Source organism: Siminovitchia thermophila, assembly GCF_016909185.1.
Classification (GTDB): Bacteria; Bacillota; Bacilli; order Bacillales; family Bacillaceae_C; genus Siminovitchia; species Siminovitchia thermophila.
This window is the reverse complement of sequence record NZ_JAFBFH010000030.1, coordinates 1-57,671: the sequence shown is the minus strand read 5'-3', so window position 1 is coordinate 57,671 and position 57,671 is coordinate 1. Positions and strand designations below refer to the sequence as shown.

General features: G+C 42.1%; 51 protein-coding genes and 2 pseudogenes (1 of these 53 running past the window's edge). 41 read left to right on the top strand and 12 right to left on the bottom strand.

What is annotated here, in order from left to right; all coding sequences use genetic code 11:
- The 16 genes from pgsA to hfq form a co-directional block, all read left to right on the top strand.
- On the top strand, positions 1–270 hold the 3' portion of the coding sequence (gene pgsA, locus JOC94_RS17510; protein WP_077111670.1) for a CDP-diacylglycerol--glycerol-3-phosphate 3-phosphatidyltransferase. Its footprint begins 309 nt before the window's first position; only the last 270 of its 579 coding nucleotides appear in the window; its start codon lies off the left edge, out of view; it ends in the stop codon at positions 268–270.
- Between the two features lie 17 nt (positions 271–287).
- Complete coding sequence (locus JOC94_RS17505; RefSeq protein ID WP_205179987.1) at positions 288–1,541, top strand: competence/damage-inducible protein A; 1,254 nt, start codon at positions 288–290, stop codon at positions 1,539–1,541.
- Between the two features lie 1,022 nt (positions 1,542–2,563).
- Positions 2,564–3,601 carry a recombinase RecA gene (gene recA / locus JOC94_RS17500; protein WP_077111668.1) on the top strand — a complete coding sequence of 346 codons (1,038 nt, stop codon included), beginning with the start codon at positions 2,564–2,566 and terminating at the stop codon, positions 3,599–3,601.
- Positions 3,602–4,508: 907 nt separating this feature from the next.
- Positions 4,509–6,071 carry a ribonuclease Y gene (gene rny, locus JOC94_RS17495; RefSeq protein ID WP_077111667.1) on the top strand — a complete coding sequence of 521 codons (1,563 nt, stop codon included), beginning with the start codon at positions 4,509–4,511 and terminating at the stop codon, positions 6,069–6,071.
- A gap of 150 nt (positions 6,072–6,221) precedes the next feature.
- Entirely contained in the window at positions 6,222–7,019 is a 798-nt protein-coding gene (locus JOC94_RS17490) for a TIGR00282 family metallophosphoesterase (RefSeq protein ID WP_077111666.1), read from the top strand.
- Positions 7,020–7,161: 142 nt separating this feature from the next.
- Positions 7,162–7,422, top strand: a complete 261-nt coding sequence (gene spoVS / locus JOC94_RS17485) for a stage V sporulation protein SpoVS (RefSeq protein WP_077111665.1) — start codon at positions 7,162–7,164, stop codon at positions 7,420–7,422.
- Between the two features lie 223 nt (positions 7,423–7,645).
- Positions 7,646–7,897: a hypothetical protein gene (locus JOC94_RS17480; protein ID WP_077111664.1), complete on the top strand. Its 252-nt coding sequence runs from the start codon at positions 7,646–7,648 to the stop codon at positions 7,895–7,897.
- Positions 7,898–8,196: 299 nt separating this feature from the next.
- A complete protein-coding gene (gene miaB, locus JOC94_RS17475; protein ID WP_077111663.1) occupies positions 8,197–9,747 on the top strand; it encodes a tRNA (N6-isopentenyl adenosine(37)-C2)-methylthiotransferase MiaB in 1,551 nt (516 codons plus the stop codon).
- Positions 9,740–10,168: a RicAFT regulatory complex protein RicA family protein gene (locus JOC94_RS17470; RefSeq protein WP_077111662.1), complete on the top strand. Its 429-nt coding sequence runs from the start codon at positions 9,740–9,742 to the stop codon at positions 10,166–10,168. Before miaB ends, JOC94_RS17470 begins: the two co-directional genes overlap by 8 nt.
- 335 nt (positions 10,169–10,503) lie before the next feature.
- Positions 10,504–11,055 carry an outer spore coat protein CotE gene (gene cotE / locus JOC94_RS17465; RefSeq protein WP_077111661.1) on the top strand — a complete coding sequence of 184 codons (552 nt, stop codon included), beginning with the start codon at positions 10,504–10,506 and terminating at the stop codon, positions 11,053–11,055.
- 177 nt (positions 11,056–11,232) lie between these two features.
- Positions 11,233–13,809 carry a DNA mismatch repair protein MutS gene (gene mutS, locus JOC94_RS17460; protein WP_077111660.1) on the top strand — a complete coding sequence of 859 codons (2,577 nt, stop codon included), beginning with the start codon at positions 11,233–11,235 and terminating at the stop codon, positions 13,807–13,809.
- Between the two features lie 21 nt (positions 13,810–13,830).
- Positions 13,831–15,699: a DNA mismatch repair endonuclease MutL gene (mutL, locus tag JOC94_RS17455; RefSeq protein WP_077111830.1), complete on the top strand. Its 1,869-nt coding sequence runs from the start codon at positions 13,831–13,833 to the stop codon at positions 15,697–15,699.
- A gap of 70 nt (positions 15,700–15,769) precedes the next feature.
- Positions 15,770–16,036: a hypothetical protein gene (locus JOC94_RS17450; protein ID WP_253191885.1), complete on the top strand. Its 267-nt coding sequence runs from the start codon at positions 15,770–15,772 to the stop codon at positions 16,034–16,036.
- Positions 16,037–16,129: 93 nt separating this feature from the next.
- Entirely contained in the window at positions 16,130–17,623 is a 1,494-nt protein-coding gene (gene glpK / locus JOC94_RS17445) for a glycerol kinase GlpK (protein WP_077111658.1), read from the top strand.
- Positions 17,624–17,701: 78 nt separating this feature from the next.
- Positions 17,702–18,655 (top strand): tRNA (adenosine(37)-N6)-dimethylallyltransferase MiaA, encoded by a 954-nt coding sequence (gene miaA / locus JOC94_RS17440; protein WP_077111657.1) that lies wholly within the window; start codon positions 17,702–17,704, stop codon positions 18,653–18,655.
- A 27-nt stretch (positions 18,656–18,682) separates the two neighbouring features.
- A complete protein-coding gene (gene hfq / locus JOC94_RS17435) occupies positions 18,683–18,913 on the top strand; it encodes an RNA chaperone Hfq (RefSeq protein WP_077111656.1) in 231 nt (76 codons plus the stop codon).
- 1,208 nt (positions 18,914–20,121) lie between these two features.
- Here hfq and JOC94_RS17430 read toward each other — a convergent pair.
- Positions 20,122–20,999, bottom strand: a pseudogene (locus tag JOC94_RS17430) (IS4 family transposase); the annotation flags it as partial.
- Between the two features lie 649 nt (positions 21,000–21,648).
- Here JOC94_RS17430 and spoVK point away from each other — a divergent pair.
- From spoVK to spoIIP, 6 genes are all read left to right on the top strand, one after another.
- Complete coding sequence (gene spoVK, locus JOC94_RS17425) at positions 21,649–22,599, top strand: stage V sporulation protein K (RefSeq protein ID WP_077110299.1); 951 nt, start codon at positions 21,649–21,651, stop codon at positions 22,597–22,599.
- Between the two features lie 96 nt (positions 22,600–22,695).
- Positions 22,696–23,943, top strand: coding sequence for a GTPase HflX (gene hflX, locus JOC94_RS17420; RefSeq protein WP_077110300.1), 1,248 nt, complete (start codon positions 22,696–22,698; stop codon positions 23,941–23,943).
- 15 nt (positions 23,944–23,958) lie between these two features.
- The gene (locus JOC94_RS17415) at positions 23,959–25,230 is read left to right on the top strand and encodes a methionine gamma-lyase family protein (RefSeq protein WP_077110301.1); all 1,272 of its coding nucleotides are present in this window, start codon (positions 23,959–23,961) and stop codon (positions 25,228–25,230) included.
- Between the two features lie 161 nt (positions 25,231–25,391).
- Positions 25,392–26,726 carry a type I glutamate--ammonia ligase gene (gene glnA, locus JOC94_RS17410; protein ID WP_077110302.1) on the top strand — a complete coding sequence of 445 codons (1,335 nt, stop codon included), beginning with the start codon at positions 25,392–25,394 and terminating at the stop codon, positions 26,724–26,726.
- A 1,039-nt stretch (positions 26,727–27,765) separates the two neighbouring features.
- Complete coding sequence (locus tag JOC94_RS17405) at positions 27,766–28,032, top strand: hypothetical protein (RefSeq protein WP_077110303.1); 267 nt, start codon at positions 27,766–27,768, stop codon at positions 28,030–28,032.
- A 363-nt stretch (positions 28,033–28,395) separates the two neighbouring features.
- A complete protein-coding gene (spoIIP, locus tag JOC94_RS17400) occupies positions 28,396–29,490 on the top strand; it encodes a stage II sporulation protein P (protein WP_077110304.1) in 1,095 nt (364 codons plus the stop codon).
- Positions 29,491–29,568: 78 nt separating this feature from the next.
- On the opposite strand, the gene lexA is transcribed toward spoIIP, so the two are convergent.
- Positions 29,569–30,189 carry a transcriptional repressor LexA gene (gene lexA / locus JOC94_RS17395; protein WP_077110305.1) on the bottom strand — a complete coding sequence of 207 codons (621 nt, stop codon included), beginning with the start codon at positions 30,187–30,189 and terminating at the stop codon, positions 29,569–29,571.
- A gap of 153 nt (positions 30,190–30,342) precedes the next feature.
- Between lexA and JOC94_RS17390 the strand changes: the two genes are divergently transcribed.
- The 6 genes from JOC94_RS17390 to JOC94_RS17365 all read left to right on the top strand — a co-directional run bounded on the left by JOC94_RS17390 (position 30,343) and on the right by JOC94_RS17365 (position 34,826).
- Positions 30,343–30,528, top strand: coding sequence for a hypothetical protein (locus JOC94_RS17390; RefSeq protein WP_077110306.1), 186 nt, complete (start codon positions 30,343–30,345; stop codon positions 30,526–30,528).
- Between the two features lie 22 nt (positions 30,529–30,550).
- Positions 30,551–31,207: a YneB family resolvase-like protein gene (locus JOC94_RS17385; RefSeq protein WP_077110307.1), complete on the top strand. Its 657-nt coding sequence runs from the start codon at positions 30,551–30,553 to the stop codon at positions 31,205–31,207.
- A 153-nt stretch (positions 31,208–31,360) separates the two neighbouring features.
- Positions 31,361–31,594 carry a DUF896 domain-containing protein gene (locus JOC94_RS17380; RefSeq protein ID WP_077110308.1) on the top strand — a complete coding sequence of 78 codons (234 nt, stop codon included), beginning with the start codon at positions 31,361–31,363 and terminating at the stop codon, positions 31,592–31,594.
- Positions 31,595–31,711: 117 nt separating this feature from the next.
- Positions 31,712–33,730, top strand: coding sequence for a transketolase (tkt, locus tag JOC94_RS17375; protein WP_077110309.1), 2,019 nt, complete (start codon positions 31,712–31,714; stop codon positions 33,728–33,730).
- Between the two features lie 358 nt (positions 33,731–34,088).
- Positions 34,089–34,526 carry a sporulation inhibitor of replication protein SirA gene (gene sirA / locus JOC94_RS17370; RefSeq protein ID WP_077110311.1) on the top strand — a complete coding sequence of 146 codons (438 nt, stop codon included), beginning with the start codon at positions 34,089–34,091 and terminating at the stop codon, positions 34,524–34,526.
- Between the two features lie 78 nt (positions 34,527–34,604).
- Positions 34,605–34,826 carry a YneF family protein gene (locus JOC94_RS17365; RefSeq protein WP_077110312.1) on the top strand — a complete coding sequence of 74 codons (222 nt, stop codon included), beginning with the start codon at positions 34,605–34,607 and terminating at the stop codon, positions 34,824–34,826.
- Positions 34,827–35,144: 318 nt separating this feature from the next.
- Here the strand turns inward: JOC94_RS17365 and JOC94_RS23585 are convergent, their stop codons facing one another.
- The 6 genes from JOC94_RS23585 to JOC94_RS17335 all read right to left on the bottom strand — a co-directional run bounded on the left by JOC94_RS23585 (position 35,145) and on the right by JOC94_RS17335 (position 37,546).
- The gene (locus tag JOC94_RS23585; RefSeq protein WP_083717361.1) at positions 35,145–35,318 is read right to left on the bottom strand and encodes an aspartyl-phosphate phosphatase Spo0E family protein; all 174 of its coding nucleotides are present in this window, start codon (positions 35,316–35,318) and stop codon (positions 35,145–35,147) included.
- Positions 35,319–35,876: 558 nt separating this feature from the next.
- Positions 35,877–36,035, bottom strand: coding sequence for a hypothetical protein (locus JOC94_RS17355; RefSeq protein WP_171973836.1), 159 nt, complete (start codon positions 36,033–36,035; stop codon positions 35,877–35,879).
- Entirely contained in the window at positions 36,028–36,240 is a 213-nt protein-coding gene (locus JOC94_RS17350) for a YozQ family protein (RefSeq protein ID WP_213089103.1), read from the bottom strand. The genes JOC94_RS17355 and JOC94_RS17350 overlap by 8 nt, the downstream gene beginning before the upstream one ends.
- Before the next feature lie 84 nt (positions 36,241–36,324).
- Complete coding sequence (crcB, locus tag JOC94_RS17345; RefSeq protein ID WP_077110314.1) at positions 36,325–36,684, bottom strand: fluoride efflux transporter CrcB; 360 nt, start codon at positions 36,682–36,684, stop codon at positions 36,325–36,327.
- The gene (crcB, locus tag JOC94_RS17340; protein ID WP_077110315.1) at positions 36,684–37,067 is read right to left on the bottom strand and encodes a fluoride efflux transporter CrcB; all 384 of its coding nucleotides are present in this window, start codon (positions 37,065–37,067) and stop codon (positions 36,684–36,686) included. Before crcB (JOC94_RS17340) ends, crcB (JOC94_RS17345) begins: the two co-directional genes overlap by 1 nt.
- A 53-nt stretch (positions 37,068–37,120) precedes the next feature.
- Entirely contained in the window at positions 37,121–37,546 is a 426-nt protein-coding gene (locus tag JOC94_RS17335; protein WP_077110316.1) for a DUF2621 domain-containing protein, read from the bottom strand.
- Between the two features lie 973 nt (positions 37,547–38,519).
- On the opposite strand from JOC94_RS17335, the gene JOC94_RS17330 reads away from it, so the two are divergent.
- From JOC94_RS17330 to JOC94_RS17285, 10 genes are all read left to right on the top strand, one after another.
- Positions 38,520–39,665: an exonuclease SbcCD subunit D gene (locus JOC94_RS17330; protein WP_077110318.1), complete on the top strand. Its 1,146-nt coding sequence runs from the start codon at positions 38,520–38,522 to the stop codon at positions 39,663–39,665.
- Positions 39,662–42,793: an AAA family ATPase gene (locus JOC94_RS17325; RefSeq protein WP_077110319.1), complete on the top strand. Its 3,132-nt coding sequence runs from the start codon at positions 39,662–39,664 to the stop codon at positions 42,791–42,793. Before JOC94_RS17330 ends, JOC94_RS17325 begins: the two co-directional genes overlap by 4 nt.
- A 16-nt stretch (positions 42,794–42,809) precedes the next feature.
- Entirely contained in the window at positions 42,810–43,001 is a 192-nt protein-coding gene (locus JOC94_RS17320) for a hypothetical protein (RefSeq protein WP_077110320.1), read from the top strand.
- Between the two features lie 446 nt (positions 43,002–43,447).
- Positions 43,448–44,158 carry an EcsC family protein gene (locus JOC94_RS17315; RefSeq protein WP_077110321.1) on the top strand — a complete coding sequence of 237 codons (711 nt, stop codon included), beginning with the start codon at positions 43,448–43,450 and terminating at the stop codon, positions 44,156–44,158.
- Between the two features lie 299 nt (positions 44,159–44,457).
- Positions 44,458–45,408: an ABC transporter permease gene (locus JOC94_RS17310; RefSeq protein WP_077110322.1), complete on the top strand. Its 951-nt coding sequence runs from the start codon at positions 44,458–44,460 to the stop codon at positions 45,406–45,408.
- Positions 45,401–46,354 carry an iron chelate uptake ABC transporter family permease subunit gene (locus JOC94_RS17305; protein WP_077110323.1) on the top strand — a complete coding sequence of 318 codons (954 nt, stop codon included), beginning with the start codon at positions 45,401–45,403 and terminating at the stop codon, positions 46,352–46,354. Before JOC94_RS17310 ends, JOC94_RS17305 begins: the two co-directional genes overlap by 8 nt.
- Positions 46,351–47,109, top strand: a complete 759-nt coding sequence (locus JOC94_RS17300; RefSeq protein WP_077110324.1) for an iron ABC transporter ATP-binding protein — start codon at positions 46,351–46,353, stop codon at positions 47,107–47,109. Before JOC94_RS17305 ends, JOC94_RS17300 begins: the two co-directional genes overlap by 4 nt.
- A 19-nt stretch (positions 47,110–47,128) precedes the next feature.
- Positions 47,129–48,088 (top strand): siderophore ABC transporter substrate-binding protein, encoded by a 960-nt coding sequence (locus JOC94_RS17295; protein ID WP_077110325.1) that lies wholly within the window; start codon positions 47,129–47,131, stop codon positions 48,086–48,088.
- Between the two features lie 64 nt (positions 48,089–48,152).
- Complete coding sequence (locus JOC94_RS17290) at positions 48,153–48,338, top strand: H-type small acid-soluble spore protein (RefSeq protein ID WP_077110326.1); 186 nt, start codon at positions 48,153–48,155, stop codon at positions 48,336–48,338.
- Between the two features lie 337 nt (positions 48,339–48,675).
- Positions 48,676–48,903, top strand: coding sequence for a hypothetical protein (locus JOC94_RS17285; protein ID WP_077110327.1), 228 nt, complete (start codon positions 48,676–48,678; stop codon positions 48,901–48,903).
- Between the two features lie 734 nt (positions 48,904–49,637).
- Here the strand turns inward: JOC94_RS17285 and JOC94_RS17280 are convergent.
- Both JOC94_RS17280 and JOC94_RS17275 read right to left on the bottom strand, forming a co-directional pair.
- Positions 49,638–50,915 (bottom strand): MFS transporter, encoded by a 1,278-nt coding sequence (locus JOC94_RS17280; protein ID WP_236017141.1) that lies wholly within the window; start codon positions 50,913–50,915, stop codon positions 49,638–49,640.
- A 41-nt stretch (positions 50,916–50,956) separates the two neighbouring features.
- Entirely contained in the window at positions 50,957–51,430 is a 474-nt protein-coding gene (locus tag JOC94_RS17275; RefSeq protein WP_077112109.1) for a hypothetical protein, read from the bottom strand.
- 334 nt (positions 51,431–51,764) lie between these two features.
- On the opposite strand from JOC94_RS17275, the gene JOC94_RS17270 reads away from it, so the two are divergent.
- Both JOC94_RS17270 and odhB read left to right on the top strand, forming a co-directional pair.
- The gene (locus tag JOC94_RS17270; RefSeq protein ID WP_077112107.1) at positions 51,765–54,605 is read left to right on the top strand and encodes a 2-oxoglutarate dehydrogenase E1 component; all 2,841 of its coding nucleotides are present in this window, start codon (positions 51,765–51,767) and stop codon (positions 54,603–54,605) included.
- A gap of 37 nt (positions 54,606–54,642) precedes the next feature.
- Positions 54,643–55,911 carry a 2-oxoglutarate dehydrogenase complex dihydrolipoyllysine-residue succinyltransferase gene (gene odhB, locus JOC94_RS17265; protein ID WP_077112105.1) on the top strand — a complete coding sequence of 423 codons (1,269 nt, stop codon included), beginning with the start codon at positions 54,643–54,645 and terminating at the stop codon, positions 55,909–55,911.
- Here the strand turns inward: odhB and JOC94_RS17260 are convergent.
- Positions 55,865–56,305, bottom strand: coding sequence for a transposase (locus tag JOC94_RS17260; RefSeq protein WP_077112103.1), 441 nt, complete (start codon positions 56,303–56,305; stop codon positions 55,865–55,867). The two genes, odhB and JOC94_RS17260, sit on opposite strands and share 47 nt — an antisense overlap.
- 213 nt (positions 56,306–56,518) lie before the next feature.
- Between JOC94_RS17260 and JOC94_RS17255 the strand changes: the two are divergent.
- A pseudogene (locus JOC94_RS17255) lies at positions 56,519–57,305 on the top strand (DUF2935 domain-containing protein).
- A gap of 53 nt (positions 57,306–57,358) precedes the next feature.
- Here JOC94_RS17255 and sda read toward each other — a convergent pair.
- Entirely contained in the window at positions 57,359–57,481 is a 123-nt protein-coding gene (gene sda / locus JOC94_RS17250) for a sporulation histidine kinase inhibitor Sda (protein WP_077112101.1), read from the bottom strand.
- Positions 57,482–57,671: the final 190 nt, after the last annotated feature.

The window sequence follows — 57,671 nt, the reverse complement described above, 5'->3', positions numbered from 1 at the left end:
ATAACGATTATAAGCCGCGAGTTTGCCGTTACGGGGCTGCGATTGATTCTGGCGGGATCTGGGGAAGTGGTCGCGGCCAACATGCTTGGGAAAATTAAAACATGGACGCAAATTGTTGCCATCAGTGCCTTGCTTCTTCATAACATACCATTTTCGGCAATCAACTTCCCGTTTGCGGATATTATGCTGTATATTTCCCTTATCTTTACTGTTTGGTCAGGTTATGAGTACTTTCATATAAATCGGAGCATCTTTAAACATTCGAAATGACAGGAAGTGATCAATGAATGAAAGCGGAAATCATTGCAGTGGGAACGGAGCTATTACTTGGACAAATTGCCAATACAAACGCCCAATATTTGTCGCAACAATTGGCGGAAATTGGTGTGAATGTATATTTTCATACAGTCGTTGGCGATAACCCCGACCGGCTTGTTCAGGCAATCAGACAGGCCGAAACAAGAGCCGATCTTCTGATTTTTACGGGTGGGCTGGGTCCGACTCAAGACGATTTGACGAAAGAAATTGTCGCCAAGCACCTTGGCAAACAACTGACAACCGATGAATACGCTTGGAAAAAGATCCAGGAATACTTTGAGCGGACTGGAAGAAAGATGACTCCGAATAATAAAAAACAAGCAGATGTTATTGAGGGGGGAAAAGTTCTTCCGAATGAACACGGAATGGCCCCCGGGATATTCCTGCAAAATGACTCGAAGTACTACATGTTGTTGCCGGGTCCTCCGCATGAAATGAAACCGATGTTCAGGATTTACGGTCGAGAAGCCATCTTGGACCAGCTTGAACAACAGGAGCGCATTGAATCGCGGGTTCTTCGTTTTTTTAATATTGGTGAATCACAAATAGCCCATGAGCTTTCGGATCTGATAGAATCGCAATCCAATCCGACCGTGGCCCCGCTTGCCGGTGCTGGTGAAGTGACGATTAGAATTACGGCCAGGCATGAACAAGAAGTCATGGCGGTTTCGATGCTGGATGATATTGAAAAACGAATATTAGAGAGAGTGGGGGAATATTTTTACGGATATGATGATACTTCCCTCATGGCTGAATTGCTGAAATTGCTTGAAGAGCGCCAGTTGACCATTGCCGCAGCAGAAAGTTTGACCGGCGGCTTGTTCCAGTCGGAAATGACATCAGTTGTTGGTGTAAGCACCATGCTGCTTGGCGGGATTGTCTGTTATTCCAATAAAGCAAAAATCAAGCTTTGCAATGTTAAGCCGGAAACAATTGAAAAGCATGGCGCCGTCAGCGAACAATGTGCGGCAGAGCTTGCTTCAAACGTCCGCGAAGCTCTTGGTGCGGATATCGGAATCAGTTTTACCGGAGTTGCAGGCCCTGATTCACTTGAAGGCCATCCGGCGGGAACAGTCTGGATCGGCATTGCTTTTAAAGACCAGCCAGCGAAGGCATTGCTTGCCAAAATGGCCGGAACCCGCAACGGAAATCGCAAACGTTCAGTAAAAATGGGTTGCTATCACTTATTAAAAGAATTACAAAAAAGTCGGAAAATTGACTAGTAAGAGCGAGTAACAGGCAATAATAGTCAATAATGAAGGCGTTGGGGCTGGGACATAAGCAAATACGAAATAACCGAACAATTCATTTATGATTGTTCGGTTTATTTGTGTTAAAAAAATCCCGATCATCGCTACGTCAACATATTTCGCTTTCCGCAGGTCTCTTCAGCTTCCTCGGAAAGCAAAGGTCGCTTTCCTGCGGGATTTTCAGTCGAGCTATTCCCGCAGGAGTCTACCTATTTTGACGACGCTAAAAGCTTGCGTATGATACACTGGGCCATTTATCCCGCATGTAAGGTGCCGTAAGACTCCCGCTTCAAAATCTTGAGTGAATATAAAGAAAACGGCACCTAAATGCCCGATTGGTTCAACTAGCATTCAGCAGGAGATGGAAGAAAACTCCCTACTGAATGAAGTTTCACTTTATCCCGCATGTAAGGTACTCCCGCTTCAAGACCTGAGTTGATTTTGCAGGATTCCTCTGAAGTAGCTGGTGGAGATGGATTTCAAGAAGTTATCGCCATTGTACAAGCCCCAAAATTCCACGTGTACCTTTTCGAGTTCACGTGGCCGCTTTGCCTTGATTGTGTCCCAAAAACACCCTCGCCCCCTTTTGGCTGCTTTGGAACAATAGTGGCTATGCTCGTGAATCCGATCATCAGCCTTCGTGCCCGTGATGCTATTAAAGATAAAGGAAAACTCGTCGCGAGACCAGATGAATTGTACTCGAAGCAGGCTGTCCCATATATAGGATTTTCATCCCTATGGACGCTCCCTCTTTCATTTTAAAGCCCGCGGAACATTTTTTAATATCATCAAAAATTAAGATTTATACTGTTTTATTCCGTTAAAAATCAATATTCGTATCATCAAATTGTAATTTTGCAAGAAAACAGCCTAGAAAAATACCAGAATGAATGTTCGCTTTTTCCTTGGCAATGGTTTGAAAAAAAGGTATAATAAGATCAGTTCGAACTGATATAACACACCATTGATCATGATAAATACGAGGAGGAAAATTTGTGAGTGATAGACAAGCTGCACTTGATATGGCTTTAAAGCAAATAGAAAAGCAATTTGGAAAAGGTTCTATCATGAAGCTGGGGGAGCAGACTGATCGTAAAATCTCGACGATTCCCAGCGGTTCGTTGGCTTTAGATATTGCACTCGGTGTTGGCGGATACCCGAGAGGAAGGGTCATTGAAATTTACGGGCCTGAAAGTTCGGGTAAAACGACTGTTGCGCTTCACGCGATTGCGGAAGCCCAAGCTCGCGGGGGGCAGGCGGCTTTTATTGATGCCGAGCATGCGCTTGATCCGGTTTATGCCCAAAAGCTGGGCGTTAACATAGATGAGCTGCTTTTATCCCAGCCGGATACAGGTGAGCAGGCGCTTGAGATAGCGGAAGCTCTTGTACGAAGCGGAGCCATTGAAATGATCGTCATTGACTCGGTTGCCGCTCTCGTGCCAAAAGCGGAAATTGAAGGAGAAATGGGGGATTCCCACGTTGGTTTGCAGGCGCGGCTCATGTCCCAGGCCCTCAGAAAGCTTTCCGGAGCAATCAATAAGTCTAAGACGATCGCCATATTTATTAACCAAATTAGGGAGAAAGTGGGCGTCATGTTCGGTAATCCGGAAACGACACCTGGTGGACGGGCTTTGAAGTTTTATTCTTCGGTCCGGCTTGAAGTCCGTCGTGCCGAGCAGCTTAAGCAAGGACAGGATGTAGTTGGAACGAAGACGAAGATTAAAATTGTCAAAAACAAAGTGGCGCCTCCTTTCCGTGTAGCCGAAGTAGATATTATGTATGGAGAAGGCATTTCCCGTGAAGGAGAAATTATCGACATGGGATCCGAGCTGGATATTATTCAAAAAAGCGGGGCGTGGTATTCATATAACGATGAGCGGCTTGGGCAAGGACGTGAAAACGCCAAGCAGTTTCTGCGCGAGAATGAAGATTTGCGGGATGAAATTATGGTGAAAATCCGCAACCATCACGGCTTGGATGAAGTAAAAGCAGATAATGAAGAAGAACAGGAAGAATTAACACTGTTAGATTGATCCTTTCAACAGCAGAGCGCCGGCTTTGCTGTTTTTGTTTTTCGCCTAGTGATCTTGCAGAATAGAGGATACAAGTCCGAAGATGTGAACGTTAAAGTGATAAAGAACTTAACAGTGTGTGCCGAGATGTTGCATGGACCCAACTCCCGATTTGGGGACGACTCCATTCGAGCCAATCGGTTAGAAAGGACGATGCAAGGTGAGTTCGGCAAGATGAGACTCCATCCAAGCTTTATTCAAATGGGAGCTGTTAAAAAGAAAGGCTCCCGTTTTTAGCTGGTGAGATCTCGTTGATCTGCACAATGCTCATAGCGGCCCGCAGGCGTTCTTATGCCCCTCAGGTGCAAACCGCTCAGAACTGTCGTCATTCGGCTGTTCACATACCGAGCAGAGAAAAAATCGACCGGGAACTTGAGGAAGGAAAATCAGAGCTGGCATAAAAGAAAGCCTGTTCACGTCAAAAACCGTGTAACGGCTGATCAAACGAACGTATACTGTCATTGTCTTGTAGCGACTCGTTAGTGAGAGGTACGAAACTCTGCGCATGAGGGTTCCAAAAAGGAAGGCGAACCCTCACAACAATGATTGGCGGACATTACAAAACAAGGGTGAAAGTTTGAAATTCTGTAATATATCTTTACATCAATCTTTATCCGGGTTCATCCCCCTTCTTGTTAAAAGCGAAAGTTTTTCAATGCAAAAAAGAAGGCGGTTTCATCTTTTACTGGTGAACAAGGAGCCATCCCTTGACAATAGTTGTCCACACCTTTAAAATTAACTTGTATATTTTACAAATTTTTTTCACGTGAAATTTGAGCTTGGCTCTGTATATTGAAAGCTTTGTAACAATGTACCAGCCGACAGTTAGATTGCATGATACAAGTTTATAGCAAGAGGGGGTGAAATCATGGATTCAACCATATTCATCATCTCCATTTTGCTTACCCTTATCGTCGGTGTAGTTGTTGCCTATTTCATCTTTAAAACATTTGCTCAAGCAAAGATAACAGGCGCCCAAGGTTCTGCAACACAAATATTGGAAGATGCAAAGCGTGAAGCAGAATCTTTGAAAAAGGAAGCCTTGTTGGAAGCGAAGGATGAAAATCACAAACTTCGTATTGAAACTGAACGAGAACTTCGTGAAAGACGAGCTGAATTGCAAAAACAGGAAAATCGCTTATTGCAAAAGGAGGAGAACCTCGACAGAAAAGATGATACTCTTGCCAAGCGTGAAGACCAGCTTGAAAAGAAAGAGGACTCTCTTAATGAAAGACAACAACATATTGAAGAGATGGAAAGCAAAGTGGATGAAATGATCCGCCAGCAAAAAGCGGAATTAGAACGCATTTCGAGACTAACACGCGAGGAAGCGAAGTCACTTCTTTTAGAAAGTCTTAACAAAGAGTTGGCTCATGACACTGCTTTAATGATAAAAGAAAGTGAAACGCGAGCCAAGGAAGAAGCGGACAAAAAGGCGAAAAACATTCTTTCGCTTGCAATCCAGCGTTGTGCAGCCGACCATGTTGCCGAAACGACTGTGTCAGTGGTCAACTTGCCAAACGATGAAATGAAGGGGCGGATTATCGGCCGGGAAGGCAGGAACATCCGAACTCTTGAAACATTGACGGGCATAGACTTGATTATCGATGACACACCGGAAGCGGTAATACTGTCAGGCTTTGACCCAATCAGGCGGGAAACTGCTAGAATCGCACTCGAAAAGCTTGTACAAGACGGACGCATCCACCCAGCCCGAATCGAAGAAATGGTTGAAAAAGCAAGGCGCGAGGTTGATGAACATATTCGGGAAGTCGGGGAACAAACCACTTTTGAAGTTGGAGTTCATGGCCTGCATCCTGATTTGATCAAAATTCTCGGTCGCTTAAAATACCGGACGAGCTACGGACAAAATGTTCTGAAACATTCAATGGAAGTTGCTCATTTATCCGGGCTGCTCGCTGCAGAACTTGGTGAGGATGAAGCGCTGGCTCGTCGTGCCGGACTGTTGCACGATATCGGGAAAGCCATCGACCATGAAGTGGAAGGCAGCCACGTAGAAATCGGAATTGAACTGGGTACCAAATATAAGGAGCATCCTGTTGTTATTAACAGTATTGCCTCCCACCATGGGGACACCGAGCCAACATCCATCATATCTGTATTGGTTGCTGCTGCAGATGCGTTATCTGCCGCAAGGCCGGGAGCCCGCAGTGAGACATTGGAAAGCTATATTAAACGACTTGAAAAGCTGGAAGAGATTTCGGAATCGTATGATGGTGTAGAAAAATCTTTTGCCATTCAGGCTGGAAGAGAAGTTCGAATCATTGTCAAGCCGGAACAGATCAACGATTTGGAGGCCCATCGACTTGCACGTGATATTCGGAAAAGAATTGAGGAAGACCTTGACTATCCGGGCCACATAAAAGTTACTGTTATTCGAGAAACGAGAGCAGTTGAATATGCAAAATAAAGCGGTGTGACATCACACCGCTTTTTCTGTGGAAAGAGCACACCAGAGTATGGGCTCGTAAGTTCGCGGGAAAACTTAAGTCGGGAAACATGTAACCGATGCGGACATAGACAGGGCAAAACGTTTAATTTAAAGGATAGAGGAGTTTACATGAATATTTTATTTGTTGGAGATGTAGTTGGTGCTCCAGGAAGAAAAATGGTAAAGGAATACTTGCCGAAACTGAAAAGCCATTTCCGACCTCATCTTACGATCGTGAATGGAGAAAACAGTGCCGGGGGAAGAGGAATTACGGAAGAGATATATAAACAGCTGCTTGAAGCGGGGGCCAATGTCGTTACTCTCGGCAATCATGCATGGGATAATAAAAATATATTTGAATTTATTGATCGGGCCAAGTACATGGTCAGACCGGCTAATTTTCCTCAGGCCCCAGGAACAGGAATCGCTTATGTCAGAATAAATGATGTAGAAGCAGCGGTGATTAATTTGCAAGGCCGGACATTTATGACCCCTCTCGAATGTCCGTTCCAAAAAGCCGAGGAGTTAGTGTTTGAGGCAAAAAATCGCACGGATATAATATTTGTCGATTTCCACGCGGAAGCAACGAGCGAGAAACAGGCAATGGGTTGGTTCCTTGATGGCAAGGTGACGGCTGTAATTGGCACACATACACATGTTCAGACCGCCGATAACCGGATTTTACCAGGGGGTACGGCCTATTTGTCGGATGTAGGCATGACGGGTCCCTACGATGGCATTCTGGGTATGGAAAAAGATGCAGTCATTTATCGTTTTATTACTGGGTTGCCGGCCAGGTTTGAAGTGCCAAATAGCGGACGAAAGCAGTTGAGTGCCTGTATCATTCAAATCAATAAAAATTCTGGTAAAGCGACTTCCATTGAAAGAATATTAATCAACGACGACACGCCTTTTTTTGCTGGCTGACAGTCAAGTAATACGCTTCCACATGTTTCGGACAAACCGGAATAGTTCCGCCTGCGACCGAATATAGTAAAAATGGAAAGGTCTACCGCGATTGCATTCACTCATGCGATCGATATGGGGAAATGACAAGGAGGAACAGTAGATGGAGATCTTAAAAGTTTCAGCAAAATCCAACCCAAATTCCGTGGCGGGCGCATTAGCGGGCGTTCTGCGCGAAAGAGGCGGCGCGGAGATTCAGGCAATTGGAGCGGGGGCATTAAATCAGGCAGTAAAAGCAGTTGCGATTGCAAGAGGATTTGTCGCCCCGGCGGGAGTAGATTTAATTTGTATTCCAGCGTTTACAGACATATTGATTGATGGGGAAGAACGGACGGCCATAAAGTTGATTGTGGAACCGAGATAATATAAATAAAACGTCCCATACAAGGCAATTTGAGCTGGCTTCACTTTTAGGGGAGCAGCTTTTTTTATTGACCAAATAACTAAATATTGGAATTCGGGCAGATGCCTGGGAAGAAAATAATCTTTTGTACAGTGCAAAAACCGCTTCATTTACGTATACATATAGTACAAGTATTTCGCAAACCATGACAAGGAACAAGAAGGCAAAAAAGGAAGTGTGTAACATGTTTGAACCGTATAATGTTGCCATTGTTCCATTAATCGTCGGAATCGTGCAGTTGTTAAAAATATATGGGCTTCCAGCAAAATTTTCACCATTGGCAGCCATCCTTATAGGGCTCGTATTCGGTGTTTTTCTTCTGGCAGATAATATAAAAGAAGGCATCATTATTGGCCTGATGTTCGGACTCTCCGCAAGCGGCCTTTACAGTGGTGGCAAAAATTTAATGGAGAATGGGAACAGAGATTCAAAATAAGGGCTCTTCTATGAGCCTTTTTTTATTGGGTTGGAAATAAGAAAAGCTTATTCGGCGTGGTGAACTTGTATCCGGATAACTTGGCAGCCGCTTCGCTCGATTGTTTTTAAACGTCCTTGTTTTTTCGAAAAATGGCCAACAATCATAGCCTTCTGTTGTATTCATCCCCAAAAGAGATTATACTATTAGAATGTATGGATAAATAAGGGTTAACACTTACATTCGTGCTTGATACATTTTGATATAGAATCTGCCATTCACATGGCACCTTGTCTTTAGTGATTAGAAAGGGGATTTTTATGAACGAAAAACAACGTTTGGAAAGCCAGCAAGCAAAGCAGCAAACGTCCTTCCAAAAACAAGAGAAGGATTACAGCCAATATTTCCAAACTGTCTATATGCCACCTTCCCTGAAAGATGCGAGAAAAAGAGGCAGGGAAGAAATTGAGTACCATAAAGACTTTGAAATTCCAGATGAGCTTCGCGAAATCGGACAGGGGAGAAAGTTTTACATCCGTACGTATGGATGCCAAATGAACGAACATGATACGGAAGTAATGGCTGGTATCTTTATGGAGCTAGGCTACCGCCATACGGAAACAATCGAAGATGCCGATGTCATTCTTTTAAACACTTGTGCTATTCGGGAAAATGCCGAAAACAAAGTGTTTGGTGAGCTGGGTCACTTAAAACCGTTGAAATTGGAAAAACCGGATCTTCTCATCGGGGTATGCGGCTGTATGTCCCAGGAGGAATCGGTAGTAAACCGAATTCTGCAAAAACACCATTTTGTGGACATGATCTTTGGAACTCATAATATTCACCGGCTTCCACAAATTTTAAACGAAGCGTATATGTCTAAGGAAATGGTTATTGAAGTCTGGTCCAAAGAAGGGGACATCATCGAAAACCTTCCTAAAGTGCGCATGGGCAATATTAAAGCTTGGGTTAACATTATGTATGGCTGTGATAAATTTTGCACGTATTGCATCGTTCCGTACACTCGCGGAAAAGAAAGAAGCCGGCGCCCCGAAGATATTATTCAGGAAGTCCGCCAGTTGGCGGCCCAAGGATATAAAGAAATTACGTTGCTTGGACAAAATGTCAATGCGTATGGCAAAGATTTCGATGATATGGAATATGGACTTGGAGATTTAATGGATGACCTCAGGAAAGTAGATATTCCAAGAATTCGCTTTACAACAAGTCATCCGCGTGATTTTGATGATCGGTTAATCGAGGTCTTGGCCAAAAAAGGAAACTTGGTTGAACATATTCATCTTCCTGTGCAATCTGGTTCCAGTGACATTTTAAAAATCATGGGCCGCGTTTATACACGTGAACAATTCCTGGAGCTTGTGAGAAAGATTAAAGCGGCTATACCAGATGTGGCGTTATCCACGGATATTATCGTTGGCTTCCCCAATGAAACAGATGAACAGTTCGAGGAAACATTGTCGCTGTATCGGGAAGTGGGCTTTGAGACTGCTTATACGTTCATTTATTCGCCGCGTGAAGGCACGCCGGCTGCCCGGATGAAAGATAATGTTTCGATGGAAGTAAAAAAAGAACGACTCCAGCGCCTAAATCAGCTCGTTAATGAGTTTTCCGCCAAAGCGATGAAAAAGTATGAAGGCCAGATTGTCGAAGTGCTTGTAGAAGGAGAAAGCAAAACAAACCCCGATATATTATCGGGTTATACAAGAAAAAATAAACTGGTAAACTTTAAAGGTCCTAAATCAGCGATCGGCCAACTGGTCCATGTAAAAATCAACGAAGCAAAAACATGGACGCTTGACGGAGTGATGGTTGAAGAAAGAGAAGCGGTTGAGGTGAATTGTAATGGCTAAATACACAAAAGACGATATCGTAAATCAAGCTCATGAATTGGCAAAGATGATTGCCGATACGGAGGAAGTTGATTTTTTCAAGCGGGCAGAGGCACAAATCAATGAAAACCAAAAGGTAAGAGAGATGATTGCCAGCATTAAAAGCTTACAGAAGCAGGCAGTGAACTTCCAACATTACGGAAAAGAACGTGCATTGAAGCTTGTAGAAGAAAAAATTGAGAACTTGGAAAAAGAACTAGATGAGATTCCCATCGTTCAGGAATTTAAACAGTCGCAAACAGATGTCAATGATTTATTACAGCTTGTTGCAACTGCCATCTCCAATAAGGTAACAGACGAAATTCTGGTCTCCACCGGCGGTGATCTGCTGACGGGAGAAACAGGATCAAAAATTAAAAACAGCACTTCCAGTTGCCAATAAGCGACCCGCCATTCTTCGGATGGCGGTTTTTCTTTTACAGTAAAACTTCTTGTCTCGAATGGCCGCATATTCGGGCTTGATTGAGCATTCACCGGGCTAGTAAGTTCCCCACACGAGGTCAGGGCAACTAGCAAGCAGTAAGGATCAAACATTTTATAAAATATGCTGTTGCAAGAAAGTGAGCCTCCAACAACACCCATATGTAAACAAAGACATATGATGTATTCACCAGGAAAACTGCCTATTTTAGGCGGGGATGCACGGTCAAAAATAAGCACATGAGTCTAGGCCGATGCATACGATGAAGTGATCATGAATGAGGAGGTTTCGCTCGAATGGCAGATCATAGAGAAATTATAACGAAAGCGGTCGTAGCGAAAGGACGTAAATATACACAGTCCAACCATACGATCTCACCGCCGTACCATCCTTCGAGCATACTGGGCTGTTGGGCTATCAATCATAAATATGAAGCGCGAAAGGTCGGAAATCAAGCAGAAATTTTCGGATCTTTTGATCTTAATATTTGGTATTCCCATCACGACAATACAAAAACATCAGTTGTCACGGAAAAAGTTGATTATAAAGACGTAATCAAGCTGAAATACCGTGATCCAGATTGTTTGGATGATAAAATCGTTTCAGTCAAAGTACTCCAACAGCCTAACTGTGTCGAAGCAACGATTTCAAAGAAAGGAAACAAAATATTGGTCAATGCGGAGAGAGAATTGCTTGTCGAAGTAATTGGCGAAACAAAAGTGTGTGTCGCAATCTACCCGGATAAATGCGCATGTGATGATGAAGAAGATGATTGGGTTGAGGAATTGGATGATGAAGATTTTGAAGAGATAGACACTGATTTTCTCTTAGCGAAAGAAGAAGATTAAAACATCCGGGACCCGCTCCCGGTTTTTTCTTGGCGTCTTTAAAGGGCTCTGTTAGAATTGAGTTTGGTAAATTTGCTGGATGCTATATTGTTATGTTTATTTTGGAAAAAAAAGACGTACAGATGTTATGATATAATCATGGATAAGCTTTTTGGAATAGAAAGGAAACTGGTATAAATGCGTCAGTATACACCGATGATACAACAATATTTACGGGTGAAGGCTGAATATAAGGATGCCTTTTTATTTTTTCGTCTGGGAGATTTTTATGAGTTGTTTTTTGAAGATGCGCTCAAGGCTTCTCAAGAACTGGAAATCACGTTAACAAGCAGGGACGGCGGATCAGAAGAAAGAATCCCCATGTGCGGGGTTCCGCATCATTCCGCCGCAGGTTATATTGAACAACTGATACAAAAGGGTTATAAAGTCGCCATTTGCGAACAAACTGAAGACCCCAAACATGCGAAAGGCGTTGTCAAAAGGGAAGTCGTCCAGCTCATTACTCCTGGAACGGTAATGGACGGCAGCAAATTGGCCGCCAAAGAAAATAACTTTATAGCGGCCATTAGTTGCATAGATGAACATACATATGGTATTGCCTATACCGATCTGTCGACCGGGGAGAGCAAAGTGAGCTTGCTCGAAGGCGATTGTGAGTTGTTGTTGGACGAGTTGTCCACTATTGGTGCCAAAGAGGTTGTGGCATGCCAAGAGGATGACGAACAGCTTTTGAAGAGAATCGAAGAACGAAGCAAAGCCGTCATATCATACGAACATCAATGCTCTTTTGAGGAAGAGTTTCATCCCATTCTCGTTCATATAACGGATAAAAAGATGCATGCCCCCGCATTGCGGCTGCTGCATTACTTAAAAAGAACCCAAAAACGCAGCTTAGATCACTTGCAGCCTTTTTCAATCTATGAAAATAGTCAATTTTTGAAGATAGATTATTATTCAAAACGCAATTTGGAATTAACCGAATCTATCAGGGGAAAAGGGGTGAAAGGCACTCTGCTTTGGCTGTTGGACGAAACGGCGACCGCGATGGGCGGGAGGCTGTTAAGACAATGGCTGGACAGGCCGCTCATCCAAAGAACAGCTATTGAAAAACGGCTCCATCTCGTCGATATATTCATGAAACATTATTTTGAACGGCTTGATCTGAATGAACTGTTAAAGAGTGTCTATGATCTGGAACGACTTGCCGGAAGGGTCGCCTTTGGAAACGCCAACGCCCGTGATTTGGTACAACTTAAAAAATCGCTGATGCAAATTCCGGCAATTCGAGAACTGTTAAACGGCATTGGGGACAAGGAAACCGTACGGCTTTCGGAACGTCTTGATCCTTGTGAAGAGTTGACTGACTTACTGGAAAGGTCGATTGTTGATCATCCACCCATTTCCGTAAAAGAAGGCGGAATGATCAAAGATGGCTACCATGAAGAACTTGACAAACTTCGGGATGCCAGCCGGAATGGGAAAGATTGGATTGCCGCCTTGGAAAAGGAAGAAAGGGAAAAGACGGGGATCAAATCATTGAAAGTGGGCTATAACCGTGTATTCGGGTATTACATCGAAGTAACGCGAGCCAATGTAAAATTTCTCGAGGAAGGGCGTTATGAACGCAAACAGACGCTTACAAATGCAGAACGGTTCATCACCCCCGAATTGAAGGAAAAGGAAGCGTTGATCCTTCAGGCAGATGAAAGGTCCATCGAACTGGAGTATGACATCTTTCTTGAGATCAGGCAGATTGTCAAAACGTATATTCCAAGGCTCCAGCAATCAGCGAAAATAATTAGTGAAATTGATGTATATCAAAGCTTTGCCACCGTAAGCGAAACCCGCCATTATACAAGGCCAAAGATCAGTGAAACCCGCAAGTTAATGATTGAAAATGGCAGACATCCGGTTGTGGAAAAAGTCATCGGTTCCCAAGGATATGTCCCAAACGGCTGTATAATGGATGAACAGTATGAGATGCTTTTAATCACCGGGCCCAATATGTCCGGTAAAAGCACCTACATGCGGCAAATCGCATTAACGGCCATCATGGCCCAAATCGGTTGCTTTGTTCCCGCAGAACAGGCGGAATTACCGATATTTGATCAAATATTTACAAGGATTGGGGCGGCAGATGATTTGATTTCCGGTCAGAGTACCTTCATGGTGGAAATGCTGGAAGCGAAAAATGCCATTTCAAACGCCACCAAAAACAGTTTGATTTTGTTTGACGAAATCGGCCGGGGGACATCCACATATGACGGCATGGCTCTTGCTCAAGCGATTATTGAGTATATTCATGAAAAAATCGGCGCGAAAACATTATTTTCTACCCACTATCATGAATTGACGGCCTTGGAGGAAAAGTTGCTTCATTTAAAAAACATTCATGTCAGTGCGGCGGAGCAAGAAGGAAAGCTCGTTTTTTTACATAAAGTGAAAGATGGTCCTGCCGACAAAAGTTACGGTATTCATGTTGCCGAACTGGCTGAGTTGCCCAAGGATTTGATTGAAAGGGCACAAGAAATCTTGGCGGAACTGGAAAGCGGGGAGATAGGACAAGCTAAACCTCGTGATCAAGCCCCGAATCAACTCAATGAACAGCTGGCCTTGTTTGAGAAACCTGAAACTGGCGTGAACAGCCGTGAGAAAAAGATTTTAAAAGAAATTGAAAATCTTAATCTATTGGAGATGAACCCCCTGCAAGCATTAAATACTTTATTCTCACTCCAAAAGAAAGTAAAGAAATGACAAAAAGGGGAGTTTATCATGATGCGTGAAATTATTGAATTAAACGAAGCGTTATCCAACAAAATTGCAGCCGGTGAAGTGGTGGAAAGACCTTCTTCCGTTGTCAAAGAATTGGTGGAAAACTCCCTGGATGCGGGCAGTACGGTCATTGAAATATCCATTAAAGAAGCGGGACTCAGTGAAATTCGGGTCATTGACAATGGAAAGGGAATCGGTGAGGAGGATGTCATCGCGGCGTTTAAAAGACATGCAACAAGCAAGATAAAAGATGAGCATGATTTGTTCCGCATTAGAACACTCGGTTTCCGAGGCGAGGCGCTTCCAAGTATCGCCTCGGTTTCCCGGGTGCAGATCATAACGGCCAGGGAAGGTGAAGATGGCTCAAAAGTTGTATTGGACGGCGGAAAAATCATTGCGCATGAGAAAGCCCCATCGAGAAAGGGTACGGATATTACCGTGTCAGACTTATTTTATAATACACCGGCCCGCCTGAAATACGTAAAGAGCCTTCATACCGAAATCGGACACATTACCGATGTCGTAAACCGGTTGGCATTATCCCATCCGGATGTATCCATCCGCCTCCAGCATAATGGCCGAATTCTCCTTCAGACGAACGGAAACGGAGATATTAGACAAGTATTGGCGGCGATTTACGGGAAAAATATCGCGAGAGACATGCTGCCCATTAGTGGCCGGTCGCTTGATTTTTCCATTGAAGGGTATATATCCAGACCCGAAATGACCCGCGCTTCCAGAAATTATATTTCTACGCTCATCAATGGCAGATTCATCAAAAATTATTCTCTTGTCAAAGCGATTCTGGAAGGTTACAAAACACTCCTTCCGATCGGACGTTTCCCCATTGCGCTTATTACGATTACGATGGACCCGCTGCTCGTTGATGTGAACGTTCACCCGGCAAAATTGGAGGTTCGGCTCAGTAAAGAAATGGAACTGAATGAACTGATTACTGAAACAGTCAAGCAAGCTTTCAAAAAGGAACAGCTCATTCCACACGGGACCGCCCCTTCCCGCTCAAGAGAGCAAAGCAGTGTCCAAACAACTCTGAAGTTGGAGCCATCAACTGAACCAAATACGTACCATTCGCAGAGCAGCCGAAAAAACACATTTTTCACTAGGGAAACATTGTTGCCTCCTGAAGAAATGAAAAAGCTGTATGAACCGATTGAACAGCCTGAGGAGGAGCCACTCTCGGTCCCCCATGAAACAGAGCAGCCAGGTGTCGAGGACGAAACCTTGTTGGAGGCGCCGTCACTTGAAAAAGAAGATAGTATGGAGCATGCCAGGATGCCGGCTCTTTACCCGATCGGGCAAATGCACGGAACGTATATTTTGGCCCAAAATGAAAACGGTCTTTATTTGATTGATCAACATGCCGCCCAGGAAAGAATCAAATATGAATACTTCCGCGAAAAGCTTGGCAAAGTGGAAAATGAATGGCAGCAGCTTCTCGTTCCGATCACCATGGAATTTTCGGGAGACGAGTATATAAAAATAATAGAATACAAGGAAGAGTTAATGAAAGTCGGTGTCCTCCTAGAGGAGTTCGGCATGAACAGCTTTATTATCCGCTCTCACCCTGCATGGTTTCCGAAAGGCCGGGAAAAAATGATCGTGGAAGAGATGATCCAACAGCTGTTGACGATGAAAAAAGTAGACGTGAAAAAACTGCGGGAAGAAGCAGCCATCATGATGAGCTGCAAGGCGGCCATTAAGGCGAACAGGCATTTGCGAAATGATGAAATCCAAGCGTTGCTAGACGAGCTCCGAAGGGCGGAAGATCCGTTTACTTGCCCGCATGGCAGACCGGTCATTATTCACTTTACAGTAACAGATTTAGAAAAGATGTTTAAAAGAATTATGTAACAAATCATTCACTTAATATAATGCTTTTTTAAGGAATGAACGTTATAATGAGTATATAGGATCTGTCGAGGTGATTTTAGTGACTCTTTATATGATCATTGCCGGTGTGATCGTCAGCATTGCCGCGCTTGTTGGGACGTTTCTCGTCGGCAGGGATGTTTCTCGGCAAATGAAGCAATATGAAGAACAAGGAGATACGCCTGAGGACGAGCTTGCCCGTTCTCTCGATTATGAAAAAACGTCTTTAAAAGTAAACATTAAGCGGTTGACGTGGATATATATAGTTTTAGGTCTTGTTGTTCTATTTGTATCCATCGGTATAGCTTACTACGGCTAATCAAGCATCTTTACGATGCTTGTTTATTTTTTCACTGTTCTATCGTTTCTATTGTTATAATATATTCAATATTGGAAATATGGGAGGGGTTTGATGGAACAATATATTTTGGCGATCGACCAGGGGACGACCAGTACCAGGGCGATCTTATTTAACCATAACGGAGAAACAGTTAACATATCCCAAAGAGAATTCACTCAATATTTTCCCAGCCCCGGATGGGTGGAGCATGATGCAATTGAAATATGGGGTTCTGTATTGGCCGTCATTGCCGCATGCTTGACCGAAGTTGGTGTAAAGCCGTCTCAAGTAGCCGGAATTGGCATTTCAAATCAGCGGGAAACAGCCGTTGTATGGGATAAAGATACAGGGCAGCCGATCTATCACGCAATCGTATGGCAATCCCGGCAAACCGAAGGGATATGCAATGCCTTGAAGGAACAGAACTTGGAAGAAACATTTCGAAAAAAAACGGGGCTATTGATCGACCCCTATTTTTCAGGGACTAAGGTGAAATGGATTCTTGACAATGTCGAAGGAGCGCGGGAAAAGGCAAAAGCCGGAAAGCTTTTATTCGGCACAATCGATACATGGCTTATTTGGAAGCTGTCCGGTGGAGCGGTTCATGTAACAGACTTTTCCAATGCTTCACGCACATTGATGTATAATATCCATACGCTTGAATGGGACCAAGAGTTGTTGGATATTCTTGGCATTTCGCGATCCATGTTGCCTGAAGTGAGGCCCTCTTCGGAAGTATACGCAAAAACGGTTCCGGAACATTTTTTTGATCAGGAAATACCGATCGCTAGTGCTGCTGGAGATCAGCAGGCCGCATTGTTTGGCCAAGCTTGCTTTGAAAAAGGGATGGCTAAAAATACATATGGAACCGGATGCTTTATGTTAATGAATACAGGTGAAAAACCTGTTACTTCCAAGCACGGACTTCTTACGACCATCGCGTGGAAGGTGGGAGGGAAGCTGGAGTACGCTTTGGAAGGAAGCATATTCGTAGCCGGGTCTGCGATCCAATGGTTAAGGGACGGTTTGCAGATCATCAAAGACACTCCTTCCAGTGAAACTTACGCATCGAAAGTCGAATCGACCGATGGTGTCTATGTTGTTCCCGCTTTTGTGGGTTTGGGGACACCGTATTGGGATAGTGATGTGAGGGGGGCGGTGTTTGGCTTGACGAGAGGCACGACAAAAGAGCATTTTATCCGCGCGACCCTGGAGTCGCTCGCCTATCAAACGAAGGATGTTCTATTGTCGATGGAAGCGGATTCGGGTATTTCGCTTAAAAAGCTGCGAGTAGACGGAGGGGCAGTGAGAAACAACTTCTTAATGCAATTTCAAAGTGATCTGCTGCGTGTGGCTGTTGAAAGGCCAAAGATCAATGAAACGACAGCACTTGGAACAGCTTATCTGGCGGGACTTGCAGTTGGCTTTTGGAAAGATCAAGAAGAAATTGGTAAAAGATGGGCTTTAGATGAAAAATTCCATCCGGAAATGGCGGAAGAGCGGGCCGACAGATTATATGCCGGTTGGCAGACGGCGGTTCGGGCTGCCATGGCTTTTAAACCTTGACGAGCTTTAAACATTTTCTTTTGAATACTTTTTTTGGTAAGATAACACATAAGCAATTAGTGAAAGCAGTGAATTCCATTGAAGGAGAAAAAAAAGCTCATCGTCATTGTCGGTCCGACAGCCGTAGGAAAAACAGATACGAGCATTACAGTGGCAAAATGTTTTAACGGAGAAGTTATTAGCGGTGATTCCATGCAAGTGTATAAAGGGATGGATATTGGTACTGCCAAAATTCAACCCGATGAAATGATGGGAATTCCACATCACTTATTGGACATCAAGGAACCGGATGAGCCGTTTTCAGTCGCCGAGTTTCAAACAGTGGTCAGAAAAAAAATCAATGATATTACCGCCCGCGGCGCCGTTCCCATTATTGTCGGCGGGACAGGGCTTTATATCGCTTCGGTTTTATACGACTACAAATTTACCGATGAAGCGCCTGACACCGAATACCGCAGAGCCTTGGAAAAAAGAGCTTCAGAAGGAAAAACAGATGAACTATATCAGGAGTTGGCCGCGGTGGATCCGGAAACAGCGAGCAGTATTCATCCTCACAATGTAAAAAGGGTTATTCGCGCTTTGGAAATCTACCGCTTAACCGGAACAAAAATGAGCGAAAAACCGAAAGCAACATTGGCTGAGCCGCTTTATGACACAGCTTTAATCGGACTTACAATGGATCGCAGCAAATTGTATGAGCGCATTAACAATCGTGTAGACATCATGATGAAAATGGGCTTTCTTCAAGAAGCCAAATATTTTTATGATCAAGGCCTACGTAATGTCCAGTCTGTTCAGGCCATCGGCTATAAAGAACTTTTTGAGTACTTTGATGGGAAGCTGTCTCTGGAGGAAGCAGTTCGACTGCTGAAAAAAAACACAAGGAGATACGCGAAACGCCAGCTCACCTGGTTTCGTAATAAAATGGATGTTACATGGTTTGATATGACGAATGAAAGGGAACACTTGAATACGATTAATGAGATTGTTCAATTTATTGCAGGAAAGCTGCAATTAAAATCGAATACATAAGTATAGAGAAAAAGAGGAGGTCTTCCGATGAAGCAACCGATCAACATTCAAGATCAATTTTTAAATCAACTGCGTAAAGAAGGAATCCCTGTAACAGTGTTCTTATTAAACGGATTTCAACTGCGTGGGCAAGTAAGAGGCTTTGATAACTTTACCGTACTATTTGAAACTGAAGGCAAACAGCAGCTTGTCTTTAAACATGCCATCTCAACTTTTTCGCCCCAACGCAACGTGCAAATTAATTTTGAAGAAGAATAAAGTGAGAATTTAACGAGTGGGGATTGCCGAGAGCATTATTGGGCAATCCCCATATTATGAGGAAACATTCTATGAAGTGCTAGGCAGTATCGTCTCTAAAAGAGCAAGTGCTCTTTGATCTGGTATGTGATCCAAAGTTGAACTCCTTATTGCCACTATTCTCACAAATGAATTGGGGAACTCCTTTTTCAAGAAACGAGCAACTAAAACAGTAATGGAACATTTTACTATTCATTCAGATGAATGGATGGCGTTCTTACCTTAATCTTTAAAAGATGTCGTAACTTTCACTCTCCTTAAAGAATGGAAGGAATAACAAACAGCAGAAATAACGGCACCTCACTAACACATTGATCTATCAGCGTAGGAAGTGGATATGTCTTTAACAATATCAGCTCATCTATTGCATGACTACTAATTTTCATCTTAATGAATAATCGTATTGCACCGATCCAGAATCAATTTGAACCTCTCTTTCTACAATTCTTCATTCTTTCGTTTATTCCAAAGCAAAGTAACCGAGTAGTTTGAAACCATGCCGGCAAGTGGACTGGGGACAATTCATCGTCGATTGGAATGATAAGCAGATCATACTATTTTGCAATAAAACAAGTGAAACAACTTTAATAAAACGTTCTTCTTCAACTGAATGCGACGATTAAAATTGTTAATGCGGGAAATGTAGAGAAACACCGGTCAACTTACATGAGAGCTGGATTGTGAACAGAATTAAAAAAGGATTGAATTTTTGATTCTGGGACTAATGGAAGAATTGGAAATTTTTTTAATTAAAAAGAGCAGCATCCGTTCGTATAATATAACGTAAACTTTGGTGCGAACCCCAAGCGAACATAAAATCTCTAGGGGACCCGCACCAAAAAAAAACAGTATGATACGAAAATATATGGTAAAATTGAAAAGAAGATAGCAAAACACCTCCCAAAAACAGGTTATCCTACTAGATTTTGGGAGCAATTTTCCTTTTATTAGGAAATTTTCGCTGTCGCACTCCATGTGAGTGCGTGGATTGAAATACGCCGGGTACTACCGAGGAAAAGGAATCGAAGTATGTCGCACTCCATGTGAGTGCGTGGATTGAAATGATGCTCAAGGTAACATGAAACCTTTGCCAAAAGTGTCGCACTCCATGTGAGTGCGTGGATTGAGATCGCTGTGTCGATCCTTTTTTCCTTTTAGCCACTTCCTGTAATCGCCCAAGGGTTCCGGATATTGTTCCAGCTGCTTGATCTTTCGTCGGCGCTCAAATCAAACCGATTTGTAATGAAATGTAGTACATTCCCTTTTGAATCCATCACTTTTAGAAAACGAAAGTAATTTTCAGCACGGTTTTGAGTCGTACCAATCAGCACCATTTGATCCGATAAAACAGTCGTATCCTCGGGCAATTTAAAATTGTAAATTTATCGCATGGCAGCGTTTTTACGTAGTCTAGATAGAAAAAAGTAGCCGTCATCAGTCATGCGGTCAAAGCGCTCGTAGTCCAGATAGCCACGGTCAAACACATACATGCACTCCTTGTCATCCACCATGATTTCAAGCTGACCACGGTCGTGTTCTTTTGCCGTTGTTTGGACGGCTTTTTCGGGATAGGAAGTTCCTTTTTCCATAAATACAAGGCGTAGATGCAGTTTCACACCGGCTTTTGTCTTGCGGAACTTTGCCCACCTATGGTTGGTTAAACTCAGTGGCAATGTGCTTGAATCTATGATTTTTAACGGCATAACAAGTTTTGTATATGGCATGCATTTGTGAGACTAAGTCAAGGAGAAGCTCTTGAAATAGATCTGGATTCATGCCATTTAATCGGCGTGACAGCTGCGAAATACTGATCGAATCAAGGTCAATCTCTTTTTAGAAGATGATCGTCGAAAAGACAATCACTTAGCGTATGAAAACTTTCTATTTCATGTAGCTGCGCAAAAAGCAGTAATTTTAGGAATGGCTCTGTCGTTAATTTTTTCGTATAGAAATCTAATTTCATGGTTTTCACCTGTTCTTCAAATAATGAAAAATTAATTGGTGAAAACCATTGTCCAAATGAAGTTTTTCGTGTAATTTTGTCCATGAGTTTGTGTCCTTTTTAGTGGATTTGGATGGGTTTCTATGCAAAAAATGACAAAATTGAATATTTAGCGTATTTTCAAAAGTGGAATTTAATTAATGCAACACTAGGTGTTATTTTAGAAAAAAATGAAGCGTTTTCATGAAGGGTAAAAAACTGAAACGCATAGATGGAGAGGTGTCAGAAGATTTAGCTTTCTAAAAGTATTTCCCAAAAGGGAGGAAGTTCATTTTACTAAATGTATGTAATGTATGGTACTCGTTAGTCGAGAAGGTATGCTAATATGTTTTCAACATAACATTAATATAATGAATGTGTACTCACCTGTTACTTGGAGTGGCAGGCGGATTAGCTTTAAATAGCTGGTTCCTGGCCCGTCAACTTGCTGCGCAGAGGCACGAACTATCTTTCAGGAAAACGGCAGTTGAAAATAAATTGTTCCGTTTAGTGTTGAAACCGAGCTTGTTAGTAGTTTATGGGCGTAAAGAAAAAGAACCCCAAACTGCAGGAAGCAGCGTTTTTTTATTAATAGCCCAGTCGTCCTCCTTATGTAATGAGGCTGGCTTTTTTCGAATATAATGGGATACAAACAATATGAGGAACAAAATGTCATATTGGGCGTATACTGTTTCTGAATGCGAGGTGATGGGCTGTGGATGAACCAATCAAGATGAAGAATAATGGCCAGATCAGTATAATGCTCAACATGCATAAAAGGGATAAACATAAAGATGGACATGGTCATGCTGTTTCCAAATCATTGCCCGGCCAACATGCCATCTTAAATGAAATTGAAAGTGAGATGGATTCCCTTGTAGGACTCAACCACATAAAGAAAACAATGAAGGAAATTTATGCGTGGATTTACATTAACAAAAAACGGGAAGCTGCAGGATTAAAAGCCGGTCCTCAAGTGTTGCATATGATGTTCAAAGGAAATCCGGGAACAGGAAAAACGACTGTCGCCAGGCTGATTGGCAAATTGCTCCATAAAATGGAGGTTCTTCCTAAAGGACATCTGATTGAAGCGGAAAGGGCTGATCTTGTTGGCGAGTACATTGGCCACACTGCACAAAAAACACGGGATTTAATCAAAAAAGCATCCGGCGGTATTTTATTCATTGATGAAGCCTATTCACTTGGCCGCGGTGGTGAGAAAGACTTTGGCAAAGAAGCGATTGATACCCTTGTTAAACATATGGAAGATAAACAGCATACCTTTATTTTAATCCTGGCTGGATATTCAAAAGAAATGGATTATTTTTTAAGTTTAAATCCCGGCCTTCACTCCAGGTTTCCACTTGTCTTTCATTTTCCGGACTACTCTGTCAATGAATTAATGGAAATTGCCAGACGCATGTTACGAGAGAAGCAATATGAATTTACCCATGAAGCAGAAGCGAAATTGAAAGATCATCTTATATACGCCAAAGGTGTGAACAGATCCACATTTTCCAATGGACGGTATGTCCGCAATATTATCGAAGGCGCGGTGCGGGCGCAGGCCATGCGGCTTCTTTCCGAAAGCAGGTTGAACCGTAATAATTTGATGACGCTTCATAGCCGCGATTTGGTCTTTGCGAAAAATAACACCTATACTTAAATGTCCACTCCGACTTCTGGCGGAGTTTCTTTTTTCTTTCCAAACATATCTGTTATGATGTGTTTAGACATTGTAAAGAAAGCAGGAGTGTCTAAAATGCTCAAACATGAAGAAACAGCTATTCTTGTCGGTTGCCAGCTCGATGCAAACGAGCATCATTTTCAATATTCAATGGATGAACTGGCTTCGTTGACAACTACAGCCAAAGCGAAAGTACTGGCCACAATGGTACAAAAACGGGAACGGCTCCATCCCTCAACTTATTTGGGAAAAGGAAAGTTGGAAGAACTTCAGTCGCTGGTGGAAGAGTTGGAGCCTGATTTAATCATTTTCAATGACGAATTGACCCCAACCCAACTGCGTAATCTTCAAGAAAAGTTTTCTGGAAGGGTGCTGGACAGAACACAGCTCATTCTTGATATTTTTGCGCAGCGCGCCAAATCAAGAGAAGGGAAATTGCAGGTAGAGCTTGCCCAATTGCAATATTTATTGCCTAGGCTCGCCGGCCAAGGAATTGCTTTGTCAAGGCTTGGGGGCGGTATTGGGACAAGGGGACCAGGGGAAACAAAACTTGAATCTGACCGCCGGCATATCAGGCGGAGGATTGACGAAATTAAAAGGCAATTGGAGACGATTGTGCAACATCGTAAAGGTTACAGATCTCGGAGAAAAAGAAATAATACGTATCAAATCGCCATTGTAGGCTATACAAATGCCGGAAAATCAACATTATTCAACCGTTTATCGATGGCGGAGTCGTTTGCGGAAGACAAATTGTTCGCGACGCTTGATCCGCTGACACGAAGAATTGTCCTCCCAAGCGGATACTCGGTTTTGATTACAGATACGGTTGGTTTTATTCAGGATTTGCCCACTACATTGGTTGCGGCTTTCCGCTCTACATTGGAAGAAGCGCGTGAGGCGGATCTGTTGCTGCATGTTGTTGATTGTTCCAACCCGGACTATAGCAATCATGAAGAGACAGTTCGAGAGCTGTTGAAAGAACTGGAAATAGCACACTTGCCCCAATTGACCGTATACAATAAAGCAGATCAAATTCATTCTGATTTTGTTCCAAGTTCAGGAGATGCGGTTCTAATGAGTGCGTTTGATGAGAATGACCGAAATCTGCTAAAACAAAAAATTGAAAGTATGGCCGTAGCATCCATGGAGTACTATCATGTAATCATTCCCTCACATGAAGGGCGGCTTTTGTCTGTATTAAAGAGCGACACGATTTTGAGAGAATTAACTTTTTTGGAGAAAGAACAGGCCTATAAATGCAAAGGTTACGTTCTTCCAGATCATCCTGTAACAGGATCGCTAAAATTATATGAAGTTTGAAGGAGTCAGCAAAAAATGTATACGTACTTGACACATAGAGAGAAATTGGGCCCCGTCATTGAAGCTGTTGAAGAGAAAATTTCGGGTAAGCTCAAAGAAATTGACAAGCTCATTGAAATAAATCAATATCGCGTATTAGCATGCTTCCAAAAGCATCGTGTGAACGATACATATTTTCATCCATCCACCGGGTATGGGTATGATGATATGGGGCGGGAAACACTTGAAAGCATTTATGCCGATGTGTTTGGCGGGGAGGCCGGGCTTGTCCGCCCACAAATTGTCTCAGGCACTCACGCCATCGCTATTTCGTTGTTTGGAGTGCTTCGTCCCGGGGATGAATTGCTATATATTACTGGAAAGCCGTACGATACACTGGAAGAAATTGTTGGGATTCGCGGCAAATCCAGCGGATCACTGAAGGAATTTGGCGTCGCTTATGAAGCCGTCCCTTTAACTCAGGAAGGAAAAGTGGATTTTCAAGCTGTTCAACAGAAAATCAATTCAAAGACGAAAGTAATTGGTATACAAAGATCGAAAGGCTATGACGACCGTCCTTCATTTACTATCGCAGAAATCGCTGAAATGATCGCTTTTGTAAAAGAAATAAACCCGGAGCTGATTGTTTTTGTTGACAATTGCTACGGTGAATTTGTAGAAACACGTGAGCCATGCCATGTTGGAGCCGATTTGATGGCAGGATCACTTATTAAAAACCCCGGGGGAGGAATTGTAAAAACGGGAGGCTATATTGTTGGGAAATCGAAATATGTTGAAGACTGTTCCTATAGGATGACATCCCCGGGCCTTGGCTCAGAAGCCGGAGCTTCCCTTTACAGCCTGCTTGAAATGTATCAAGGGTTTTTCCTGGCACCCCATATTACGGGGCAAGCACTGAAAGGAGCTGTCTTTACATCGGCTTTTCTGCAACAGATCGGGATGAACACGGAGCCGAAATGGGATGCGCCGCGAACAGATTTAATACAATCCGTCCAGTTTGGCGATGCCGATTTAATGGTTGCGTTTTGCCAGGCTATCCAGGCCGCATCACCGGTGGATTCGTATGTTATGCCTTATCCAAGTGAAATGCCGGGCTATAATGATCCTGTCATCATGGCCGCCGGTACTTTTATTCAAGGGGCCAGCATTGAACTGTCAGCCGACGGCCCGATCCGTCCTCCATATGCCGCATATGTACAAGGAGGCCTTACATATGCCCATGTAAAAATTGCCATTTCCACTGCGGTGGATTATTTGCTGGATAAAGGTTTGATTCGTGTAAATTAAGTGAATATATATATATGGAAGACAGTAATAGCTTGCTGTCTTTTTCAAATTTTTTCTTGACAGATGAAACTGTGGCATTTATCATTTCGTACATGATATTTTTCTTTACTTCATGATGATTTGTCATGTTGAATCTGTCATTCCAGGAGGAATATTCGCACATGAGCATGTTTACACGGGAAAGCATCACACAGCTGGCAGAAGAACAAAACGTGAAGTTTATCAGGTTGCAGTTTACTGATATTTTGGGGACAGTAAAAAATGTTGAAATCCCCATCAGCCAATTAGAGAAAGCACTGGATAATAAAATGATGTTTGACGGATCTTCCATTGAAGGATTTGTAAGAATAGAAGAATCCGATATGTATTTGGTGCCGGATCTTGATACATGGGTCATTTTTCCATGGACTGCCGAAAAGGGAAAAGTGGCGAGACTGATTTGTGATGTTTACCATAAATCCGGGGAGCCATTTTTAGGTGACCCGCGAAGCAATTTAAAAAGGGTTTTAAAGGAAATGGAAGAATATGGATTTACTGAGTTCAACCTTGGACCGGAACCAGAATTTTTCCTCTTTAAGTTGGATGAAAAGGGTGAACCGACATTAGAATTAAACGATAACGGCGGATATTTTGATTTGGCTCCCACCGACCTTGGTGAGAATTGCCGCCGTGACATTGTGCTAGAGCTTGAAGAAATGGGCTTTGAGATCGAAGCTTCACACCATGAAGAGGCTCCCGGCCAGCACGAAATCGATTTTAAATACTCGGATGCCGTCAGTGCATGTGATCACATCCAAACATTTAAACTTGTCGTAAAGACAATTGCCCGAAAACACGGCCTGCATGCCACGTTTATGCCAAAGCCCCTATTTGGTGTAGCGGGATCAGGGATGCACTTCAATATGTCTCTATTTCAAAACGGGAAGAATGCTTTTTATGATCCAAATGGTGAGCTGGAAATGAGCGAAACGGCATTTCAATTTATGGCAGGTATTATTAAGCACGCACCTGGCTTTACAGGAATCACAAATCCAACGATCAATTCATACAAACGGCTCGTCCCGGGTTACGAAGCCCCATGTTATATTGCTTGGTCTGCCCAAAACAGGAGCCCGCTTGTCAGAATACCATCATCAAGAGGGCAAAGCACAAGAATTGAACTTCGGAGCGTCGATCCAACAGCAAATCCTTATCTTGCAATGGCCGTCCTATTAAAGGCCGGATTAAGCGGTGTTAAAGAACAACTATCTCCTCCACAACCGGTAGACCGCAACATTTATATCATGAACAAAAATGAGCGGGAGAAAGAAGGGGTTGTCGATTTACCCCACAATCTCCACGAAGCATTGCAGGAACTGAAGGCTGACGAAGTTATGAAAGACGCTTTAGGACCGCACATCCTCGAAAACTTTATTGAAGCAAAAGAGATTGAGTGGGAAATGTTTAGGACCCAGGTACACCCATGGGAAAGGGAGCAGTACATGAAGCTGTATTAATTTATAAAACCGTTGGGGCTGTTAGGCTCCTTCGGTTTTTTTACTGACTGGGACATTTCGGTTTTTGTACATTTATTTTTCCTTAAACCGATAACAGTCCGGTTTTTGCAACATTTTATTGTCTTGATGGTCCATTTTTTCCTGGCGTGCCAATGTTGCAGAACTGGCTAATGATGACTGGATGTATATCATGTCCGTTCAAGCTTCCAATAAGAATGAATATTTGTTGTATTGTCTGAATGACTAAAAGCCATTTTTACAGATGTCTAATAAATGGAAAATAAGTGAATCTTTACGCACTGTCATTTTTTGTTTTGTAAATGAAAACTTTACATATACTACAAACAGTATTAACATGGGTGTGATAAATTGCAGTTAAAGAGGTGAAAAGATGTTGAAATTCAAAAGGAAACCGGCAACCTGAAACGGATTGTCGCCATACTTTTCTTGATGAATTTCCCAAAAAAAGACTACCTTTTAGGAAGGTGACGGAATGGCTGTTAAAGCAGGAGTTATATTCACGCTTCTCATGACCCATTTCTATTTTTTGTAGGTACATCTTAGGAACATAAAAAATATTTCTATCGTAAGTCTTAACATCTCCTACGGGGTGTTTTTATTTTTTCATACAAAGGTACAATATTGAAGATAGTGCGCACTTTATGATCGATGCAGCCAGCGACGATTTATTATTTCACCTCTACCATAACAGATATATTGTCAAGCATACTGCCTTTCCTATACAGGAGGGGTTTTTGTTTTGCATAAAAATTTTTTTCACGAGCGTGCCGGCTTTGGGAGCTTAAAATAGAATCATTGCCACTACGGTCATATAAACCACTAGCTAAACACACAAGCTGTTTGAACAATTAAAAGTTTGTGAAGCTTTACTATGATAGGGTTTTAGTAACCTGCGCATGTCATTTTTTAAACGCAGTTGACATTGTTTTAGATTAGATTAAAAAATACCGAAACGAAAAAAATACTTGCCCAAAAATGATAAGATTCCTATAGACGGAATAAGGATGGAGGTAATAAGATGCTTAAAAAACCTTTTATATTGATGTTGCTTTCCGGATTCATGTTTACTGCTTCTTCAAGTGAGTGCGAAGATGTGCAATCCGTTGACGATAATGGGTCTTTACATATAAAAGCTAATACAAAACAAGCAATTGATCCGGAGTTGGCAAGCTTGCAAGAGCCAACCATTGGAGAAGCAACTGTCGAAGAACCTTTTAGCGAAAAGAAAAATAAAAAGCAATCGCCCGACAATAACGAAACATCCATGATGAACGAGACAGACTAAATGTTGCCCGTCCCCTTCTTGACTATGAACTTTGCAATCGCCCCGCAACCCTTGTATCAAGTCTTTCATCATTACATTATATTTCAAAATTTTCCATAAATGAAAGCCGTTTACAGGTACTTAACATGTAATGGGATGTTCGTAAAAGTGGTAAATCTATTAATTGTTTGGACACGAGCGAACAGTTTGATCTACTAAAAAATTCCTAATGTATAAAGAATAGATTGTTTTTTAAACCCCGTGGGCCCCTATGGGGCTTTTTTTATTTTCCGAAGTTTATAGGTATGAACAACTTTTTAATCATAGACTCTATCAACGCTCATATAAATGGTATTACAAAATCTTTCTTAAAGGATGAACCCGATGTTCAAATTCGCAGCAAAATCTTTTGCAACGGTTGTCGCACTTTTTTGCCTAATTTCGGCAATTGCCTTTTCAAGTGTAAAAATCAGCTTATTGTCCTTCATAGGTGATGATCCGTCAAGAACAGAAACTTTCCTATATGTCATGTCGTTGGAAAACCACGCTTTACAATCCGTTATTCCCGAAGGTTTTGAACAGACTTTGGGCAGAGATATTCTCGAATTATTTACGAACATCAATCTGCGGAACATGAAGACATTTTTAATTAGTGAGATTCCGGGACTGCATGCAGCGACCCCAAAAATTATTGTGGCTGGAAAAGGGACTGATTTTACGAATCTTCCGATTGAATCCCCGCCTCCGGATGATTTGGATGTTTGGGAAGAGAGTGATGATTCTGCGGAGGAATCTCCGCCGACAAAAGAACAGACAACAATAGATAAGCCCGTTGTTTTTATCTATTCTTCACATAATACGGAGTCATTTCTTCCTCTTCTTCCAAATGTAACGGATCCAAACCGCGCGTGGCACAAAGAGAAAAATGTGACACTGCTAGGAAAAAGATTGGGAGAAAAACTGGGAGAAAAGGGAATTAGTACGTTGGTGAATGAGGTCGATATTCAGGCGCTTTTGAAAAAAAGAAATATGAAATTCTTTCAATCATATGAGCTTTCACGTGAGATTGCCGTGGAAACGATGAAACAAAAAGAGGAAGTCCGCTTTTATTTTGATATTCATCGAGATTCGCAGAGAAAAGGGGTTACGACTGCGACAATTAACGGAAAAACGTATGCCAAGCCGTATTTTGTGATCGGACAGGAACATCCGAACTATCAGAAAAACCTGGAATTCGCAACACGATTGCATCATTCTATTCAAGAAAAATATCCCGGGCTGTCAAGAGGGGTTTTTGGAAAAACGAAGGCAGACGGGAATGGAGTATACAACCAAGATTTAACCGAAAATGCGCTCTTGATCGAGATTGGCGGGGTGGATAATACGTTGGAGGAACTCTATCGTACAGTCGATGTATTGGCGGAAGTGTTTAGCGAATATTATTGGGGTGAAGCAAAGGAAGCGGGCACAAATAAGTGAGCAAAAAATAAGCGGCTCAATGCGATACGGGGGATTGGGCCGCTCGTGCGTCGTGTATGGATAGCGAAGGAGGCTTGATCAATGGACAAAGCGCCTGTATAAGGCGATCACTTTTCCCAAAATGACGACATTGGATACGATAATGGGCTCCATACTCGCGTTTTCCGGTTGAAGTCTGAAATAGCCGTTTTCTTTATAAAACCTTTTGACTGTCGCTTCGTCTTCTTCGGTCATTGCGACGACAATATCTCCGTTGTTGGCCGTTTTTTGTTGGCGCACGATGACAAAATCACCATCATGAATCCCGGCTTCTATCATACTTTCACCTACGATTTCCAGCATGAATACTTGCTCGTCTGCCGGAACAAGTGATTCCGGAAGCGGATAGTAATCTTCAATATTCTCAACTGCTGAAATCGGCAGCCCGGCAGTGACTTTACCGACAAGCGGAACATTGACCGTTTTTTGAACGATTGTTTCCTCGTTCTGGTTTAAAACTTCAATGGCTCTCGGTTTTGTCGGATCGCGCCTGATAAGGCCTTTGCTTTCCAGCCTGGCGAGATGCCCGTGTACAGTGGAGCTTGATGCGAGGCCAACCGCTTTCCCAATCTCGCGAACAGACGGAGGATAGCCCTTTTTTTTCACTTCATCTTTTATAAAGTTTAATATGTCTTCTTGCCTTTTTGTAAGTTTTGACACCTTTTCACACCCTTTTTCCCGTGATGAATTGACCTTATTATAGCATGCGGTTTTTCATTAAGCAAACATGGGTTCGTAATTTTATTGACACAAACAGGTGTTCCTATTATAATGTTTTTTGGATGCGAACAAACTTTCGGGGAGGGAATATGAATGATTGCGTCCGTATGGAAACATTATTCATTCGTCATTATCTTTTTTATACTGTCATTAATTATGGGATTAGTCATGATATTCAATTGGGAACAAGAGAATACTTCCTTGAAAACTGTCGAAGCAAATGTATACAATGATCTACAAGATCAAAGTGAAATGACAATGAATCAAAAAAATAGATGACTTTTGTTTTGGGGTTGAAAAAATGCATGCCATTATTTACTGCAGGGTCAGTACAAACAAACACACACAGGAAACCTCATTGGAAAGACAACAGGAAGAACTTGTGCAAGCGGCAAAAATGTGGGGGTTTGATGTAAGTGACATCATTCTCGACAAAGCGAGCGGCTATGATTTAAACCGTCCCGGCGTACTTGATATGCTCGACAAAATAGAAGGCGATAAAATTGGTGCTGTCCTGATCCAGGATGAAACGAGGCTTGGACGGGGCAATGCCAAAATAGCCCTCATGCATGTTCTTCTTAAGCAAGGTGTAACATTGTACAGCCTGTCTCATAACGGAGAACTGCAAATATCGGAAACAGACTCCATTCTATTGGATATTGTGGCGATGATCGAAGAACATCAGAGGAAATTGCATAATATCAAAATTAAACGGGGCATGAAGAGAGCCGTTGCCAAGGGCTATCAACCGGAGAAAAACTTGAAAAACCAGGGGAACCGGCATGGGCGGGAAAGAATAGAGGTCCCGGTGGAAGAAATCATTCGCCTTAGACAAAACAATATGACCTTTGAAGAGATAGCTGCCATGATGAGGGGGTTCGGTTTCAAAGTTTCCAAAGCAACGGTACATAGACGATACAAAGAGTTTATGGAGCAGGAGGATAATCAGGGTTCATGACAGTGTTGTCCACTGTTGTCCATCTCTGACATTGCGAACTCTAGCTTCATGTAGATAGTGCGTTTTCATCTATCAGTCAGGGGCGTATAGATTGTTTTCACCCATCGATTTTAGTAAACTGGAGCTAACTTAACGTAAAAAAGGAGTTTGAGTATGCTTTCAAAAGAAAAGCTCGCCAGGATTAATGCGCTAGCCCGAAAAGCGAAAGAAAAAGGCCTGTCCAAGGAAGAAGCAAAGGAGCAGTCGAGACTTCGCGGCGAATATTTAAAAGCGTTTCGCTCTTCCATGAAACAGACAATTGAACAAGTAAGGGTGTTTGATTCTACGGGACAAGAAGTAACGCCTGAAAAACTTCGCTCTATCCAGCTAAAGAAAAAACTTCATTAAAATTTCTTTACAAACATCGACCCGCTTCGATGTTTTTTTATACTCAAAAGTTGTGAAAATGCAAAAATATCTTTATGATATGTTATAGAACAAAATGGGAAAGGAAGAGATATTTAGATGCATAACAACAATGTGGCCGAGATTGACGCGCTGGCCATCAATACAATTAGAACGCTGTCAATCGACGCAATTGAAAAGGCGAATTCAGGTCATCCCGGCTTGCCGATGGGAGCAGCACCCATGGCCTATACATTATGGGCAAAATATATGAACCACAATCCAAAAAATCCCGAATGGTTCAACCGCGACCGTTTTATTTTATCAGCGGGTCACGGTTCAATGCTTTTATACAGTCTCCTTCACTTGTCAGGTTACGACCTTAAAATGGAAGACATTAAACATTTTAGACAATGGGGAAGCAAAACGCCTGGACATCCGGAATATCGGTATACACCTGGGGTAGAGGCGACAACGGGGCCGCTGGGACAAGGAATCGGAATGGCGGTTGGTATGGCCATGGCTGAACGCCATTTGGCGGCTGTTTACAATAAAAAAGATTACAATATTGTCGACCACTATACATATACACTCTGCGGTGACGGGGATTTAATGGAAGGGGTGGCTTCCGAAGCCGTTTCACTGGCAGGTCATCTCAAGCTTGGAAAGTTGATTGTATTGTATGATTCCAACGATATCACCCTTGATGGGGATCTGGACAAATCATTTTCGGAAAATGTAGGTGCCAGGTTTGAAGCATGCGATTGGCAATATATCCGTGTTGAAAACGGAAATGACCTTGAGCAGATTTCCGAAGCCATTGAACTAGCCAAAGCCGATCATACTCGCCCGACTTTGATTGAAGTAAAGACCATTATCGGCTACGGAGCCCCAAATAAGTCCGGTAAATCAGATGCCCACGGGGCCCCGCTCGGTGAAGCGGAAATGAAGCTTACAAAAGACTATTACAAATGGACATATGAAGAAGATTTTTATGTTCCTAAAGAAGTATATGAACATTTTGAAGAAACAGCGATCAAACGCGGAACTCGAAAAGAGGCAGAGTGGCGAACGCTCTTTGAAAGCTATAAAGCCGCTTTCCCTGAACTTGCCAGGCAATTGGAAGGCGCCATTGAAGGAAAACTTCCTGAAGCGTGGGATAAAGATATCCCGACATATGTAGAAGGATCCAGTCTGGCAACAAGGGCATCAGGCAGTGAAGTGATGAACAGCATTGCCAAAAATCTTCCTTATCTCATTGGCGGGGCTGCGGATCTGGCTAGCTCTAACAAAACAATGATCAAAGAAGAAAAAGATTTTTCCCCAGTTTCTTACGAAGGCAGGAACATCTGGTTTGGGGTACGCGAATTTGGTATGGGCACGGCCTTAAATGGGATGGCTCTTCATGGCGGGTTGAAAGTTTTTGGTGGTACGTTCTTTGTATTCTCGGACTATCTTCGTCCCGCCATCCGGCTTGCATCCTTAATGGAAATCCCAGTGACTTATGTATTTACACATGACAGCATCGCTGTTGGGGAAGACGGCCCTACACATGAACCTATCGAGCAACTTGCTTCGTTGCGCGCAATGCCTGGCTTGTCTGTGATCAGGCCTGCTGATGCCAATGAAACAGCGGCGGCATGGCGCTTATCGATAGAATCTGAAAATAAGCCGACTGCGCTCGTTTTAACGCGGCAAAACCTGCCGACATTGCCGTTTACGGCAGAAAGAGCCAAAGACGGTGTTGAAAAAGGCGCCTATATTATTTCACCTGCTCATAAAGAGCAGGCAGATGTCCTGTTGATTGCTACAGGATCTGAAGTAAACTTGGCAATCGCTGCACAAAAAGCCCTTCAAAAAGAAGACATTCATGCTTCCGTTGTCAGCATGCCGTCATGGGATCGCTTTGAACAGCAATCAGATGAATACAAAGAAACTGTGCTCCCGAAAACTGTTAAAAAACGCTTGGCCATCGAGATGGGTTCATCACTTGGCTGGCATAAATATACAGGGGATGAAGGGGATATCTTGGCAATCGATCGTTTTGGTGCCTCAGCTCCTGGTGAAAAGGTGATCGAAGAATATGGCTTCACAGTCAATAACGTCGTTCAAAAGGTAAAAGCTTTGCTTCAAAAATAAAAGGAAATGTTCCTGCTAGGAAATTCTTTTTTGTGTCTGGCTCCAGCCGTTTGGCTGGGGCTTTTTGCCGTTACAGCTCTCCCTTTTTCGACATGCTCATGCTATGTAATCGCCGCGAATCGGAATTCTATCTTCTTCTCTTAAGCAACATTCACAAAAACGTTTCGAGAATGTCATCTTTTTCTTGGAAACATTCGTTTGTTTTTGAAAAAAATGATCTTTTGTTAAAAAAAGGGAAATCATTAGGTCATCTAGAATATATGTTAAAAAATGATTTGTGAAAGAGTACAGAGGAATTGACAAACTTCTTATAGCGTCTCCATTATAATAATGAAAAACGGCGGGAGTGACGAAGCAAGTGAGAAAATACTCAATTTATTTAATAAAAGATGAGTTTGCAGATTACTTTTATGGCCGTGAAAGTAAATTTTATAAATTATTTACCGCACAAGATGCGAACATAGACAAACAGAGGAAGATTATTAAGCAGCAAATCGACTATATAACCCGGCCCTTACCTTTTTTAGAACTGCATAAGTTATTATCAGAGTCTATACAAAACAGAAAAATAATGATTAAGGGAAAAGTATACTGTACAGGAAATCCCAAAGGGAGAAATGGAGCAGAACTGGCCATTGAAGAAAACTTGCTATGTTTGAAGGCTTGGGGCGGATTTGAGTCAGAGTCTGTTTTTTTTGAAGTACTTCGAAAATATGAAGGCCATTTTTTTGCCGTTGATAGAGAAAATGAACGCTATGGTTGGGTGAAACCTGTAAAAGAAAGAAAATACATATGAAATGCATGATCAAGTATTGTATAATATTTGGGGGTTCAGTAAACTGGATGGTAGACAACTTGAAGGAGGAATTACTTAATGTGGTGGCAATTTGTATTAACGGGCGTACTGGCTCTTTTGGCTGGTGTTGCTTTAGGGTTTTTCATTGCCCGTAAATATATGATGGACTATTTAAAGAAAAATCCGCCAATCAATGAACAAATGCTTAAAATGATGATGATGCAAATGGGAATGAAACCTTCCCAGAAAAAAGTGAATCAAATGATGTCCATGATGAAAAAACAGATGGATAATAAGTAAACGTTGATTTACCAATGTATATCCGATTTACTCATTTGTTACATTGCAAAAAATAGCTTGATGTTTAAGCTTTCTCAAGCCACTTTTTCTGTTACAATTATCAAGCAGAAGAAGTGGCTTTTTCTAGTGTTAATACACGTAATATTCATAATAATTTTCTATCTGCGCGATATGCAACATGGCTGCCGATAATTTATTTTATGTAAACTAGATAGCGTGGGGTGAATAAAGGAAAAAGGGGGTGACAGGATTCAACATGAATCAGACGTTCTTTAAACAAATTAAAAAAACAGACGTTCCCGTCTGTTATGTTTTTTGTTAATTAGCCGCCTGCTGTTGTAGTTTCGTGACAGTCATAAGATTATACTGATGGATTAAAAGATCCAGCTCAGTACTGTATTGCAATACAAGTTGGGATGTCAAGTTTGCATGATTTGATACTGCAATTAATTGTTCTCGCTTTTTCTCAATCTCTAAAAGTAAACTCTCCACCTTGTCTCGTCCCTTCTTGTTATTTTCAGTGTATTATATATATTTTTTGTAAATCAAAATTTAAGCATATTATATCAAATATATATCAGTCTTTTCTACTATTTTTGTAAATATAAATTGAAATTTTCAACAAAATCTCTTAAATTTTGATTCTCTCTTGGTCAAATATCAGGATAAATGATGTACAAATAGGACTATGGCCGCAAAATCTCGCATATGGGCATTTGGCACGGTCAGAAAAGATGGCCCCGATCTTCTAAATTGACAAATCGGAGCCATTTTTTACTGATACATATTCTTCTTTGTCTAGGTTTGGTGAAGCAACGGTTGTACAAAAGAGTTGAAATTTCCCCAAAGTTCATCATGATGTAGGGAGACAGACTTCTGTTCATTCCTTCCGTTTGTCACTGCCGGCAAGCGCGGTTGTATATACTTGGGTCTTTCATTTTCGTCAAGCACGCTCTTAGCGTTATGATTTTTGCTAACGTAAAACAAAAAGGTGGTATCTGTTGATTCTCCCTATTCAACTCTTTCCATCTTTTTAAGCCCGGCTGGCACTTACAAATCCGTTCTTTTTCCAGGCTCGTCCTTTCCTCCGGTGTCATTGCCTGTACTGGCAGTATATCCGACACGGTAGGCAGACTTTTTACTGCGGCGAAGTGCTTTTGGCATCTGATATTGTTTTATGTCATTCTTATATTGCTGTTTGTCAGTCATGCTTTTTTCTCCTGTCCTGTTGTTGAATATCGGCAAGTGCTATGTTTTCCCCGTTCTCATTCTCAATAACACCTTCTATGACACCTTCTGTATATACATCACTTACTTGCTCATGTGTAATGGCAAGACCTTTTGATAAAATGTCTTTTCCATGTTCATCTTCCTTCTTGTATTGCCTGCCAGATAACTTTAAAGAATCGCTCAATGATATGCCCTCCTACTTATCACTATTTGTATGTATTATTTGTGAGGTTGGCCAATTACATTCAAGAAAAGTTTACCTGTACAGTTAGGAAGAAAAAAACGCTCCCAGTGCATATCCTCCAAATGCCAGCACAATGCCGCCAATATAGCTGACAGCCATATAAAAAAAGGCGGTGCGCCATTTCTTTTGATCAAGCAATGAAACGATCTCCACTTTCAGGGTGGAGAAAGTTGTAAACGAACCCAAAATGCCGGTTCCAACCAGAAGGGCAATTGTCGAGTTCAACACAGCACCTGAAAAGAATCCAAGCAGGAAAGAACCGATTACATTCACAAGCAGGGTGGAAAGGGGAAAGTCGTTGATCGGTTTCACTTTGTTTGCCAGACAAAACCTCGCTGTAGCTCCGATACATCCACCTATTGCAATAAGCCATATGAGCTTCATTAGACAGTGTCCTTTCGAGAACTATTTTTTCCCAACAACAACCCAAAGAAAGCCATGAAGAGGCCGATGACACTACTTAATACAACATATAACAAGGCAGTCAGTGGCGAGGTGTCAATAAGTTGGACAGTTTCCAAGCTCAAAGCCGAAAAAGTGGTAAAGGAACCGATGAATCCGGTTCCGAGTCCTGAAACGATATAGGAGGGAAGTTTTTTCCCGTATTGCCACCCAGTCAAAAAACCCAATATCAAGGCACCCGTCACATTGACAATGAACGTTCCATAAGGAAACCCGCCATGCCATAATTCGATCGTGTAAAGACCAATTAAATACCGGAGGACACTTCCTGCCATTCCGCCGATTCCGACTGCGATATAGTTCAAATGTTTCACCTGCTTTTATATGAAGGAAAGGCTCCCGATCACGTTTGGAAGCCTCAAAAAAAATGTTCATATGGCGTAATGTCTATGTTTAATTCATTCATTTTTTTACGAAGAAATTTATGGTCGCGCTTTGGCGTTGCCAAAATATAGCCTTTTATAATGATATCCAAATTTAACCGTTTGACATTCTCTTTTAGGGCCACCTCACCTATTTTACCAGCGATTTTGTGGCGGGCGACGTCCCGGAACAATTCAGGCACAGGACTCACGAGTTCATCCAGGAGTGCTTTTTGTTCTTCTGTCCATAATGACTTTGTCTTTTCCACATAATATTCTTCCCAATCCATATCCGATTTCCCGTCTTCTTTTGGCAGGCGCTTTAAAAATTTGCGGAACATAAAAAATCCTCCAATGGCAAAGAGCGCAATTAAAACGACTACCCAAAAAAGGATAAATACTAAAAACCAACCTTCAAGCATTTCTTAACCCCCTGAAAAAACTTGCCTAAACTATATTCATTATAGCCAATTAAAAAAGAAGGTGACAAGCGCTTGCATTGTTGAATGTGAAGGAATAGTGATAATCTGTCCTTTCGACTTTGGTTTTCAGGTGTCTTTTTTCATCCGTCGTCAGTATATAAGCCGTAAACTTTTTTGAAATGTTCCAGGCTAAAACCAATTTTTAATCACGGGGTGGATTACATGATAGGCGGAGCAAAAAGTGCGAGACGTTCACAAACAGCTGCGGTGATTCCGGTACTGGTGAGTTATATGGTATAAGACCGTGATTGGTTTTTTTGTGAAACATGGGCTGTTAGTGATGGAATGAACCGAGCACTGCGATATTAGACAGTTCATGATGAAAAGGGGAGAGGAAACAAGATGTTTCTGATGGCGAAAAAGCGGGCAGGCTCGTTCTCACATTCCGAATGAGCCGGTCGGAAAATGACAATGGACATAAGGAGCAAAGCCAGTGTTTTCTGGATAGCGAGGGCATTTACGAAAAGGAACCTTCTCGTTAAACAAATCAATACCTTGAAGACTGAGCTGGTTACAGTAGTTCTGCCATTTAGCAGTGAAGTTGGATTTCCGGCACTCGTGTTCTTCTATCTTGCTGTACACTGCCGTGTTGCTACTGCTAGCGCGGTTGTATATGCTTGGGTCTTTCATTCCGTCAAGCACGCTTTTAGCGTTATGACTTTTTGCTCGCGTTAACAAAATTGTGGTGTCTGTAGATTCCACAAAGTTTCATTTTCGGGGGTGTTTTTATGGCTAAATATAATGAGGAATTTAAAATAAAGCTTGTCACCAAGTATTTTTGCTGTTGTCGATTCGATGACAAAACTTCCCGATCAGATGGCTTTATTCTGATGAAATCTCATTCTTTCAGAACCGGCGAGTGGACGATTTGCTATAATAATAGATAATCAAAAATAGGAAACAAGGTGATCAGGTGAAAATCATTCATACAGCTGATTGGCATTTGGGGAAGCTCGTACATGGGGTATATATGACGGAACAGCAGCGGATCGTGTTAGATCAATTTATCAACCTTGTGGCCGCGGAAAAACCGGATGCGGTCATTATATCAGGTGATTTATATGATCGCTCTGTACCCCCGGTAGAAGCAGTGAAACTGCTGGAAGAGGTTTTATTCAAGATAAATGTTGAACTTAACACTCCAGTATTGGCGATAGCAGGCAATCACGACAGTCCCGATCGGCTGGCTTTCGGCTCTTCCTGGTATCGGCATAGTCAATTTTACATACAGGGGCGCCTTGATCATTGCTTTCAGCCAGTCGATATAAACGGCGTCCATTTTTATCTCGTTCCTTATGCTGAACCGGGCATTGTCCGGGACCTGTTTCAAGATGATAGCATTCAATCATTTCAAGATGCCGCCATGCGCATTTCCGGAGAAATAGAGAAAAATATGGATCAGGAATCCATTGCTATTTGCGTCGGCCATGCTTTCGTGACAGGAGGCAAAACAACTGACTCAGAACGGATATTATCTGTCGGAGGTTCCGGTTGTGTAGATGTGGATTGCTTTAGCCCTTTTACATATACGGCACTGGGGCACTTGCATAGTCCCGACGCCATTAAACATGAATCAATCCGCTATTCGGGTTCGCTATTGAAGTATTCTTTTTCAGAGGTAAACCAGAGAAAAAGTGTTTCTATTATACAATTACGGTCGAACGGGGAGTTTTCTATTGAAGAGAAAACACTGACGCCTGAAAAGGACATGCGCGAGCTAACCGGATTTATAGACGAATTGCTAGACCCAAGCTTTTACAATTCCCAAAAGACAGATGATTATTTAAAAATTACGCTGTTGGATGAAGGAGCGATCCTGGATCCCATGAATAAGTTGCGGTCGGTTTACCCAAATGTGTTGCATTTGGAGAGAAACATTGAGGTGGTTGATATGAAAAGGCAACATTTGTCGAGCCAGCAGCCACATGAAAAGAAAACAAACTTGGAGCTTTTTTCGGAGTTTTACAGTGAAATGACAACGAGAGAGTTCACAGAGCAGAAAAGAGAACGAATGGAGAAAGTATTGGAAAGTGTGCTAAAGGAGGAAATATATGCATGAGGCCACTAAAGTTAATGATGCAGGCGTTCGGACCGTATGCAGATACGGAGATCATCGATTTTTCCCAATTGGAAAGCAGGACAATGTTTGTCATTTCCGGGAAAACCGGTGCGGGAAAAACGTCCATTTTTGACGGAATCAGCTTTGCCATTTACGGAAAAGCAAGCGGTGAAGACCGGGACGGAATGGATCTTCGCAGCCATTTTGCCAAGGATCATGTGCCAACGGAAGTTGCTCTTGAATTTTCTCTCAGAAATCAAACGTACTATATTTGGCGCTCTCCCCAGCAACTAAAAAAGAAAACGAGGGGTGACGGGTATACCGTTATAAACGCCAGGGCAGAACTGTACATATTTGATGAATCAGGATCAAAAAAGCTCTTGGCCGCCAATGTTCGTGATACCGAAGAAAAAATAAAGGAAATTATTCAACTGGACGCCAATCAATTCAGGAAAATATTGATGATCCCGCAAGGAGATTTTCGCAAGTTCTTAACTTCCAACAGCAAGGAAAAGGAAGTCATTCTTCAACGATTGTTTCATACAGAAATGTATAAAAAGGTTGAAGAAAGTCTAAAAGATAAAGCAAATGACTTGAAAAACGAAGTACTATCCGGAATAGAGTTAAGAAGCCAAACGATCAAAGGCGCTTATACATACGGGAATGAAGAATTGGAGACGGCCATTTCCGAAAAGATACCTAATAAAAACACGGTTCTCCCTTTGTTGGATCAAGTAACAAAACAAATGGAAGAAGAAACATTAAGCCTTGCTCAAAAAATAGAACAGAAACAACGTGAAAGAGATGAAGCAAAAAGAAAAGTACACGAAGCTGAAAACTTGCTTAAGGAAATCGCAGCTTTTCAAACACTAACAAGGAAAAAAGCAGAACTGGACCACATCCAGCCAGTGATAGAAGCCAAAAAAAAGGAAATAAAAATGGCGCATAAAGCCAACAACCTGGAGCATCAAGAAGCCATATGCCGTCGCCTCCATCAAGACTTAAAAGAGCGTGAAAACAAATTAAAACAATTGGAAGCAAACATGGAAGCCACTAAAAAGCAAAAATCCGAAGCTAAAAAGCGGCTTGAAAAAGAAGAAGAAAACGAGGAAAGGCGAGAGTGGATAAAAGTCGAACTGGCCCGATTGAATGCCATTCAAGAAGACGTATATTCTTATGAAAAACAAAAAAATCACCTTCTCCTCTTGGAAAATCAGGTAAAAGATACCCGTGCACAAATAGACAATCATAAAAAAACGAATCAGTCATTGGAAAAAGAGATTGCTTTTTTACAGAAGGAAATGCAAGAATTTGGCCGGCTTCAAACTGAAACGGTTCAATTGGAACTGGAACAAGTCCGTTTGAAAAACACGTACGAAACATTGTGTGAATTGATGAGGGCCAGGCAAGAAAAAAATGATTTGCAGCGGCATTTTCAGCTGAAATCCTCTGAATGGAAGATAGCTAGCAAAAAATTGGATGACGCACGAACGACATTAGAACATGTTGAAAAGCAATGGCAGTCCGGACAGGCCGCTTTGTTGGCAAAGCATCTTGTTGATGGGCGCCCCTGTCCGGTTTGCGGTTCTCCCGAACATCCACACCCGGCACAAATGTTAGGCAGCATGCATAACGAGGATGATATTCGTGCCGCTAAAAGCGACGTTCAAACCCTCGAGAAAGAATACCAAGAATTGGAAAGAAGCAAGATTGAGCTTAAGACGTCGATTCATTTATCGGAACAAAGCATAGAAAAACTTACGGAAGAAGTGAAAAGGCTATTTCCGAACTTTGAGCAAGACCGTATGGATAGCGAGCTCAAGAGAGTAAAGGAAAGGCTGGAAGAGATGGCAAAAGTGATTGCCAAACATAAGGCAGCCATTAGCAAACTTCCCGCAACCGAAGGGCAGTTCAAAGAAAAAGAAGCTGCATGCCGAAAGCTTCATGAAGAATTGGAAAGCTTGATGGATCGGGAGCGGAAGGAAGCAAACGAGCTTGCGGAGCTGTCAGCCCATATGCGCGCACTCACTAAAAACATTCCGGAAGAATTATCGACAATAGAAAAGTTTAACGAAAAGGTGGCGCTTCTCAAGAGAGAATTGAACGCCATGGAATTGGCCCGGAAAAAAGCCGACGAAGATTTCCGCCATTTCGACCAACAGCTTGCGGCGCTATCGGGAGTCCTTAAAAACTTGCAGGAAACGATCAATGAGCAAAAAGAAAAGCTGCATGTGGAGCGCGAAGCGTTTTTAAAACAACTTGAACATGAAGGCTTTTCCAGCTATCGCCACTATGAACAGGCAAAAAGAGAGCCTGACATGGTAGAGAAGCTGGAAAAAGAAATACAAACTTATGGTGAAGATGTCCGATCGGTAACAGATCGATTAAAAGAATATGAACATCGCCTAAAAGACGTTAAAAAGCCCGATTTAAAACAGTTTGAAGAAGAGTGCCGGGAACTGGAGCGGACTCTTGAAGGAATGAATGAGCGGCAAACCGGCTTAGTTATGAACATAAAGAAAAATAAAGAGATCAAAACAGCCATTCTGCAAATGGATGCGCATATCAAGTCACTGGAGGACGAATATGAGTTGATCGGTCATCTGGCTGATATTGCGAGAGGACAAAATGCGTACAAACTAACGTTTGAACGATATGTTTTGGCTTCCTTCCTTGATGAAATTTTAGTGTCGGCCAATAATCGCCTGACGAAAATGACAAGCGGACGTTATCGGCTTTTAAGAAAAAAAGACAAATCGAAAGGCAACATTCAAAGCGGTTTGGAATTGCTCATATTTGATGAATATACCGGACAGGAACGCCATGTCAAAACATTATCGGGCGGCGAGAGTTTTAAAGCGGCATTGTCACTTGCTCTGGGGATGGCTGACATCGTTCAGCGGCATGCCGGAGGTGTATCACTCGAAACGATGTTTATTGATGAAGGTTTCGGGACGCTTGATTCTGAATCGCTAGACCAAGCGATAGAAGCATTAATGGATATCCAAAGCAGCGGCAGGCTGGTCGGCATCATTTCCCATGTTCCGGAATTAAAAGAAAGAATTGACGCCCGTTTGGAAGTATTGGCAGGACAAAGTGGCAGCAGCACCGAATTTGTTTTTTCGTAAAGGGTGGTGAGGTGGTTTGGAAAAGACTTTTTTTATCGCAACATTGACATTTAATTGGTTTATAGCCATCAGTTTGGCTGTCTTTTCTTTTTTCGCGTTTAAGTTGGGTTATCCGCTGATTGGCATATGTTTAGTGTTGATTTTTATTGGGTCTTGCATCGTAAATGTGAAATTCGCAAAAAAATGGAGAGAAAAAGACAAAGAATAAATGGGGGAAGATCGCTTTGGCGATCTTTTTTTAGGCTTAGTGTTTGTGAGTTCCAAAGTTAACGAGTAGTGAGCATGTGATCCTAAACACAAAGTTGCCATTTCCGGAAATGTTTCGAAAAAACACTCGCGCGGAGGTGGCACCAGACAAAAAACTTGGCGGCATGTCATCGCATGTTCGGATACATCGCCGTTTTAGCAATTTGCCAATCCACGCTCATGACAAGACAAGAAAGTTGACAGCGGTCGGACTTTCGAACATGTGGTCTTTTTAGACGCAAGGGACATGAGCTCGAGGAAATAAAACAAGAAAACGCTTTTACGATATGATGGAAGACGGCTTGAAGTTTGTAAAAGATATTGCGCTATATTTGATCCAATTACAATGAAACTAAATGACTTCTCAATACGTATAAAATAAGCAAATAAAGTTTTAGGGTGGGAATCATGAACGAATATGAGAAAAAAGTATATGAAGACGTTCAAGCATGGAAAAGGAACATGTACAAAAAATCGAGCCTTTTACAGCGTTTATCGAAGCAAGCGCAAACAAAGATGAATGATTTGATTCCTGAAAAAGCCCACCAGGTGATTTCAGAAAGTATCAAAAATATGGTGAAAGCAACGATTTTTGGATCAGATATATTGACAACATCAAAACCAAAAGATCAGTTAAGCCTTTTTCAACGGGATCAACTGCTGGAAGAAAAGCTGTCAATTTACCGTAAAACGGCAGTTGCTGAAGGAGCGGGAACTGGCGCAGGGGGAATCTTGCTCGGTTTGGCCGATTTTCCTTTGCTGCTCTCTATTGAAATGAAGTTTTTGTTTGAAGCGGCCCATATTTACGGTTTTGATACGAAGGAATATAGTGAACGGCTGTTTATTTTGCATATATTTCAACTTGCTTTCTCAAGTGACGAAACCAGAAGAGAAACAATGAATACGATTGAGAATTGGGAAGAGGAAAAAGAAAGGCTCGTTGATATGGATTGGCGTAAACTGCAACAAGAATACCGAGATTATATAGACCTGGTTAAAATGTTGCAGCTCATTCCCGGATTGGGTGCGGCTTTTGGGGCATATGCGAATTACCAACTGCTCGACCGCTTGGGTGAGACAGCCGGAAATTGTTATCGCTTGCGATTATTGTCACAGTGAGAATGATCATGCGACCAAGAGATTCTCAGAAAAATTGAACACGAAAGGAATGGCGGTTGTCTGACGGCTCGCCATTTGAATGAACGAAAGGTGTTTTCTTCAGGGGGAACGCCTTATTTGTGTTTGCGCGGCTTTGATTGTGATGCAATTCATTATTGGTGACACAGCCCTGATTAATTGAGAAAAATTTTCAATTAGTGATTGACACCCATTTTTGCAGTGCTATAATGAGTATGACACCAATTGATAATGATTATCACTTTCGGTGAAAACAGATAGAAAATGTTGGTGGGTGGTCCGTGAGAATAACATATTTCGTTTTAATCCTTCTTTTTTTATGTGCTCTTTCTTTGTTTATAGGAGTCAGCGATATTACTCCTTTAGATTTACTCGATTTTTCATCAGAAGAAACAGAAGTATTTCTGGTCAGCCGGCTTCCGCGGCTTATATCCATCATTTTAGCAGGAGCGGGTATGAGCATTTGTGGGCTGATCATGCAGCAATTAAGCCGAAACAAATTTGTTTCGCCTACAACAGCCGGAACTTTGGATGCAACAAGACTGGGGATCCTTGTCTCCATGCTTTTGTTCTCCAACGCTGCAATGCTCGTAAAAATGTCAGTGGCATTTGCATTTGCGCTTGCGGGTTCGTTTTTGTTTATGAATATCCTCAATCGCATTAAATTTAAAGACGCTATTTTTATTCCGCTCGTCGGACTCATGTTTGGAAATATATTATCGTCCATAACAACGTTTTTTGCCTATAAGGCCGATGTGATCCAAAACATGTCAGCATGGCTGCAGGGTGACTTTTCAATGATCATGAAAGGCCGATATGAGCTGCTGTACATAAGCATACCCATTATATTGTTAGCTTACTTCTTCGCCCATCGATTCACGGTTGCCGGAATGGGAGAAGATTTTGCGAAAAATCTTGGACTTTCCTATAAGCAAACCGTCAATATCGGCTTGATACTCGTTTCACTTGTAACGGCAACAGTCGTATTAACGGTAGGGATGATTCCTTTTTTAGGTTTGATTATACCAAACATCATATCTATCTTTATGGGCGACCATATGAAAAAAACCTTGCCTTACACGGCATTGCTCGGAGCCATATTTCTTTTGGCATGTGATGTTTTGGGCCGCGTTTTAATTTACCCATATGAAATTTCCATTAGTTTAATGGTGGGCATTATAGGCAGCGGTATTTTCTTATATTTGCTTTTTCGGAGGAAGGCATATGCGTAGTAATATCATTAAAATGAGCAGCCTTTTCCTCATCGCCGTTGGTTTATGCTTCCTATACTTGTTTCACGATTTGAATGGAAGTTATGATTACGCGTTGCCGCGTCGGGCTATTAAGCTGTTGGCAATGGTTTTGACAGGTGCGGCCGTTTCATATTCTACGGTTGTTTTTCAAACAGTAACAAACAACCGCATATTGACACCGAGCATTATCGGTCTTGATTCTTTGTACCTGTTGATACAAACTGTTTTTATTTTTTTTCTGGGCTCGGAACACATCACTGTAGTGAACAAACAAGTGAATTTTCTTTTGTCAATCGGGGTCATGATTGTTTTTGCCTTGTTGTTGTACCGGCTGTTATTTAAAAAAGGGCAGCAATCAATCTATTTTTTACTCCTGGTCGGTATTATTATAGGGACATTTTTTCAAAGTATCAGTACATTTTTGCAAGTACTGATTGATCCCAACGAATTTCTTATGGTTCAAGACCGGATGTTTGCAAGTTTTAATAATGTAAATGGCGATCTTGTCTGGCTCGCGTTCTTTATCATTTGTATCGTTTTTGCCATTGGCTGGCGTTCCGTTGGTTTCTTGGACGTGATGTTGCTGGGTCGTGATATCGCGGTGAACCTTGGCATAGCTTACGAAAAAATCGCCAGAAATATGCTTGTCATAACAGCTATTTTGATTGCCGTTTCTACGGCGTTAGTGGGTCCGATCACATTTTTCGGACTGATCGTGGCAAATTTGTCCTATCAATTTTTTTCAACCTATAAGCACAGGGTCCATATTACCGGAGCCGTCTTTATGAGCATCATCGCGCTTGTGGGAGGACAATGGGCTGTTGAGCGCATCTTCACTTTTTCCACTACGCTGAGTGTCATCATTAACTTTGTCGGAGGAGCATATTTTCTTTATTTATTATTAAAGGAGAGTCGATCACCATGATTATGGTACGGGGATTATCGAAATTATATGGAAAAGCGAAAGTGGTAGAAGATGTAACAGTAGACATTCACCGTGGCCAAATCACATCTTTTATCGGTCCAAACGGGGCTGGAAAGTCGACATTGTTATCGATGGTGAGCAGGTTATTAGAGGCGGATACGGGAGAAGTGTTATTGGACAAGAGAGATATGAAGAAGCTTTCATCAGATGAAATATCGAAAAAAGTTTCGATTCTGAAACAGTCCAATTTTTTACATGTAAAACTAACCATTCGTGAGCTTGTGTCTTTTGGCAGATTTCCTTATTCGAAAGGACGCTTGACGGCAGAGGATGAAATCAAGGTAGATGAAGCCTTAACTTATATGGATTTATTAACCATGCAAGATACCTATTTAGATGAACTATCGGGGGGCCAGCGGCAACGGGCATTCATTGCCATGGTGATCGCGCAGGACACAGATTATATTTTACTGGATGAACCGTTGAATAACCTTGACATGAAACATTCGGTGCAAATTATGAAAATGTTAAGGAGACTTGTCGATGAACTCGGAAAGACGGTTGTCATCGTTCTTCATGATATTAACTTTGCCTCCGTCTATTCGGACCGGATTGTTGCCATGAAAAATGGCAAAGTCGTAAAAGATGGTCCAACGAAGGAAATCATACAGTCCGATTCACTAAGAGAAATATATGACATGGATATACCAATTAAAAATGTAAATAATTGCAGAATTTGCGTTTATTATTCTTGATAAAGAGGAGATGAATACAATGAAGAAATGGTTATTTTTCATGATGGCCGGCTTGCTGGCATTTACATTAAGTGCTTGCGGAGCAAGCAATGAATCATCTGGTTCAAAAGGTGAAGAGAAGAAGGAACCTGATAAAAAAGAAGAAACGATTACAATCGAGCATGAGTATGGCGAAGCGAAAGTCAACAAAAATCCTGAGAACGTTGTAGTTTTTGATTTTGGCATTTTGGATACACTGGATAAGCTTGGCATAAAGGTGGCAGGTCTTCCTCAAGCAACGGTCCCTGCGTATTTGGATAAATATTCCGGTAAGGACTATAAAAATCTGGGGAGCCTGAAAGAACCTGATTTTGAAGCAATTGACTCGTTAAAACCTGATGTGATCTTTATTTCCGGGCGCCAGGCTGATTTGTATGACCAATTTGCCGAAATTGCCCCGACCGTTTATGTCGGTTTCGATTATGGCAACTATATGGATTCCTTCAAAAAGAATATGGAAACAGTCGGCAAGATTTTTGATAAAGAAACAGAAGTTCAAGCCGAAATAGAGGATATTGAAAAGCAAATTACAGCCATCAATGAAAAAGCAACTTCAATGGATCAAAAAGCCCTTGTGGTATTAGCAAACGAAGGGAAAGTAAGTGCTTATGGCCCAAGTTCAAGATTTGGATTGATTCATGATGTGCTCGGTTTTAAACCGGCGGATGAAAAAATTGAGGCATCCACGCACGGTCAAGGAATTTCATTTGAATATATTTTGGAGAAAAATCCTGACATTTTATTCGTCATTGACCGCAATGCGGCGCTTGAAGAGGATGCAACTCCTGCAAAAGAGACGGTTGAAAACGACCTTGTTAAAAAGACCAATGCTTTTAAAAATGAAAAGATCATTTATTTAGATGCCGATTATTGGTATCTTTCCGGCGGGGGTTTACAATCCATGGAAGAAATGATCGGAGAGGTTGAGAAAGCTTTCTAATCTTGGTCTGAATAAAATTCTCATCTGTATCCAAAGATAGTAGAAAAGGATCGGAGTGAGACTATTGGATGCAAAGCGCGTGAGGCAAATCCTATCTTCTCCCGCTGATATTGAAGTGACATACAATGGCACATCCGTATGGATTGATCAATTGCATCATGATGAAACAACCGCCACTGTGCATTTACGGGGGGCGGGTTCCACGAAAGAACCAACGACCGTGGAAATTTCACAGTTAACCGAAGAATAAGGGGGGCTAAAAGCCTCCTCATATCAATCAGTCGGAAAGAAAACAAATCGTTTTCTCCCGGCTGATTTTCCATTTGGCGGACCTCCCCTGGAGGATGCCCGCCACTTTTGGAAGGTTGGCGATCAGTAAAAACCTGCCCTTGAAAATGGACAAGACGCCCTGGCGCTCAATAATGTAGCGGTGTGATTGTTCACGATGTTTTTTCTTCCGTCATCAACGTTGTGATGAATTGTTGGATGAAAAAGAGCATATATTAGCTCATTAACATTTTCCTTTGATTTATAAACTTACCATAATATGTTAATCTAATAGCAAAACTTTAAAAGGGATGTGCAAAATGTCCAAAGGAAAAATAGCTGGAGAAGAAGCTGAAAATCTATACGATGATATCCTAAAGACGATAAATCATTTAAGCGAGAAAGAGGCAAAATCTTTTTTAAAGCTTATTTATGCAAAGTTAGACATTGTCAAGTATGGTAATGGTAAATACAGTAGCAAAGAGTGCGTAAATGAGCTGTTCGAAAAGTTTGAAGATTTAAATGAGTTACGTAAAAAAAAGAAATAATAAATTTGAAACGGCTGGGACATAAGCAAATACGAAATAGAAAAACCGAACAATTCATTTATAATTGTTCGGTTTATTTGTATTAAAAAATCCCTACCATCGCTACGTCAACATATTTCGCTTACCACAGGTCTCTTCAGCTTCCTCGGAAAGCAAAGGTCGCTTTCCTGCGGTATCTTCAGCTTGAGCTATTCCCGCAGGAGTCTGCCTATTTTGACTACGCTAAAAGCCTGCGTATGATACACTGGGACAATTGATCCCGCATGTAAGGTGCCGTAGACTCCCACTTCAAAATCTTGAGTGAATACAAAAGGTCTAAGTGGGAGAAACGGCCCCTAAATGCCCGATTGGTTCAACTAACAATCAGTAGGAGATGGAAGATAACTCCTACTGAATGAAGTTTCACTTTATCCGGCATGTAAGGTGCCGTAAGACTCCCACTTCAAAGTCTTGAGTGAATACAAAAAGTCCAAGTGTGAGCAAACGGCCCCTAAATGCCCGATTGGTTCAACTAACAATCAGTAGGAGATGGAAGATAACTCCTACTGAATGAAGTTTCACTTTATTGTTCGTTTTTTCATCAGCTGATTTAGTTGTGTCCAGCCGTTTCATTATATATAGCTTTTGTTGTTCTATCAGCAACCGCTTTTCATACCTTGATTAACCCCAAATGATACACAACGCATAATCATACTGAATAGCATCAAGCAAGAGAAGTAAAAATACAGAAAATCTCACTTTAGTGCCGGTTTCACATCCGCTGTTTTTTCCTTTTTCCCTTCCGGGTTAATTCCTTTTAACGCTAAAAGTGCCGCAATAATGGAAAGGCCCGCCAACACAAATAAAACGCTCTGGTTATTGTACTTCATAAGAAGGGCCACTGCGGGAGGACCGGCAGCAACTCCGATAAATCTCATGGAACTAAAGATAGATGTAATTGTTCCCCGCATATCTTTCTCGATAGTTTGCGTAAGAAGGGCATCCAAACATGGAAGTGCCGACCCAATCCCAATACCGCAAAATACAAAAACGGAGATGGAGTAAAGAAACTGATCTGAAAGCATTTGGGCGATGACGGCGGCTCCTGCCAAAACGATCCCGAAAAAGGAAATCCACTTCATTTTTGGCAAGCTGTCTTTCATGATTTTTCCAGTAATAAAAGAAGCGATGCAAAGCGCTGCCAGCGGAATGGCAAGTAAAAAACCTTTTTTCAAACCGTCATAGTGGTAATCTTCCTCAAGAATTGATGATAAGTAAAACAAGAAACCGAATAAAACAAACATTAAAATGGCGCCGATTAAAAAAACAGCAATCAGCCAGTGCCGATGTTCCGCAAAAATACTTTTCGTATGATGAATAAATCTGCCAAATGAGAGCTCATGCTTGTCCCCTTTAGGCTTTTTGACCAAAAATAAAATAAGAAGCAAAGAGATAAGGGAAAAAAGCGGGATTGAAAAAAAGGGGAGAAACCAAACCAAGCCTGCCAATAACGATCCGAGAATCGGGCTCAATACTTTTCCGAAAGTGTTTGAAGTTTCAATTACGCCCAATGTGGCACTGACATCTTTATCCCGTTTAAACATGTCTCCCACCAGTGGCAGGACAATCGGAAAAGCACCGGCTGCCCCGATTCCCTGCATTACCCTGCCTGCGAGCATTAAAAGGAATGGATTTTCCATTTTCCAGGCAGCCCATCCGGAAATGAGCCCGCCGATCCCTGTCATGACGAGCGAGGGGATGATCACAACTTTCCTCCCAAACTTGTCGGATAAAAATCCCGCAATCGGAATGAAAAAGATGGCAACAATTGAATAAACCGTAATCAGGTAACTGGATTGCAATTTGGAAATGTCCAGTTTCTTTTCCATTAAGGGTAACAAGGGAATTAACATGGAATTTCCCAGGGTCATGATAAGCGGAATGGATGCAATGGAAACAATAGCCCATTTTTTGTCTGCTGTTGCATTGTTTGTATGAGTTTTTTCCATGGCTCTTCCTTTCAGATCAATCATTACCATTACTGTTTCTCGTTTTTTGTTTTTTACCCGGTCTTTTAAAATTTTTCGGACACATCCACTTCCGTCAACTGCATATCATCCATTTTGGGGATCTTAATTTCAAGAATGAGATCCTTAACCAAAGCCGTAGCACCTTTCCTTTTTACAAGGCTGGGCAAGATGATGGTATGGCGCTTACCTGGTTCGGGCATATTTTCAATAATCGCTTGATTGGACGTATGGAATATTTTTAACTGTTTATGAGTTTCTTCATCCGGCAATTGAATTCTTATAAAAATATGATCAAATGTCTCAAAAACATCTACATGAAATTTTTGTTGTTCCTTTTCTTGCGCCTGGGAGCTGTTCGCTGTTTGGAAGTTGAATGGAACGTTTGAATTTTCCATGTGAGGAGGGACATATTTTTTGATCATTTCCGATACATAAGATTGAATATCTGCTGGGTTCATTTTGTCGGCAATATTCTTCATTTCGTCGTTATTAAATGGAAACATGCTCCATGGAAACATCCGCCTCCCTCCCTTGAAACAACTCGATACATTATATGCTTATGTAAAAGTTGCGCAACAAGGGAGAAAAAAAGCGTATTTATTTGAATTTTTTTTAAAGAGTAGTAAGATGGTATATGGATTTTAGAGATATTAATGAAAGAAGGATCGTGAGCAAAATTCGATAAAATATGATGATATTTTACCTTAAGATGCCCAGTTAAATAAAAATTTGTCAAAATGATGTCATTACGCTTTTACTCGTTTCATTTGAGTGATAAAATGGATGTGCATTTATCTAAGCTTCATAAAAAGAGATGAAAATCAGAGGTTTAAATGGTGGAGGTTTAAACAAATGAGTAACGAAGCATCTTTCCAAGATTCGCCCTGGCAGGAGTTTTCGGGGCATAACCTTGGGTATGTAATGGAATTGTACGAAAAGTATTTGGAAGACCCAAGCAGTGTTGATCCTGAGATGAAAGAAGTGTTCGACAAGTGGGGCGCACCGTCGACAGCCAATGCCGCAACAACGGTCGGCCAGGCTGATGTTTCATTCCAGATGCCTGCCATCCACAACCAGTTGAGCAAGATCGTTGCAGCCGTCAAGTATGCGGATAACATACGTACATATGGGCACCTGATTGCGGATATTAACCCGATCCGGCGGAAGGAAAAAAACACAAGAAAGCTCGAGTTGTCTGAATATAATTTGACCGAAGCTGACTTGAAGCAAATACCGGCATCATTCATTTCTCCCAATGCTCCATCAAGTTTAAAGGACGGCTATGAAGCGATTGAACATTTAAAAGAGGTATATACAAAAAAATTGGCGTTTGAATACCACCATGTTCATGAGCTTGACGAAAGAAACTGGCTTCAACAAAAGATAGAAGAAGGCGTTTTCTATCCGAAATTAACGAAAGAGCGAAAAAAAGCCTTGTTAACCCGCTTGTCGGAAGTCGAAGGGTTTGAAAAATTTATTCACCGCACTTTTGTGGGGCAAAAACGATTTTCAATAGAAGGCCTTGAAGCTCTGGTGCCGTTAATGGATAAAATCATTAGTTTGAACGTGGAAAAGGGTACGCGAACGATCAATATCGGAATGGCCCATAGAGGACGGCTTAACGTGTTGGCACATGTCCTTGAAAAGCCTTACGAATTAATTTTTTCCGAGTTCCAACATGCGCCTAATAAAGAGTTAATTCCATCCGAAGGTTCCATCGGAATTACTTACGGATGGACAGGCGACGTCAAATACCATCTTGGTGCGGACAGAAAGCTGAAGCGTGGGAACACCGCAACAACGAGAATTACTTTAGCCAACAATCCGAGCCATCTTGAAGTAGTCAATCCGGTCGTCGACGGCTTTACACGGGCAGCGCAGGAGAATCGCAATGTCCCTGGATATCCTGAACAAGATATGGATAATTGCCTTGCCATTGTTGTGCATGGGGACGCTGCTTTTCCTGGCGAGGGAATTGTGCAGGAAACGCTGAATATGGGCCGTTTGCGAGGGTATAACACCGGAGGCTCCATTCATATTATTGCAAACAATATGATTGGGTTTACAACCGAAAGCCGAGACTCGCGTTCGACTTTATACGCCTCTGATGTTGCGAAAGGTTTTGAAGTGCCAATCGTGCACGTCAATGCCGATGATCCGGAAGCGGTTCTGGCGGCAGCAACGCTCGCCCATGAATATAGACAAAACTTCCATAAAGACTTTATTATTGATTTAATCGGTTACCGCCGCTTTGGGCATAACGAAATGGATGAGCCCATGGTGACAAACCCAATCATGTATAACATGATTAAAAACCATAAAACAATCAAAGAACAGTATGCGGAACAATTGCTTGAAGAAGGCCACGTAACGAAGGAAGAAATCAAGCAAATTGATGAAAAAATTCAAGAGTCGTTACAAAAAGCTTACGACAAAGTTCCTAAAACAAAAGACAATCCGGACATCGTCATGAATCCTCCGGAGTATATCAATAAACTGCCAAAGGTACAAACGGCCGTAAATGAAAAGATTCTTTCCAATATAAATGATGAATTATTAAAGTGGCCGGATAACTTTCATGTATTCGGCAGATTAAAACGGATATTGCAGCGCAGGGAAAACGTTTTTAAAGAAAAAGGGAAAATAGATTGGGCCCATGCTGAGGCACTTGCTTTTGGATCTATTTTGAAAGATGGGACCCCTATCCGTTTAACGGGGCAAGATTCCCAGCGTGGAACATTTGCGCAGCGCAATCTTGTTTTACACGACGTAAAAACGGGTGAAGAATACATCCCGATGCATCATTTAAGTGATGTAAATTCATCTTTCGTCGTTTATAACAGTCCTTTGACCGAAGCGGCAGTAGTCGGGTTTGAATACGGCTACAACGTTTTCGCACCAGAAACGCTTGTGTTGTGGGAAGCCCAGTTCGGAGACTTTGCCAATATGGCCCAAGTTTATTTTGACCAATTTATTTCTTCGGGCCGTGCCAAATGGGGGCAAAAATCAGGACTCGTCATGCTGTTGCCACATGGTTATGAAGGCCAGGGGCCGGAGCATTCGAGCGGAAGAGTGGAAAGGTTCCTGCAAAGTGCTGCAGAAAATAACTGGATCGTAGCCAATCTATCGACGGCGGCACAATATTTTCACATCTTACGAAGACAGGCAGCCATACTGAAAAAAGATGAAGTGAAACCGCTTGTTCTAATGACACCTAAAAGCTTGCTGCGTCATCCGCTTGCGGCCGCAGACGTTGAAGAATTGACCAATGGCGAATTCAGGTCGATAATTGAACAAAAAGGTCTGGGAGAGAAGGCTGAAACGGTTGAACGGATCATCCTTTGCAGCGGAAAGGTATCCATTGATTTGGAAGAGAGCCTAAAAGATGCAGACAATACAGATTGGATCCATATTTTAAGGGTAGAAGAACTGTATCCATTCCCGAAAAAAGAAATAACCAACATTATTTCGCGTTATCCAAACGTTAAAGAGTTGGTATGGGTTCAGGAAGAACCTAAAAATATGGGGGGCTGGAGTCATGCAGTGTCCTACCTTTGGGATATAGCCCCTGAAGGTGTGGATGTCAAGTATATTGGGCGCCGCAAGCGTTCAAGCCCGTCAGAGGGTGACCCGACTGTTCACAGGCAGGAACAAAGCCGCATTATTAATGAAGCATTGACAAAAAACAACTAAGCTGAATTTACCCGTAAAGTTAGAGGAGGATTTCAAAGTGGCCGAAATTAAAGTACCAGAGTTGGCAGAATCGATTATGGAAGGAACTATCGCCCAATGGTTAAAAAAACCCGGAGACTATGTGGAAAAGGGCGAGTATATTGTTGAATTGGAAACAGACAAAGTAAACGTTGAGATCATATCCGAAGAAGCAGGAGTCGTTAAAGAGCTAAAAGCGGAAGAGGGAGAGACGGTTCAGGTCGGCGATGTGATAGCAATCGTGGAAGCCGGAGCATCCGCAGGGGCAAGTGAACCTGCTCCGGCTCCGGCAAAAGAGGAAGCCCCTCAGCCTGCCCAAACAGAACAGCCAAAAGGGCAAGCCCAAGAAGAAAAACAAGAAGAGCAGGCTCAAACTGCAACAGATCGTCCGGTTGCTTCCCCTGCGGCACGCAAATTGGCAAGGGAAAAAGGAATTGACTTGTCGGCTGTTCCGACTGTCGATCCGCTGGGCAGGGTTCGTAAGCAAGACGTAGAATCCTATTCCAACCAGCCTGCTCAACCACAAGCAGCGCCAACTCCGGCTGCTGCTCCAAAACAAGAACCACCACAATCGCAGGAATTTGGAAAGCCGGTGGAAAGAGTCCGCTTGTCTCGCCGCCGTCAAACGATTGCAAAGCGGCTTGTTGAAGTACAGCAAACAGCAGCTATGCTCACGACTTTCAATGAAATTGATATGACTGCTGTCATGGAGCTTCGCAAAAAGAAAAAGGATAAATTTTTCGAAGAGCACGATGTACGCCTTGGCTTTATGTCGTTCTTTACTAAAGCCGTTGTCGCTGCATTGAAAAAATATCCGGCAGTTAATTCAGAGCTTGATGGCAACGAGCTAGTCTTGAAAAAGTACTATGATATCGGAGTCGCTGTTTCCACTGACGAGGGCCTTGTCGTTCCGGTTATTCGCGACTGTGACCGGAAAAACTTTGCCGAAATTGAAGCAGATATTCTTTCTGTTGCCTTGAGAGCACGCGACAACAAACTCTCCTTAAGCGACTTGCAAGGGGGAACTTTTACGATTACGAATGGCGGAGTGTTTGGATCCTTGTTATCAACGCCAATCTTAAATGGCAATCAAGTTGGGATTCTGGGGATGCACACCATTCAAACCCGCCCGGTAGCAATTGATGCAGAGCGCATGGAAAATCGTCCGATGATGTATGTTGCCCTTTCATATGATCATCGTGTCATTGATGGAAAAGAGGCTGTTGGATTCCTCGTCACGGTCAAAAAACTTCTTGAGAATCCGGAAGACCTCCTGCTAGAAGGATAAGATGTTTATACCTGAGGCTGGGGCATAAGTAAATAAAAAATAGCAAAAAGGGACTGTCCAAAAAGCCCCTAAAATAAATCAGGCGGAGGAAAACGGTTTGTTTTCTTTCGCCTGATTTTGTATTTTTCGGGTCTCCCCCTGAAAGCAGCTGGCGAATGCCCGCCACATTCAGGAAGTTATGGGCCAGGGCCACAATCCCGAATGCCACGTGGACCTTTTTGAGTCCCCGCAGGGAGAATCGGCGGAACGACCGATTGCCCTTGATGTGACCGAACACACTTTCTATCTCGTTCTTCCGCCGGGAGTAGATTTCTGCGATCTCTTCACATTCAAGGGCTGTCTTGGCCTTTGCCTTCATCTCTTCATAGATCATATTTAATGTTTGTTTGGTCACTTACATTTTACTAGATGGGACGATTTTTTGTATATATGTTTTGATAAAAGGAGAAGTGAAAAGGAAAAGGCTGTCACAGAGAAAATCGATTTTCACCGACTTTTTGGACAGTCCCTTTATTTATGTTAAAAAATCCCTATCATCGCTACGTCGAAAATATTCGCTTTCCGCAGGTCTCTTCAGCTTCCTCGGAAGCAAAGGTCCCTTAATGCGTTGAAATTTGAACATGAATTTTGGCTACAAGTCCTGGGAGATCATTCAACGTTTATCCTTGATTCTTTAAGCCCTGAAGAAAATCGGGCGATCGGTGAAGCAAAGCGGTTCAAAAAGGTATTTGATGAGCTTCTTTTTGAAGCACGCCAACTTGAAAGCACCGGACCGTTCTATGACTTAACATTGCGTTCAGAAGGCAGTGTCAGGGAATTGAAGAAGTTTAAGCTCTCGCTGCTTGAAAAACAACTCGCCAAAAAAGTGAAGATCCAGCTTTCTCCTACATTTATTAACCATACCATCAATGAATTGGAAGAATATGAACGCATTTTAAGTTACTTTAAGAAAAATGAATCCCCTCCAATCCTCCACGAGCTACATCATCATTTGCTATGGCTGCAAGTGCGTATGGACATGCGGAAGCCATTTATGTCAACTTGGATGCCATAGTGAAGAAGCTGAAAGAAAAAAGCCATTTATTTACAGTCCACTTTGAGCAGTTTTATTTAAAAGCTGTTGAATTCACAGGGTATTTTATTTACGTACGAAGAAGTATGATTTTCCGGCTTTAGACCGGATGAACGATGAAAGTAAACTGGAGATCCAGGCTTTTCAAAAGTTTTTAAATGAATTGCTCGAACTGAATATTTCAGCACAAGTACTCGGTACTTTTCCGGCATTGATGGCTGACCATATGTTTCGGGAAGAATGCTATTATTTGACGAAACTGGCTGAATCTACAAAAGAACAATGCCCGGAATGTGATCCAACAAAGCCGCGAATCAAATAAAGCGTGCTTGATCGCACGCTTTATTTCTAAAAAAATAATAAATGATTTGTTTATTAGGGATTTAAACCACGTTTCCTTATTTCCATTTTCAATAGTCGAATCCATTCTGTACCATGATTATTCTTCTTCGCGTCTCGGTAGGCTGCTACAAGCTGTTCGTTGCTTAAAATTTTCATGCAGGCAAAAACCTCCTCGTGAAAGTTGAATAATTCTTGTTCTTCACCTACCATTATACCTTTTTTCTGGTGAAAAGGTAAGGGTTTTCATTGTTTTTATGGTTCTATGTCAAATGTTGGGGTGAAGTGAGATGGAATCTCACCTACCCAACATGACTTCCAATTTTTTTATACTTATGTAAAAGAAGTA

Excerpts from the sequence above, each read along its gene's own strand:
- JOC94_RS17505 (WP_205179987.1), top strand. The coding sequence starts at position 288 with ATGAAAGCGGAAATCATTGCAGTGGGAACGGAGCTATTACTTGGACAA.
- rny (WP_077111667.1), top strand. The coding sequence starts at position 4,509 with ATGGATTCAACCATATTCATCATCTCCATTTTGCTTACCCTTATCGTC.
- JOC94_RS17490 (WP_077111666.1), top strand. The coding sequence starts at position 6,222 with ATGAATATTTTATTTGTTGGAGATGTAGTTGGTGCTCCAGGAAGAAAA.
- spoVS (WP_077111665.1), top strand. The coding sequence starts at position 7,162 with ATGGAGATCTTAAAAGTTTCAGCAAAATCCAACCCAAATTCCGTGGCG.
- JOC94_RS17480 (WP_077111664.1), top strand. The coding sequence starts at position 7,646 with ATGTTTGAACCGTATAATGTTGCCATTGTTCCATTAATCGTCGGAATC.
- miaB (WP_077111663.1), top strand. The coding sequence starts at position 8,197 with ATGAACGAAAAACAACGTTTGGAAAGCCAGCAAGCAAAGCAGCAAACG.
- JOC94_RS17470 (WP_077111662.1), top strand. The coding sequence starts at position 9,740 with ATGGCTAAATACACAAAAGACGATATCGTAAATCAAGCTCATGAATTG.
- cotE (WP_077111661.1), top strand. The coding sequence starts at position 10,504 with ATGGCAGATCATAGAGAAATTATAACGAAAGCGGTCGTAGCGAAAGGA.
- mutS (WP_077111660.1), top strand. The coding sequence starts at position 11,233 with ATGCGTCAGTATACACCGATGATACAACAATATTTACGGGTGAAGGCT.
- mutL (WP_077111830.1), top strand. The coding sequence starts at position 13,831 with ATGCGTGAAATTATTGAATTAAACGAAGCGTTATCCAACAAAATTGCA.
- glpK (WP_077111658.1), top strand. The coding sequence starts at position 16,130 with ATGGAACAATATATTTTGGCGATCGACCAGGGGACGACCAGTACCAGG.
- hfq (WP_077111656.1), top strand. The coding sequence starts at position 18,683 with ATGAAGCAACCGATCAACATTCAAGATCAATTTTTAAATCAACTGCGT.
- hflX (WP_077110300.1), top strand. The coding sequence starts at position 22,696 with ATGCTCAAACATGAAGAAACAGCTATTCTTGTCGGTTGCCAGCTCGAT.
- JOC94_RS17415 (WP_077110301.1), top strand. The coding sequence starts at position 23,959 with ATGTATACGTACTTGACACATAGAGAGAAATTGGGCCCCGTCATTGAA.
- glnA (WP_077110302.1), top strand. The coding sequence starts at position 25,392 with ATGAGCATGTTTACACGGGAAAGCATCACACAGCTGGCAGAAGAACAA.
- JOC94_RS17405 (WP_077110303.1), top strand. The coding sequence starts at position 27,766 with ATGCTTAAAAAACCTTTTATATTGATGTTGCTTTCCGGATTCATGTTT.
- spoIIP (WP_077110304.1), top strand. The coding sequence starts at position 28,396 with ATGTTCAAATTCGCAGCAAAATCTTTTGCAACGGTTGTCGCACTTTTT.
- JOC94_RS17390 (WP_077110306.1), top strand. The coding sequence starts at position 30,343 with ATGATTGCGTCCGTATGGAAACATTATTCATTCGTCATTATCTTTTTT.
- JOC94_RS17385 (WP_077110307.1), top strand. The coding sequence starts at position 30,551 with ATGCATGCCATTATTTACTGCAGGGTCAGTACAAACAAACACACACAG.
- JOC94_RS17380 (WP_077110308.1), top strand. The coding sequence starts at position 31,361 with ATGCTTTCAAAAGAAAAGCTCGCCAGGATTAATGCGCTAGCCCGAAAA.
- tkt (WP_077110309.1), top strand. The coding sequence starts at position 31,712 with ATGCATAACAACAATGTGGCCGAGATTGACGCGCTGGCCATCAATACA.
- JOC94_RS17365 (WP_077110312.1), top strand. The coding sequence starts at position 34,605 with ATGTGGTGGCAATTTGTATTAACGGGCGTACTGGCTCTTTTGGCTGGT.
- JOC94_RS17355 (WP_171973836.1), bottom strand. The coding sequence starts at position 36,035 with ATGACTGACAAACAGCAATATAAGAATGACATAAAACAATATCAGATG.
- crcB (WP_077110314.1), bottom strand. The coding sequence starts at position 36,684 with ATGAAGCTCATATGGCTTATTGCAATAGGTGGATGTATCGGAGCTACA.
- JOC94_RS17335 (WP_077110316.1), bottom strand. The coding sequence starts at position 37,546 with ATGCTTGAAGGTTGGTTTTTAGTATTTATCCTTTTTTGGGTAGTCGTT.
- JOC94_RS17325 (WP_077110319.1), top strand. The coding sequence starts at position 39,662 with ATGAGGCCACTAAAGTTAATGATGCAGGCGTTCGGACCGTATGCAGAT.
- JOC94_RS17315 (WP_077110321.1), top strand. The coding sequence starts at position 43,448 with ATGAACGAATATGAGAAAAAAGTATATGAAGACGTTCAAGCATGGAAA.
- JOC94_RS17305 (WP_077110323.1), top strand. The coding sequence starts at position 45,401 with ATGCGTAGTAATATCATTAAAATGAGCAGCCTTTTCCTCATCGCCGTT.
- JOC94_RS17300 (WP_077110324.1), top strand. The coding sequence starts at position 46,351 with ATGATTATGGTACGGGGATTATCGAAATTATATGGAAAAGCGAAAGTG.
- JOC94_RS17295 (WP_077110325.1), top strand. The coding sequence starts at position 47,129 with ATGAAGAAATGGTTATTTTTCATGATGGCCGGCTTGCTGGCATTTACA.
- JOC94_RS17285 (WP_077110327.1), top strand. The coding sequence starts at position 48,676 with ATGTCCAAAGGAAAAATAGCTGGAGAAGAAGCTGAAAATCTATACGAT.
- JOC94_RS17280 (WP_236017141.1), bottom strand. The coding sequence starts at position 50,915 with ATGATTGATCTGAAAGGAAGAGCCATGGAAAAAACTCATACAAACAAT.
- JOC94_RS17275 (WP_077112109.1), bottom strand. The coding sequence starts at position 51,430 with ATGTTTCCATGGAGCATGTTTCCATTTAATAACGACGAAATGAAGAAT.
- JOC94_RS17270 (WP_077112107.1), top strand. The coding sequence starts at position 51,765 with ATGAGTAACGAAGCATCTTTCCAAGATTCGCCCTGGCAGGAGTTTTCG.
- sda (WP_077112101.1), bottom strand. The coding sequence starts at position 57,481 with ATGAAAATTTTAAGCAACGAACAGCTTGTAGCAGCCTACCGAGACGCG.